Raw genomic sequence first — 56,797 nt, forward strand, 5'->3', positions numbered from 1 at the left:
CTGCTTATCCAGCAGAACGAGATCGGCGGCAAGAGAAAGACCGCCGCAGCCACGAAGCAGCTTGAACAGGCACAGGAGCGCATTTCCGAAGTGAGCCGCATTATCAAGCGGCTGTATGAGGACAATGTGAACGGCAAAATCAGCGACGAGCGTTTCATGGAACTGTCGGCAGACTATGAGCAGGAACAGCGGGAACTGAAAGACCGCGCCGCCGCTTTGCAGGAGGAACTGGACAAGTCGCAGGCCGCCACCGTCAACGCGGAAAAGTTTATGGGTATCGTCCGAAAGCACCTTGCCTTTGAGGAACTTACCCCCACCCTCTTGCGGGAAATGATTGAGAAAATCGTCGTGCATGAGTGCAGTTATGACGAGAACGGCACCCGCAGGCAGGATATTGAGATTTATTACAGCTTTGTCGGCAAGATTGACTTGCCCGAAGCCTAACGCCCGACCTATCCGACACAATGGCCAAGTGCCGGATAGGAACGGCAAAATTTTTTACACTTCTATTACTTCTTTATCGCACATAAGCAAAGAGCCAGGGCATGAAGCAGCTTATGGCGGGCGGCGGCGTTGCCCTTATCGGCATGACCCTTGTACCGCTGCTTTCCGGCTTGTTCGGTTAAGAAGCGCGGGTAAAGGCTTATGCAGAGCATACTTGACGCGATTAACGAATGGATAAAGGAAATCCTCATAGGAGCCATAAACGGTAATCTGTCAACTATGTTCGGGGACGTAAACGAGAAAGTCGGCACTATCGCCGCAGAGGTAGGGCAGACCCCGCAAGGGTGGAACGCAAATATATTCTCCATGATACAGACCCTTAGTGAGAATGTAATCGTACCCATTGCGGGGCTTGTCATTACCTACGTCCTATGCTATGAGCTTATCAGCATGGTAACGGAAAAGAACAATATGCACGACGTTGACACTTCCATGTTCTTCAAGTGGGTGTTCAAGGCGTTTGTGGCAGTCTACCTTGTGACGCACACCTTTGACATCACTATGGCGGTGTTCGATATGGCGCAGCACGTTGTTTCCGGCGCGGCGGGGGTAATTGGCGGCAGCACGAATATTGATGTTGCCGCCGCCCTTGCTTCCATGCAGGAAGGGCTTGACGCTATGGAAATCCCCGAACTGCTCTTACTTGTCATGGAAACAAGCCTTGTGAGCTTGTGCATGAAAATCATGTCCGTACTGATAACCGTTATCCTCTACGGGCGCATGATAGAGATTTACCTTTACTGTTCGGTATCGCCTATCCCGTTTGCAACTATGACGAACCGGGAATGGGGGCAGATAGGAAACAACTACCTAAAATCCCTGTTCGCTATCGGTTTTCAAGGCTTCCTCATTATGATATGCGTCGGCATTTACGCGGTTCTGGTAAACAACATGATAATAGCGGACAATCTGCACAGTGCGATATTCTCCCTTGCAGCCTATACCGTTATCCTCTGTTTCTCCCTGTTCAAATCCGGCGCACTGGCGAAGTCGATTTTTTCCGCGCATTAGCGGCGTGTCAAGGGCAGGGTGGAGATTTTCAGAGCGAAGCGGCGAAAATACGACCCGACCTTGACGCGGATAACCCCCATATAATACGGGCGGGCAAAGGGCATAGATTGACCTTTGCCTTGATTACCCTTATGGAAAATTACAGCAACACCAAACCCAGAGAAAGGAGGTTTTCACTTGGCGTATGTACCCGTACCCAAAGACTTATCCAAAGTCAAGACAAAAGTAGCGTTCAACCTTACCAAACGGCAGATTGTATGTTTTGCGGCGGCTCTCCTGTTCGGCTTGCCGCTTTTCTTTCTGCTCAAAGACAGCACAGGCACAAGCCTTGCGTCTATGGCTATGATTGCCGTCATGCTGCCCTGTTTCCTCTTTGCCATGTATGAGAAGCATGGACAGCCCCTTGAAGTGGTGGTGAAGAACATCATACGGACGAAATTCATAGCCCCCAAAGAACGACCATACAGGACAGACAACTTTTATTCCGTCTTAGAACGGCAGAGAAAACTTGAAAAGGAGGTATCAGCGATTGCAAAAGGAAACACGAAGAAACAGCGCGGCGGGAAGCGCAAAGCCTAACCCGCCCCGCAAGCTCACCCGCGCCGAGAAAAAGCAGATTGCGGAAATCATCAGACAGGCAAAGGGCGACGGGAAAGCGCACACCGCGCAGCAGACAATCCCCTATATCCAGATGTACCCGGACGGTATCTGCAAGGTTACTGGACGGAAATATTCAAAGACCGTCGCCTTTGAAGATATTAACTATCAGCTTGCACAGGCAGACGACAAGACCGCCATTTTTGAGAACTGGTGCGACTTCCTAAACTACTTTGACGCTTCCGTTTCGGTGCAGCTCTCTTTCATCAATCAGGGGACGCAGCGGGGCGAAGCGGAAAAAGCGGTCAATATCCCGGCACAGGAGGACGCTTTCAATTCTATCCGCACAGAATACCGGGATATGCTGAAAAACCAGCTTGCAAAGGGCAACAACGGGCTTGTCAAGGCAAAATACATCACCTTTGCCATTGAAGCCGACAGTCTGGGCGCGGCGAAATCCCGCCTTGCCCGTATCGAAACGGACGTACTCAACAACTTTAAGCTCTTGGGCGTGTCTGCCCGCCCCATGACAGGCTATGAACGCCTTAAAATGCTGCATGGCATTTTCCACCCGGAGGGCGGGCAGTTTGCCTTTGATTTTTCATGGCTTGCCCCGTCCGGGCTTTCCACAAAGGACTTTATCGCCCCGTCCTCTTTCCGTTTTGGCGAGGGGCGTTATTTCCGCATGGGGCGCAAAATCGGCGCGGTTTCATTCCTTGAAATCCTTGCGCCGGAATTAAACGACCGTATCTTATCCGACATTCTGGACTTGGAAACGGGCGTTATCGTCAATCTGCATATCCACAGTATCGACCAGACCGAAGCCATAAAGACAATCAAGCGGAAAATCACCGACCTTGACAAAATGAAAATCGAGGAACAGAAAAAAGCGGTACGCAGCGGCTACGACATGGATATAATCCCGTCCGACCTTGCCACTTTCGGCAGCGAAGCGAAGAACCTCTTACAGGACTTGCAGAGCCGGAATGAAAGAATGTTCCTCTTGACGTTCCTTGTGGTGAACATGGCAGACACAAAAAGGAAACTGGAAAATGACGTATTCGCGGCGGCGGGCATTGCACAGAAGAACAACTGCGCCTTAACCCGCCTTGACTACCAACAGGAAGCGGGGCTTATGTCCTCTGTACCGCTTGGGGAGAACCTTATCCCCATTCAAAGAGGGCTTACCACGTCAAGCACCGCTATCTTTATCCCCTTTATCACGCAGGAGCTTTTTCAGACGGGCGCGGCTTTGTATTACGGCTTAAACGCCCTGTCTAACAACATGATACTCTGCGACCGCAAGCAGCTAAAGAACCCCAACGGCTTAATCTTGGGTACGCCGGGAAGCGGGAAATCCTTTGCCGCCAAACGGGAAATGACAAACGCTTTCCTCATTACCGACGACGACATAATTATCTGCGACCCGGAAGCAGAGTATTTTTCCCTTGTGCAGCGGCTTGACGGGCAAGTGATACGGTTATCGCCTACGGGCAAGGGCATTGACGGGAAGCCCCAGTATGTGAACCCTATGGATATTAACCTCAATTACAGCGAGGACGACAGCCCCCTTGCGCTGAAATCCGACTTTATCCTCTCCCTCTGCGAGCTTGTCATAGGCGGCAAGGAGGGCTTGCAGCCCGTCGATAAGACCGTCATTGACCGCGCTGTTAGGAACGTGTACCGCCCTTTCCTTGCAGACCCCGACCCGGAGAAAATGCCTATCTTGGGCGACCTCTACAACGAGCTTTTGAAGCAGCCGGAGCCGGAAGCGGCGCGTATCGCGGCGGCGTTGGAGCTTTATGTTTCCGGGAGCCTTAACGTCTTTAACCACAGGACGAATGTAGAGCTTTCAAACCGCCTTGTCTGCTTTGACATCAAGCAGCTTGGGAAGCAGCTCAAAAAATTAGGTATGCTCATTGTGCAGGACCAGGTATGGAACCGCGTCACCGTCAACCGGGCAGAAAGGAAATCCACCCGGTATTTTATGGACGAATTTCATCTTCTCTTGAAAGAGGAACAGACCGCCGCCTATTCCGTTGAAATCTGGAAGCGTTTCAGAAAATGGGGCGGCATACCCACAGCAATCACGCAGAACGTCAAAGATTTGCTTGCTTCCCGCGAAGTGGAGAATATCTTTGAAAACTCTGATTTTGTCCTCATGCTCAATCAGGCGGCGGGCGACCGGGCTATCCTTGCAAAGCAGCTCAACATCTCCCCGCAGCAGATGAAGTATGTCACCCACACCGAAGCGGGCGAGGGGCTTATCTTCTACGGGAACGTGGTGCTGCCCTTTGTAGACCGCTTCCCGAAAGACACCGAGCTTTACCGGGTAATGACGACGAAGCCGGAGGAAGTGGGCGAAGCATGAACGGGCTGAAAACTGACACAATCATCAACCGGGACGCGCTCTATGCCTTGCGGGAGCTTCCAGAGGAAAGCGTACACTGTTGCGTCACAAGCCCGCCCTACTATGCGCTTAGGGATTACGGGCTTGATATGCAGATTGGGCGGGAGGACACGCCGGAGCAGTACATTGACAGGCTGACCGAGGTTTTCCGCGAGCTGCGCCGGGTACTGCGTTCTGACGGTACGCTCTGGCTGAATATCGCGGACACCTACTGCGGCACAGGAAATAAAGGCTACCATGCAGACCCGAAGAACCCGAAAGGCAGAAACGGACAGCAGATTGCAAGAAACAACCGCGTTTCCGGCTGCAAACAAAAGGACTTAATCGGTATCCCTTGGCTTTTAGCCTTTGCCCTACGCGCTGACGGGTGGTATTTACGGAGCGACATTATCTGGCAGAAAGAAAACCCCATGCCGGAGAGCGTGAAAGACCGCCCTACCCGCTGCTATGAACATATCTTTCTGCTTACGAAGTCAAAGAAGTATTTTTATGACGCAGCCGCCATAGCCGAGCCGTTAGCCCCCACAACGGCGGCGCGGTACCGCACCGGGCGCAGCGCGGGACAGAAATATGCGGACGAAGTACCCGGACAGGGGAACGTACAGGGGCTTAACCGGGCGCGAAGCGGCAGCTACTACGACGAAGCCCTCATGCCGACCATGCGGAACAGGCGGGACGTGTGGCTTATCAATACCGTTCCCTACAAGGGCGGGCATTTCGCCGCGTTCCCGCCAAAACTTGCCGAAACCTGTATCAAGGCGGGCTGTCCGAAAGGCGGCGTTGTGCTTGACCCCTTTTTCGGCAGCGGCACGACGGGGGCAGCCGCAAAGCAGCTTGACAGGCATTATATAGGCATTGAGATAAACGCCGAGTATTGCGCCCTTGCAAGGGCGCGGATTGGAGGGACAGACACATAAAACAATATAAGGCGCGTGAAAAAGTCACGCAGAAAATGACCCGCGAGGGGGCTGTCGAGGTAAACGCCGCTACCGGGAAAAAGAAACGTATCAGCAAGCGGATAAGGGACGCGGACTTTGCAAAGACCGAAGCCCCACCGCAGCCGGAACAGGCAGCGCAGCCCCTACCGGGCGGCGCAACTTCCCCGCCCTTAACCGACACGCCGCCGCTTCCCCATGCGCCGGGGGCAGAACGGGAACAGGACACCGCAGCAGCCGAGCGCGTCTTGGAACGTATCGACGGGGCGCGTACCAGAAAGGCGAGCAAAAAGGCGGCGAGGAAAGCACAGGCAGAAGCCACAGCAAAAGAAAAATCTTCCCGCTTGCAGTTTACCGACGAGGAACGGGCAACGCCGGAGCTTGAAAGGTATATCCGAAAATCGGACAAAGCAGCCGACCGTCTGGACGCGGCAAAGGCGGCTATCCCCAAAGAAAAGAAACTTGTACGGGAGCGCACCTTTGATGAAGCCACCGGGAAAGGCAAGACCCGCCTACATTTTGAGGAACAGGAAAAGCCCATAGGAAAGAATAAGCCCCACAATAACCCGCTATCCCGCCCCGCACAGGAAGCGGGTATTTTCGTCCACAACAAGATACATTCCGTTGAAAAGGACAATTCCGGCGTTGAGGGGGCGCACAAATCCGAAGAACTGGCAGAGCGCGGCGCAAAGTACGGGGCGCGGAAAGTCAAGGAGGGCTACCACAGCCACAAGCTCAAACCCTACCGGGCGGCGGCAAAGGCAGAGAAAGCGGCGTTCAAGGCGAATGTGGATTTTCAGTACCATAAAGCCCTGCATGACAATCCGCAGATTGCGGGCAATCCCCTTTCCCGCTTCATGCAGAAGCAGCAAATCAAGCGGCAGTATGCAAAGTCGGCAAGGAAAGGCGGCGCAAAAACGGCGCAGAAAGCCGCAGAGAACACCCGCAAGGCGGCAAAAAAGACCGCCGAGGAAACAAAAAAGGCAATCGCTTTTGTAGGGCGGCACCCGGCGGGCGTATGTATCGCCGTTGCCGCGCTACTCTTATTCATCATGGTATCGGCGGGGCTTTCCTCTTGCGGTTCCATGTTCTCCGGCTTGATGAACGGCATACTTGGGACTTCCTACACGTCGGAGGACAGCGACCTTGTGGCGACGGAGAACAATTACGCCGCAAAGGAAAACGAGCTTCAGCAGCAGATTGACAATATCGAAAGCACCCACCCCGGCTATGACGAATACCGCTATGACCTTGACAGTATCGGGCATAACCCCCATGAGTTAGCGTCCTACCTCACCGCCCTTTTACAGACCTACACCCCGCAGAGCGCACAGGCAGAGCTAAATCGCGTCTTTGCCATGCAGTACACTTTGACGCTGACAGAAGAAACGGAAATCCGCTACCGCACAGAAACAAGCACAGACCCGGAAACAGGGGAAACGACCACCGAGGAAGTACCCTACGAGTACCATATCCTCAACGTGAAGCTGACGAACAAGCCCATTTCCGAGATTGCGGAGGAACTTCTAACGCCACAGCAGCTTGAAATGTACCGCGTCTATCTGGAAACAAGCGGAAACAAACCGCTGATTTTCGGCGGCGGCTCCCCCGATATGGGCGCGTCCGAGGATTTAAGCGGCGTACAGCTTGTAAACGGCACACGCCCCGGCAACACCGCCGTTGTAGACCTTGCGAAGCGGCAAGTCGGCAACGTGGGCGGGCGACCCTTTTGGAGCTGGTACGGATTTAACAGCCGCGTGGAATGGTGCGCCTGTTTCGTTTCATGGTGCTACAATCAAGCCGGAAAGAGCGAGCCGCGCTTTGCCGGGTGCCAGTCACAGGGCGTACCCTGGTTCCAGTCACGCGGGCAATGGGGCGCGAGGGGCTATGAGAATATCGCCCCCGGCGACGCTATCTTTTTCGACTGGGACGGGGACGGGAGCGCAGACCATGTGGGGCTTGTTATCGGAACGGACGGGGAGCGCGTCTATACCGTCGAGGGCAATTCCGGCGACGCCTGCAAGATAAAGAGCTACCCCGTCAATTACTCCTGTATCAAAGGCTATGGGCTGATGAACTGGAATTAACATATTTTTGAGCAAAGAAAGGAGAAATTTATTGATGGCTATGAACAAAATTGAACGTATCGACAAAGAGATTGCAAAGACCCGCGAGAAAATCACCGAGTACCAGAACAGATTAAGGGGGCTTGAAGCGCAGAAAACCGAAGCGGAAAACCTGCAAATCGTACAGCTTGTGCGCTCCATGCGCCTTTCCCCGCATGAGCTTTCCGCTATGCTTTCCGGCGGCGGTATTCCGGGCATGGAAGCCGCGCCGGGCTACCCCGCAGAACCCGCAGACCACGACACCGAAGAAATGGAGGACACCGAGAATGAATAAGAAAATCCTTAGAACCTTGACCGCACTCTGCGCCGCCCTCATGCTGACGGGCGGCTTTTCCGTCACCGCCTTTGCACAGACCCCGGAGGGACAGGACGCGACCGACGACAGCGGCGTTGTCTATGAGGAACCCGAAAAGGAAGAACCCCTTACCCCGGACGGGAACGCGACCCTTGTAGACGATTTCGGCGGCAACAAGCAGCTTATCACAGTGACGACCAAAAACGGCAATTACTTTTATATCCTTATCGACCGGGACGACGAGGGCGAGGACACCGTACATTTCCTTAATCAAGTGGACGAAGCCGACCTTATGGCACTCATGGAGGACGGAAGCACCGAAGCAGCCCCGCCCGCCGTTTGCAGTTGCACCGATAAATGCGAAGCCGGAAAGGTAAATGTGAGCTGCCCTGTCTGCAAGGACAACATGACCGCTTGCAGCGGCAAGGAAGCGGAGCCGGAAACCGAGAAACCAACAGAGCAGCCCAAAGAGAAAGGCAATACAGGCGGGCTTGTGCTTTTCCTTGTCGTGGCACTTCTTGGCGGCGGGGGCGCGTTCTATTATTTTAAGTTTATGAAGCCAAAGCAGAACGTCAAGGGCGACACCGACCTTGAAGATTTCGATTTTGACGATTACGACGAGGACGAGGGGGACGGGCTTTCTGATGAAGAACAGGAGGACGAGGAAGCATGACGCTTTTTACCGAAAACCCTTTAGAAAAAATGATGGTACAAAGACCCACCGGGCGGCGTGACAGTGCGCCGCCCGTTCCAAAATCCCCGGCGTGTATGCGTTGCCCTTATAAGGCGCAATCCCCCTGTATCGGCTATTGTCTGAAACAGGCACAGGAGAAGAAGCACACCGCGCCGGAACGCTGAAAGGAGGATTTTTTCATGGCATTTAGACTTGTGATTGCAGAAAAGCCGAGCGTGGCGCAGACTATCGCCGCCGCGCTTGGCATTAAGGGGAAACAGGACGGGTATATCGAGGGCGGCGGCTACCTCATTTCATGGTGCGTCGGGCATTTGGTACAGCTTGCGGAAGCTGCCGCCTACGGGGAGCAATATAAAAAATGGAGTTTTGACAGCTTACCCATTCTGCCGGAGGAATGGCAGTACGCCGTTGACCCGGACAAGGGGAAGCAATTCAAAACCATTAAAGAGCTTATGCACCGCGCCGACGTTTCCGAAGTGGTAAATGCGTGTGACGCGGGGCGCGAGGGTGAATTGATTTTCCGCTTTGTCTACGAAGTGGCGGGCTGCAAGAAGCCCATGCGCCGCTTGTGGATTTCTTCAATGGAGGACGGGGCGATTAAGGCGGGCTTTGCTTCCCTCAAAGACGGGCGGGACTATGGCGCGCTCTTTGCGTCCGCCCTCTGCCGCGCAAAGGCTGACTGGCTTATCGGCATTAACGCCACCCGGCTTTTCTCCTGCCTGTATGGAAAGACCTTGAACGTGGGGCGCGTCCAGACCCCGACCTTAAAAATGCTCACCGACCGGGACGCGGCTATCTCCCATTTCCAGAAAGAAAAATATTATCATGTTCGCCTTGATTTATCCGGCGCGGACGCGGCAAGCGAAAGGATTTCGGACAAGGCAGAAGCCGACGCGCTGAAAGGGGCTTGCGAAGCGGGAAAGGCGGTATGCGTTTCCCTTACCAGAGAGAAGAAAACCGCAGCCCCGCCAAAGCTCTTTGACCTTACCTCTTTGCAGCGGGAAACGAACCGCATTTTCGGTTACACCGCAAAGCAGACCCTTGACCTTGCACAATCCCTTTATGAAAAGCGGCTCCTTACTTATCCGAGGACGGACAGCAGCTTTCTTACTGACGACATGGGCGGCACCGCAGCGGACATTATCGCGCTGCTTTGCGAAAAGCTCCCCTTTATGGCGGGCGCGGACTTCACGCCGGAGATTGCAAAGGTATTAGACAGCAAGAAAGTATCAGACCACCACGCAATCATTCCCACTATGGAGCTTGCAAAGGCTGACCCGGACGCGCTGCCGGAAAGCGAGAAGAATATCCTTACCCTTGCGGGGGCGCGTCTGCTTTTTGCCACCGCCGAGCCGCATATTTATGAAGCGGTTACGGCGGTTTTCTCATGCGCCGGGACAGACTTCACCGCAAGGGGAAAGACCGTACTTGCGGAGGGTTGGAAAGAGCTTGAACGCAGATACCGGGCGACGCTGAAAGATAAGCCCGAAGCAGAGGACGGGGAAAATGAGGGCGTGACGCTGCCGGAGCTTTCCGAGGGACAGAACTTTCCTAACCCCGCCGCAAAAGTAACGGAGCATACCACAACGCCGCCGAAGCCCCACAGCGAAGCGTCGCTTCTCTCTGCTATGGAGCGAGCCGGGAACGGGGACACCGACCCGGACGCGGAACGCCGGGGGCTTGGCACTCCCGCCACCCGCGCCGCCGTCATTGAAAAACTGGTAAAGGGCGGCTTTGCAGAGCGCAAGGGGAAGCAGCTTATCCCCACGCAGAACGGAGCCGCCCTTATATCAGTCTTGCCGGATATGCTCACTTCCCCGCAGCTTACCGCAGAATGGGAAAACAATCTGACGCAGATAGCAAAGGGAGCCGCAGACCCCGGCGAATTTCTGTCCGGCATTGAAGCTATGGCGCGGGAGCTTGTGCAGACACACGCCGCAGCACTGGACGGGAAAAAGGATTTGTTCCGGGAGGAAAAGCCCTCTGTCGGCAAATGCCCCCGTTGCGGTTCCCCCGTCCATGAGGGGAAGAAAAACTATTATTGCAGCAACAAAGAATGTGCCTTTGTCATGTGGAAGAATGACCGCTTTTTCGAGGAACGCAAGACCGCTTTTTCCGCGAAGATTGCCGCCGCGCTCCTTAAATCCGGCAAAGTGAATGTGAAGAAGCTCTATTCCCCGAAAACAGGCAAGACCTATGACGGAACTATCGTTCTGGCTGACACTGGCGGGAAATACGTCAACTACCGTATCGAAGTACAGAAGAACTAAAAACTTGAATAGCAAGCATAGGAAGCGGGTACCCACTTCCGTAAATCCCTGTCCTGCCGCTGACGCGCCGGACGGGGATTTTGCTTGTTGGGAAGTTTCCCAAACCCTCTAAAAAAATGAAAAAATTGTTGGTATAACGCACAGCCCACCGTAGTACGGGGCGAACCCCAAAAGCGCGGCGGTGCGCCGCCATTTCAGAAAGGAGCGAATGAATGGAAAAGAAAAAAGGTTACTCCATGTTTGAGCGTGACAAGTTAGACCCGGCTGACAGTATGCGGATAGAGCGAAATATTTATTTTGAGGAACAGACCGCTGACCTTTCCGGGCTTACCGCCCTGCCCTTAGAACAGTTACAGGCATTGCGGGAAGAATACGCGGCGGCTGAACAGGCAGCTTTTGAAGCCTTGCAAGAACAGGCGGCGGCATGGGACGAACAGGCGGGAAAGACCCTTGCCATTGACAAAGCCATTGAGTATGTGAGGACACCCGAAGCTACGCATACCGCGAACCAGTGGGAAGCTACGGACTACGGGAAGCACATCAGCAACCGCGTCTACCAAATGCGCTACCACATATCCGAGAATACCCGGTATGACAGGGAAAAAGAGAAATCCATTCCCTATTCGTGGACGCTTTCATGGAGTATTTACACCAACAGCCCCCACAATTACGGACAGGCAAAAATCGCCGGACAGGAAAGGAAAGTCTTTGCAGACAAGGCAGCTATGGAAAAATATCTGAATGGGCGTATCAAAGCCTATCAGCATTTATTCACCGAGGTATCGCCGCCTATCCCGCCAGAGTATGCAGAGCATTTCAAAGTAAACGGGCAGCTTTTACCGGGCTATGCTATCGAGGGCGAGGAACGGGCGCAGCCTACCGCTGAAAAAGCAGCCCCCACCACAGCAGAGCCGCCACAGGACACCGAACAGAGAAAGGAGCGTGAAACCATAAACGAGCAGTTTTCAATTCTTATCGACAGCCGCAGCCGCTTTGAAACAGGCAAACCGGGCGGCGTGTGGCTTCCCATGCCGACCACAACAGAGCAGCTTCATGCGGCTATGGAAAGCGTCGGCATTACCGCAGACAATCCGCAGGATTTTTTCATCAACGGGTATTCTTCTACGGAGGACTGCCCCTTTGACTTGCCGCTTTCCGTTATCCAAAGCGCAAGCATGGACGAGCTGAATTATTTTGGAAAACTTCTGGAAATGCAGAGTGACGGGGACAAGGATAAATTTGCGGCGGCGGTTACACATGGCGAGTATGCCGGAAGCATGAAAGACCTTATCAACCTTGCACAAAACCTTGACTGTTACTGGCTCTATCCCACTGTCCGCAGCGAAGAAGATTACGGTTATTATCTTATCGACGAACTGGACGAGCTGGAGCTTCCCGAAGAAGCAAAGAAATATTTCAAGTATGAAGAATACGGGCGGGACGCAGTTAGCAAGGATAAGGGGCAGTTTACCGAACAGGGCTATATCTATAACAATCAGAACACCTTTACCGAATGGTATCGGGGAACGGAAAACGAGATACCCAAAGAATACCGCGTTATGAGCTTCCCACAGCCGGAACGCGGCGGACAGGACAAGACCTTTATGGACGCAGCCGCCACAGAGCAGACCGCCCGAACCGCCGCAGAGCAGCCACAGGAGCCGCACCCGGTTATCCCTATCGTGCTGACAGCCGGGAAGCCCGCCGAGAAATTAAAAGAGATTACCGACCGTCTGGAACAGGGCATTACGGAACTCTTTGACAGCGAGCGTTACAAGGAATATCTGAAAGTCATGTCAAAATTCCATAATTACAGCTTCCGAAACACCGTCCTTATCGCCATGCAGAAGCCGGACGCTTCCCTTTTGGCGGGCTTTTCCGCTTGGAAGAACAACTTTGAGCGAAATGTGATGAGAGGGCAAAAGGGAATTAAAATCATTGCCCCGTCGCCCTATAAAATCAAACAGGAAATGCAGAAAATCGACCCGCACACGCAGAAGCCCATAATCGGCAAGGACGGAAAGCCCGTCACCGAGGAAAAGGAAATCACCATACCCGCCTACAAGGTGGTATCCGTCTTTGACGTTTCCCAGACCGAGGGAAAGGAACTGCCGGACATTGCCGTTGACGAACTGACAGGCGACGTTGACCGCTATAAGGACTTTTTCGCAGCCCTTGAAAAGACTTCCCCCGTTCCTATCGCCTTTGAGAATATCGAGGGCGGCTCTCATGGCTACTACCACTTGGAGGACAAGCGCATTGCTATCAACGAGGGCATGAGCGAATTACAGACCTTAAAGACCGCCATTCACGAAATCGCCCATGCGAAGCTGCACGACATTGACCTCAACGCGCCAAAGGACGAGCAACCCCGCGTTGACCGCCGCACCCGCGAAGTCGAAGCGGAAAGCGTCGCCTATACCGTCTGCCAACATTACGGGCTTGACACGTCGGACTATTCTTTCGGCTATGTCGCCGGGTGGAGCAGCGGGCGGGAGCTGTCCGAGCTGAAAAGCTCCCTTGAAACGATACGCAGCGCAGCCGCCGAGATTATCAATTCCATAGACGCGAATTTTGCGGAGCTGCAAAAGGCACAGGACAAGGAGCAGACCGCCGGACAGGAGCAGCCCACCAGAGAGGGACAAGAAGCCGCGCCACAGCCGGAAGCCCCGAAAAAAGCAGATACAGCCGGGAAAGAAAAGCCGGAAGCAGCCCCGAAAGAAGCCTTTACCCCGGAAACGATTTACAGAGTGCGCCGGAACCCTTACAGCGACAGCCGGGAAAACAGCCACCTCTTGCAAGCCTATGTGACACAGGAGAACGGGCGGGCGAAAATGGGCGACGTGCTTTATACGGGAACGCCGGAGAAATGCCGCGAGCTTATGGGGCAGCTCAAAAGCGGCGAGCTGACCGAGGGCGACGTAAAGCAGCTTTACGCAAAGGCACAGGAAACGGCGCAGACCACCGGACAGGACAAGGACACCTTTTCCATTTACCAGATAAAGGGCGGGGACGAAACAAGGGACTTCCGCTTTGAGCCTTACGACCGCCTGCAGGCGGCGGGAAATGTGGTTGATAAAGCGAACTATGAGCTTGTCTATTCCGCGCCCCTTGCGCCGGAAACTTCCCTTGAAGATATTTATACCCGCTTCAATATCGACCACCCAAAAGATTTTAAGGGACACAGCCTTTCCGTTTCGGACGTGGTAGTGCTTCATCAGAACGGACAGGACACCGCGCATTACGTTGACAGCGTAGGCTTCCGGCAAGTGCCGGAGTTTTTACAGGAGCAGAAGCAGCTTACCCCGGACGAGCTGACAACGGGCGAAACAATCCAGACACCGAGGGGGACTTTCCATGTGACCGCCATGAGCCGGGAGCAGATAGAAGCCGCCGGATATGGCTTTCACCACCAGTCGGACGACGGAAAGTATCTGATTATGGGGAACGGGACGCGGGCGTTTGCTGTTGCCGCAGAGCAGCCGGAAAAGGCAAACCCCTTGAAGCATATCGAGGACACCGTAGAGCAGAACGACAACAACTTTGACGGTATCATCAACAACACCCCTACCGTTGACGAACTGGAAGCAAAGGTTAAGGCGGGAGAAACAATTTCCCTTGTTGACCTGGCTAACGCGGTCAAAGCCGACAAAGAGCGCGGCAAGGAAGCGAAGCCGGAAAAGAAGCCCTCTATCCGGGCGCAGCTTAGGGCTGACAAGGAAAAGGCGCAGAAGAAAAACGCAAAGCAGAAATTACAGGATTTGGAAAGGAGCTGACCCATGCCGAAACAGAGTAAATTTGAGAACGTGGATTTGTTCGCTTCCCTCAATGCGGTTATGAAGCAGAACACAGGCTTTTACCAGAGCGACTTGGAGATTGACAAGGAGATTATCGCAAAGGCGGCGGCAAGCCCCCGCAAGGAGGACAAGACCCTTTTGTGGTTCTGCCGCCCGTCCGGGACGCATTGCTTCCGGGAGCGCGACGTTTTCCTCAAAGACACCGCGCCCCACAACACATGGCGTTTCTACATGGAGCAGACGAGCGACCGCGTCCTTGCCTATGCAATCGAGCTAACGGGGACGGAGCGCGGGAAAATCAAGGGCAATCTGTACGAACTGGACTACGCTAAACATTATGAGCGCGTCAAGGAAAAGGAGCTGCCCGCCGATACGGTGAAGCTGATTTATGAGCATGGGGAACGGGAGATACCCGCCGGACAGTTTTTCAACGGCAATCCCGATTATGAGCTTGGAAAGTTTGAACGCTTTGAAGCCGTACCCAACGACCCGGACGCGCTGCAATCGCTCTTACAGGAAGAACGGCGCAGCCGGGAGCAGCTTCCGCCGGGGGATTTCAAGGCGCATATCGCCGCATTGCGGGACGGGCTGATTGAAACGGAAGCGCGGCGCATTGTACGGGAAATGAAGCGGCACGACACGCCGAACAGCCCCAACAAGACCCATTTCATGGTAGAGCTTTCCCCGGCGTTCATGCAGCTTGCAGCCACAAAGGACACTGACCGCCTTTTCTCCATGCTGCCCTACAAGACCCTTGCCTTTTCCAAAATCGAGGGCAGACATGGGACGTATGCGCTGATTGACAAGGGGGAGAACCGGGACAGGAAGATAAGGAAGCCCCGCCCCTCTATCCGGGCGCAGCTTAAAGCAGACAAGGCAAAGACCGCCCCGAAAAAGGCGGCGGCAAAAACAAAAAATCACGATATGGAGGTATGAGCATGATTAGACTGACTGTTGAAGAAACAAACCTTTTGAGCATTTACAACGAGGGCGGCAAGCGGGCTTTGATTGAGAATGTCAACGCCGCGCTGCCCTACATGGACGCGGATATGCGGGAGCTTGCAAAGCGCACCCTTTCCAAAGTGGACGCTTTGACCGAAGCGGAATTTGCAGAGCTTCCCATTTACGCCGCTGATGAAGTATGAACGGGGTTAAGCGGCTGACGCCGCCCCAGAGCCGGAAAGTCAACGCCCTTGTGCGCCGGACGTGCTGCAATTATGATAACGGGAACTGTATCTTACTGGACGACGGGGACGAGTGCGTTTGTCCGCAGCTCATTTCCTATTCGCTTCTCTGCAAGTGGTTCCGGGCTGCGGTGCTTCCCGCCGACAGGCTACTCTATGCGGAGCTTTACCAGACAGGGGACAAGAAGAAGTGTACCGAGTGCGGCGCGTTCTTTGCGTCAACCTCTAACAGTGTCAAATACTGCCCCGTCTGCCGGAAGCGTATCACCCGCAGACAAGCTGCCGAGCGCATGAGGAAAAGACGCACCCCTGTTACGCAGTAGGTGCGGAAAATCCCTTGATTTACAGGGCTTTCCGGGCGTGAAAATCGGATAGGCGATACTTTATACCTTTACCCCCGAAAATGGCGTTCTACTGCGTAACATTCACGAAAACAGCACCCATAAAAAGACAGGGCGCGGAAGTCATATACTGGCTTCCGCGCCCTGTTCTTTTTTTGCCTATCTGACATTTCCCTTTTCCATTTCTTCAAGCGGGAACTGCGGGAGGGCTTCTATCAGCTTCTTTGTGATAGACTGGCGCATATCTTCGTTGATTTCCTGTTTCGTGCTTCCGTCTGGCTGTCTGACCGCTACCGTCGATAGCCTGTCGATTTCGTCCTTGTAGCAATCCACGACTTTCTCCACCGCCCATTTCTCCCCGGCAACGGCGGCGCGTATGGTTTCATATTCCGGCATTTTCTGGTTTTCCATGCTCAACGCTCCTCTGCTTTTTGATAGCCCTATCATAGCACAGCGGCGGGGATTTTGCTATCCTTATCCGCGTTCTGTTTCCTTTTCCCGTTCCGGCTGTCTGTCTGCCTGTAAAATGCTGTCAATGTTCTGCTTGATAATATCATATTCCCGGACTTTCTTTTTCAATTTTCCATAGTCGGCGTAAAGGGCTTCTTTCTGCGCTTGGAGGGCTTCATACTCCGATTGCAGCGCGGCGAGGTTCGGGAGCTTCGCAATGCCCGCCGCTTTCAGTGACCTTACGGCGGCTTCATGGAGGATAATTGCCTGTTCCTGTCCGGCGCGGTACTTCTCCCTGTTCCTTGCCTTGCGGTATGCGTCATAGACAGGCTTTGTCTTTTGATAGGTGGAAACATTCTTGATAAGCACCGCCATTTCCGCAAGCCGCTTTTCGGCGTTCTTCAATGCGTCTGCCGCCTGTCCGCTTTCCGCTGCCATTTCCTCAATCCGGCTGACTAAATCCGCGTACTGCTCAATCTTATGTTCCGTCAAGAAATTCATTGTTTTAGCTGCCTGTTTCAGATTGTGGATTTTCGCCCACTGTTCATAGCCCTTACTCTGCGCTGCCTTGATACTGTTCTCAATGTCGATAAGCAGCGACACGCCGCGCTGCTCTCTGGGAGCTTTCGCCACCTTTGTCCGTCTGCCCGCTATCCGTTCCCTTACGGCTTCCTCTGTATAGTCTGCGCCGAGGGTTTTAAGGCGGGTGAAGCGTTCCTGTCCGGGGGCGCGGCATGATACATATTTCCCCGGCTTTATCTCATAGCCCGCCGCCTGTAACCGCGTTAGCAATTCCTCAAAACTGGAAACTTGGGGGATAAGCGCGTCAACAGTGGTTTTCAGCTTGCCTTTCCAACTTGTACCCGTCTTTTCTGCCTGGTACTCCGCATAGCTCTTTCCCTTGCTGCCCTTGCCGGGGACGACAACGGACAAGCCATTTTCCCGGCACAGCTTGTCGCTCATGTTCCGTATGCCGTAATAGCTCCTTTTGTTGGAATTGTATTTATGGTGGTCTACAAAGTTCACCGCGCAAAAAATGATATGGTTATGGACGTGTCCTTTGTCAATGTGCGTCGTGAGTACATACTCATGCTGCCCCTTTGTTACCGCGTCGGCAAGCTGCTTTCCGATTTCATGGGCTTTCTGATAATCGACTTCCCCCGGCTCAAAGGACTGTATCAGATGAAAGGCTAAATTGTTCCCCTTTTGGAGTGCTTGCGACAGGGTATATTCAAACTCAATATCTGCCGTTTCATAGGAGCAACCGAAAGAGGACACAAGCATTTTCCCGTCCGTCTTGTCCGGGTTTTCGATATAGTCAAGGGCTTTGCTTAGAGTGCTTTTAATAGGCTTAATCTTTGTAACCGCCATATCTCCGCAAGCACCCCCTTTATTTCCTCTATGTCCTCTTGGTATGCGTTCCCCGTCGCGTTTACGCGGCGTGCTATCTGGTTGACGTTGACACCGATTTTCTGTATCTCTGCGGTCATAGCCTTTATATCGGCGTGGTCTATCTGAATGATATACCCGTCAATGGCAATCTTCCGCAGATACGCCGCCATGTTCCGGGTGGGTACGAGCTTCATTTTTTCCAGTATTAAATCCCGTTCCGCTTCCGTCACTCTGAATTTGATTTGCACTGTCCTTTTGCGTCCGTCCATGTGTTCGCTCCTTTCCTTTCCGTTCCGAGGGTTTGGGACACTTCCCAACAAGCAATTTTCAACCGACGCGCCGCAGCGCGGGAGGGCGAAAATACGGAAGTGGTACCCGCTTCCTATGCTTGCTACGAATGTTTTTATCCTTTAGGCTCTTATCACCTACTACGGAGAAAAAGCGATTTTGCCAAACTTACGCAAAAGAAAAACGCTGCAACCTCAAAAAAGATTACAACGCTTTCTAAATCCTGTTCAGTTTTAAGTCGGACATTCCTATTCGCCCTCTTTTTCGACTTCGGAAATCTCCTTTGCCGTTGCGGTTACAATCCGTATGCCTGTATCGCTCATACCGTCAAGAAGCGCGTCAAGCTGCCGCCGCTGCGTGTTCTTCTCCGGCGGCGTTTCTAAAAGGAATTGGTCTACGGATATATGGTAACGCTGTATCAGCTCAAAGAATATCTGTAAACTTGGGTGCTGCCCCTTGTTCTCAATGTTCGCAAGGTAGCGCGGCGAGATAAACATTTCGTCGCCTACTTTCTTGCGGCTCTCCTTGCATCCCTCACGCGCTGCCTTTATCGCTGCCCCAAAAGCCTTAAAGTCGTATCGTGGTACTGGTCTTTTTGCCATAGTTATTCACCCTATTACATTTTACTGTTCCCCTTTCTTCTTGGATATGTCTACGTAGTTCTATCAGTTAGCCAAAATAATTCATATATATATATGTTGACAACAAGCTGCTTTTGTATATAATATTATATAAAAGGGGGGGAATGTTTATGTTACATAGCATGCGTATTCGATAAGCATTGAAATCAAAAAAGATTTTTCCCATTTTCAATATGGGCTTTTTTGTCATGCTTATTTTGCGTATGCTATACAACAAAACTAACGACGTATAGACATAGTATAAAAACTATGCCTTAATTTTGTTGTAGTATTATATGTATAAATGCAGGTCAATGCTCATGTTGAGAATTGACCTGCATTTTTTTGCGCAAAAGGAGAAATATTATGCTTGAAAAATATTGGATAAAATGTCCAATTTGTAACGGAAAGACGAGGGTTCAAGTATTTTATAATACGGTATTAAGAAATTTTCCTCTTTTCTGCCCTAAATGTAAATTAACGCATATCGTTGATGTTGAAAAACTAGAAATCATAATCAAAAACTCTGAAAAACAAACTTTTTAATTTTGAAAAGGAAGGATATTTAAATGAAACACTTACCTAAAAGTACACCTACGGAAATATTGAATGACCCATACGGATTTACTTACAAAGAAATGTCGGAAGTAATTGGAGAGGATAAAGCAAGAGCCTTATATACGGAATTGTATAAACAGCCATTTCACAAAGAAAATCTATCAATATCAACAAAAAAAGTCTATAAAAGTAGCGATACTGAAAAGTATGTTTATGAATTGAAAGATAACAGGTATATTGAAACGGTTTTTATTAAACGGCGAGATGGTGGGACTGTTTGCGTAAGTACGCAAGTTGGTTGTTCTGTTGGCTGTATTTTTTGTGAGTCCGGACGCAATGGTTTTGTTCGTAATCTAACACCGTCTGAAATTGTGCAGCAGGTTGTATTGATACGTCAAAAAGTAAATCGTATCGTTTTTATGGGAATGGGAGAACCTTTATTCAATTACGACAACTTGATTGCAGCAATCCATATTCTTCGAGATAGAAATGGACTTAACTTTCCAACCGACGGCATTACCGTATCAACAGTTGGTCCAGTTAATCAATTAAAAAAATTGCGCGAAGAACATCTAAAAATTCAGTTGACAATATCTTTACATGCAGCAACACAGGCTGCGAGAAACTGTATCATTCCTCATATGCACATGTACGCTATTGAAGATGTTGTTAAGCAAGCATTGTCCTATTCTCAAAGGCATAATCGAAAAGTGGTATTTGCGTATTTGCTTTTACCAGGTATAAATGACCGTTCCTCAGATATAAGGCAACTTGCAAAATGGTTTAAGGGCAAAAATGTTATGATTAACGTGCTGCAATACAACCCGACGAGTAATTCAAAAATTAGAGCACCACAAAAACAAGAAATGGTTGCGTTCAAACATCAATTAGAGCAAACAGGACTTGAAGTTACCATGAGAGTTTCTCATGGTAGAGAGATTAAAGCAGCTTGTGGACAGTTAGCTAATACATATAATAAAGCCAAAAAACAACAGAAATAATTTAATTAAAAGAGCCAGACGCACAGACGCAGAGCCGATAATATGCAGTTTGAAATACTGCTGTTATCGGCTCTTTTTTGATTTTAATTTGTGCCCCTAATAACCATATTGGAGCAAAATCAGAACTGTTGCTTGTCGTTCTTTGATTTCCGCAGCAGCTTTGAAAAATCAAAGCCGCCGTTTCTTTTTATCTTCTAATGAAATGACGCGGTATCACTGTTGAAATCGGCGGCTAAAGGAGGTAGCCGCCATGAAGCAAAAAGCATATCGACAAAATCCGACAGTTATTGACTTATCAAAAAAAGCCCGCCCACCACCGGGGGAAACTACGCTTATATATATGAACTGTCTAATCATCTGGATACTGCTTACAATGCCTATGCGCCCGTCCGGGCTTTTCGGACGGGCGCATTTTGTACGTTCAAAAAATTTTTGAAGAAATTTCAAAAAATCTTCGGCGTTTTTGAAAAACGCCGTATTGCCCCGCGAAAAGGGGGGAAGCACCACCAACTTTCCAACGAGAAAGGAGGTGAGAATGTGGAACCTAATAGCAGGGAGTTTTACAAACAGTGTGCTTTTCAGAAGTTTTGTAATACGGTATTGCACAATGAAGCTTGCGACACCCATAGAGAACTTCGCAGACACAAGGCAAAGGAAGTGACCTTTTCCGACATGACCTTAGACGAAGCGCGGCAGCTTCATACGTTTGATGAATATTTCAAACGTGAAGCCGCCGAAACCGTCTTTGAGAAAGCCGGGAAGAAAATCACGCCAAAGCTGCTTCTTGAAGCAATCCGTACTTTGCCGGAAGAAAAGCGCAAAGCCATATTGCTGTATTACTTCGAGGGAATGAACGATACCGAGATTGCGGAGCTGTTCAACACGTCGAGAAGCACGATACAGTACAGGCGGACAAGCTCTTTTGAGAAATTAAGAAAATATCTGGAGGAAAATGCTGATGAATGGGACGAATGGTAACGAACCCGGCTACCCGGAAAATGCCCTTGTTCCTTATCCTGTCATTGTGGCAGCGACAAAGGGCGACCCGGACGCCATGAAGATTGTCTTGCAGCATTTCAGCGGCTACATAGCCCGCCTCTCCATGCGGAAGCTGTACGACGAGCGCGGGAACGTCTATTTTGGCGTAGACCACGACATTCGGGAACGGCTGCAAGCAAAACTGATGATGGCTGTCCTCACCTTTAAGGCAGAGGAATAAACCGCAGCGGCGGCGGGACGCTTTCTCTCTCCCCCTTTTCCGTTCCGCTGCTGACGCGGCAGCAAAGCCATTCTGAACCTTGACAAAGAAAGCGGCGCAAGATAACGGCGGCGCAGCATAGGGCAAATCGGATACGTTCCTTTTGCGCCGAGCCATACGGCGGGTGCGCCATGACGCTATCCGGGTGAGGTTATCCCCGCCCGGACAGCCGAGCGACCAACACCGCGCCGGAAAGCAAGTGTAGCGGCTTGCGGGCGACGACACGCAGAATATACAATGATACTTCCTTACAGCCACAGTCCGAGCGTTAAGAGCGTCGCAGGCAATGGGTAGGGCGGCATGAGAACCATGCCGGGGTGAAATTCCCATGAGGTTATGCTAATAACCGTCCGATTAAAGCCTTTGTTTTATTGAATAGTGGACTTGCTGCTATTCATAGACTATATTATATGTTTGCGAAAGAAAGGGGGATTTTCTTTGACGCAAAACCAAACGCCCGTTACCACAACGGAGCATAAAATAGGAAAAGTTACTTACCTTGTATGTTCGTCCGCAAGTGAACGCGCAACGGACACACTGGATAAAAAGATAAAAAAACTCATTCGCAAAGACATGGAACTGAACCCCGCAAACGCCCGGAAATAGGGCGTTTCTTCACATTTTATACATGACACAGGCAGCGGTATGTGGTATAATATAGACAGTACAAATACCATGCTTGTCTGTCGTCGGAAAGGAGGACAAAATGTTACAGACAGACAAGATTACCGCTTTATATTGCAGATTGAGCCAGGAAGATATGCAAGCCGGGGAAAGCGAGAGCATACAGAACCAAAAACTGATTTTACAAAAGTATGCTGACGAACACCACTTTTTCAACACGCGCTTTTTCGTAGACGACGGATTTTCCGGCGTGAGCTTTGAGCGTGAGGGGCTTCAAGCCATGCTGCATGAGGTTGAAGCCGGGAACGTGGCGACCGTCATAACAAAAGACCTTTCCCGTCTGGGACGTAATTATCTGAAAACCGGGGAGCTGATAGAGATTGTCTTTCCCGAATATGAAGTGCGCTACATTGCCATTAACGACGGTGTAGACACAGCAAGGGAAGATAACGAGTTTACCCCTCTGCGGAACTGGTTCAACGAGTTTTACGCCCGCGACACCTCAAAGAAAATCCGGGCTGTCAAACAGGCAAAGGCGCAGAAAGGCGAGCGCGTCAACGGCGAAGCTCCTTACGGCTACCTTATCGACCCGGATAACCGCAATCATCTGATACCCGACCCGGAAACGGCGCACGTCGTAAAACAGATTTTTGCAATGTATGTACGGGGCGACCGTATGTGTGAAATCCAGAACTGGCTGCGGGACAATGAAATACTGACCGTCGGGGAACTGCGCTACCGCAGGACAGGGAGCAAACGCCACCCCCGCCCACAGCTCAACGCATGGTACAACTGGCCGGATAAGACGCTGTACGACATTCTGACAAGGAAAGAATATTTAGGGCATACCATAACCGGGAAAACCTACAAGGTATCTTATAAGTCGAAAAAGACGAAAAAGAACCCGGAGGAAAAAAGGTATTTCTTCCCCAACACTCACGAACCTTTGATTGATGAAGAAACCTTTGAACTTGCACAGAAGCGGATTGCCACCCGGCAACGCCCGACAAAGGTTGATGAAATTGACCTGTTTTCCGGGCTGCTCTTTTGCGGGGACTGCGGCTACAAAATGTATGCAGTACGCGGAGCCGGGACGCTTGAACGGAAACACGCCTACACTTGCGGCAACTACCGCAACCGGGCAAGAAATGATATGCTCTGCACTACGCATTATATCCGCAAAAGCGTATTGAAAGAACTTGTCCTTGCAGACTTGCAGCGAGTAACGTCTTATGTGAAAGAGCATGAACAGGAGTTTATCGAAACAGCCAACGAGTGCAGCGCAAAGGCAGTACAAAAGACGCTGACACAGCAGCGGAAAGAGCTTGACAAGGCGCAGAACCGTATTAACGAGCTGAACATCTTATTCCGCAAGCTCTACGAGGACAACGCTTTAGGGAAACTTTCAGATGAACAATTTGCTTTTCTGACTTCCGGCTATGATGAAGAAAAAAAGACGCTGACCCGGAGGATTGCGGAGCTGTCACAGGAAATCGACAACGCCACCGAGCGCAGCGCGGACGTAAAAAGGTTTGTCGCACTGGTACGCAGATACACAGCGATTGAAGAACTGACCTACGAAAACGTCCATGAATTTATTGACCGTATTCTTATTCACGAACTGGATAAGGAAACGAACACCCGCAAAATCGAAATCTTTTATAGCTTTGTCGGCAGAGTTGATACAGGTGACAAGCCTACCGAAAGTATCTCCTATTTCAGACAGATAGGAGCCGACGTAAAGAGTTATGCTATCTAACATACATCAAAAAGAGGTAAGATAACACCCTCTGCAAAAAAGGTATCGTTATCTTACCTCAACAAAGTTGCGGCCCGTATAGCCGTCATCCACATAATACTCATACTGGAACATCCCATGCTTTTCCGCAAAGTCCCGAAGCATGATTTTCTGGTTGCTGATGCTCATGCTCTCATTGTCGCCGCCGTCATCGAGAGAGATGCGGCAGTAGAGAGCGGTAATTTTCTCATAGACTTGTTTTTTCCTGCTCATAGCGTTCTCCTTCTATGAACAGGGACACGATACCATTATAGTACCATGTCCCTGCCCCTGAATCAACCGTTTTTACGCAGCGTTTTCTGCCATTTCACGCTGTTCCAGCCATTCCTCGAAGTGTTCGCAGGTCTGGCGCTCGATCAGCTGCTCAAAGGTTTCCCGCATGGACTTCTCCCCGGAGAACTCCCGCACCACCACAAAACGGACTTTATTTTTCTGCTGCTTGCTTTTTTCCATAGGCTACCTCCATAGAGTGGCAGGCCAGACGGCAGCACCGGCAACGAAGTCCGGCAACGAACCTCTGAAAACCTGTAAACTACCGTCTGGCCTGCAAATCTTACTTTCTAAATTTTCTTGAAAAATCTCGTTGCTTTCGTTGCCGGAGATAATGATAAATATTAAAATATCCCTTATTTACGGGCTTTTCCCGTATCCAGACAGGGAAATCCCCGGCAACGAACCCGGCAACCAACTGGCAACTAACCCGGCAACAGACCGCCGTTTTCAGGCGATCCACTCCTTTGGAAGCTCCAACTGGCGGCATTCTTCCTCACTCAGTTCCACAAATCCATCTTCGTTGCCGGGCAGTTCGTTGCCGGAAACGTCCCGTTCCCAGCCCCTCTGTCTGCCATATCCGGCAAACATCCTCGGATTGGAGAAAGGTTTCCAGCCCGTCACCACCGTGTTCATAATCTCGTTGATATTGTGCAGCTGCCACCGCTTCGGCTCGTCATAGGTGTAGCCCAGCGCCTCCTTAAAGATCTGTTTGGAGCAGACCATGCTGCCGGTGTAGTGTTCCAGAAATCCCTGTATCTGCCCGGCCTCGGTGTCCTCTGGCATGAAATCCTTCTGCACCTCCACCAGCTGGCGCTGGATAGACTTGCTGAACTTCATGGAGTAGTGGCCGCTGCGGTAGATAATCATGGCCTCCGCCCAGACCTGCAACAGGTAGGCTCTGGAAGCGTCCTCGTCCTCCAAAATGTGAACCTCCGCATTCTCCGGGTAAATCATGATTGGAAGGAAACGCCGGTTCCCGGCCCGGTCAAGGGGCAGGAAGTCCAGCGTGTTGGATGAACCGCCAAACACGCACTGCCGCAGCCGGTCTTTGGGCTGGGCCTCATAGGGTGTGCGGTAGGTTTCCTTCTGGCGGCTGATAAAAGAGCGGATTTCCTCAATGCTTTTGGCGCTGCTGGTGGCCAGCATCTCTGACATCTCGATGATCCAATGGCCTTGCAGCTTCAAATATACCCGGTCATCGTCCAGCTTTTTCAGATCGTCACTGAACCACTCGTCCCGGATCGCCAGCAGACGGAAGAAGCTGGACTTACCAGCCCCCTGTCCGCCCACCAGACAGAGCATTTCCTCATATTTGGAGCCGGGGGAAAACACCCGCCGGATTGCGCCCAGCAGGAAGTGTTTCAGCATTTCCTCCACATAGTCGCTCTCGTCCGCACCTAAGAAGTGATGGAGACAGGAGCGGATGCGGGATGTCCCGTCCCAGACAAGGCCGTTCAGCACGTCCTGTATAGGATGGTAGCAGTTCTCATTCGCCACGATGGAGAGCGCCGCCGTCATCTTTTTCTCGCTGGTCAGGCCATAGTTCTGTTCAAAATAGAGAAGCAGATACTTCACGTCTGTATCCGTCAGGGCGCTGGTATTCCTGCGCCAGCCCAAATCCCGCACAATATCCACCCGGTCAGTCAGGAGGTTCAGGCGGATCGCCCCACGCAGGAGAGGGTCATGGCAGAACACCGTCCGGCAGTTGCCGATGGTGTTGGCGGGCTGGCCCTTTTCCGTGACGGACAGGCTTTCCCGCACCTCGTCAACGCTCCGCTCCGGCGCTAAGGCTTCGGCTACGCTCATGGCGGCCTGCCGGGTGGCTGGCGGTAAACTCTGATATTCGCTGCTCAATCTTCCTCACCTCTTTTCCGTATTCAGCGACCACGCAGGCCCGTTCCTCCATACTGCCGGACAAGAGAATATCCAGCAGATACTCCGTGTACGGTTTCTTTTGCAGGGCCTCCACAAACAGCGGATTCCATGTTTCCTCCGGCGTCTGCGGGGCGTATTCCTTCTCCCAGCGTTCCAGCAGATGCAGGTAATCGCACAGCACCCGGAAACATTTCTGCTCCGCCTGCCGGTAGCGCAGTTCCTCGCTGATTTTCCGTTTGACCGGCCTTTTGCGGGGCGGGTCATGGCCTTTGGCGTCATAGCGGACAGAAAAATCTTCCGCCAGCTTCAACGCCGCCTCCTTGTTGCTCAGGCCAAACAGACGGGCGGTAAAATCAATCACATCCCCGTCCGCCTGACAGCCGAAACAGTGGAACCGGCGGTCAACCTTCATGCTGGGATGTTTGTCATCGTGGAAGGGACAGCAGGCCATCCCGTTTCTGCCTACCGGAATCCCATAAAATTCCGCAGCCTGACTTGTGGTGACAGACTGCTTCACTGCTTCAAATACATTCGATTTTCTCACCTCCAGACAGAGAAAAAGGCACCCGTTTCCGCAGAAAATCAGGTGCCTCATAACTCCATATCATGTTTCTTGTTCGGAACGATCCGCCCCTCACGTTCCCAGCGTTCCCGGTTATCCCGGTCAGCGTCCACCTTGCCTTTCGACAGCTTCTCCAAGATGGATTCTCTGGCCTTCTCCTTAATCTTCTCCTTACCGGCCTTCTTGACCTCCGGCTGCATAAGCGTTTTCTGGATTTTTGCCAAAGCGTTCTGCATGACCCGCTTGATTTTGGTAATCACTCCATCCAGGCGGGCGGCGGCGTAGTCACGCTCCTTCTTCGGGGCCTTCCGTTCCGGCGAAAGCACCCACTTTTTTGTTTCCTCAATCAGACGAATATCTTCTTTGTGTGTCTCCTGCCGGACAGTATCGGTCACCACCTCCACCGCCTTGTCGTAGGCCACATCGGAAACATCGTCCAGCAGCGTCTCCACGTCCTCGATTTTGAGTGTCAGTTCTTCCAGCTTCTGCTCCTGCGCCGCCAGCTGCTCCTTCTGCTTCATCAGGATATAGTCCTGCTTTTCCAGATACTCCCGCCCGCCGTAGGACGGCTCCTGATCCAGATGCAGCCCATGCCGCTTTGTGATGTCAAACAGGATCGTCCGGCAGACCGCATCGAAGGTCTGTTTCCGGTTGTTGTGCCTGCCTTTTGGCTTGTCCTGGTTCGGGAGAGGGATGCCCAGTTCCTCCAGCGCCTTCTCCTGCTGGGGACACAATTCCCCGTAGCGGTTCTGGCAGTCAAACACATGGCGCTCGTGGATGTGGGGCGTCCCCTCGTCCAGATGAAGCGCCCAGTCTAAGATGTGGATATGGGAACCAAAACGGCGCTCGAATTCCTCATAGAACTCGTTGACGATACGAAAGAGCGTTTCCGGCGGGACGGATTCTTCCAGCGTGCCGATCTGATAGATGCTTTCCTCCGGGCAGGTCTTGTTGTTTTTCAGCAAGTCCTCCACGGTGCGGTTGCGCTCTGTGTGCCGGGTTTTCTCATTCCGGGCGTTCTGCGCCTCCATATGGTCAGAATAATGCTCGTAGTAGTACATCCGCTCGATTTCTTCAAAGCTGAAATCCGGCTGCTCCGGGTTCTCCCGGAACTCGTGTGTCGTGAAGCCCCGGTAGCAATCCCAGTAGATGTTTTGTCTGGCCCGCTCGGCGTCAATGTGTTCGCTGTTCTCCACATCGAACCGGCGGTCATTGTGGCGGGGATTGTAGGTGCCATGCTTGCCGGAGCGCCCGTTGTGTCGTGTCAGTTTCAAACAATTTTCCTCCTTCCTGCGAAGATGTTCCGGGGACGGGGGAAGGGCGGCGAAGCCGCAAATCCTGCGAAAGTCTGCGTCAGGTAATACCCAGTACAAGTTGACGCAGGCATCAACTTTCCCTGGGCAAGGCGCTTCGCCCTTGACCCGATGGGGCGGCTGCCCTCAACCTGCCAATGGGCGTTGCCCCTTGACCCCAGCAGTGCGCTGCCGCCCCTGCACCCCGCCACAAAGGGCTTGCCGCCCTCTGTACTCCCGCTCCGGCGAAGCTGGCTTCCACCGCAGAAGCGGTTTCCGCCAGTTTCACCGGCTCCGCATCCACACAGTTACGCCTATCGGCGGGAAGTGGATACGGAATACGCCTGCGGGGATTGCCGGTCAAAACGCCGGGTGCAGACCCGGCATTTTTGCCGTAATCGCCCCGATTTCAGGCGATTTTTTCTTCTGCCGTTACCACCTGAAAGCCATGCTCTCTGGCGTAAGCACTGGCGGCGGCTTTCCGTTCCTCGCTGTAAGGCGGGATGAGCCGGATTGACAGCCGGGACTTGTCCAATATATAGGTTACGCTGCCCTCTGGCGTGCTGCGCTCCAACCGGCACAGCAGCGGATATTTCCGGCTGAACTCCGCCAGCCTGCGCTTCAAACTGGCGTTGAAGGTGTAAATGCTGGCAAGGTTCTCCGCCTCGTTCCAGTTGATGATGGTTTCTTTCTCATATTTAGACAGCTTCGTCATACAAATCCTCCTCATAATCGGTGTAAGATTTCAGCACACGCAGGCTGCGCTTGAGACGGCGGTACTCGTCCATCTCCATGCGCAGATGGTGGTAAAAAGCCTCGTACCAGCTTTCGTCCACCTCCGTCTCCATTTTCCGGGCCAGACCCAGCATCCGGCGTTTGGCCTCCGGGTCAACCGTCAGGGCTGTCAGCCATTTCAACCGTGTCACCGTGTTGTGATGGCTGGGACAGGCGAAAGCGTAGAGAATCTTCTTTTCTTTCATACTCAGTGTCATAATGATTTTCCTCCATTTCTTTGCTGCGGAGCCATGCACCCCGCATGATAAACTTGTTTCTTTCCGCCGGTCTGCCTGCAAGCAGCTCCTGCCCGGAATTTCTCCCGGCGTATCGGCCTCTTTGGTGCGCTCGATTTCTGTCATGGCGCCACTTCCCCGGAGGTCATACCCCTTGCAGCCGGTCATTCGATTTTCAAGGTTCAGTGCCTGTCTGCAAGAATGATTTTATCGAAAAAAGAGGGCCGCTCCCGTATATCCAAGACGTTGGAAAAACGCACGAAATCCTCATATTTCCACGCTTATGGAATCGTGCTATAATGGGTGTATTCACTGAAAAACGATAACGAGAGAGGGGGCATTGGATGTACACAAAGCTGTCAATCCCGGAGCGGCTCAAAGACTTGCGGGTGGTAGACAAGCACCTGACGCTGGAACAGCTGGCGGAGCAGACCGGCCTGTCCAGATCGGCGCTGGGAAAATATGAAAGCGATGATTATAAGGACATCAGCCCGTTTGCGATTGCAACGCTGGCGGAATTTTATGGTGTGTCCACCGACTATCTGATGGGGCTGTCCGAAAATAAAAATCACCCAAACACAGAGCTTCAATCTCTGCATCTGAGTGACGATATGGTGGAACTTTTGAGCAGCGGCAGGATCAACAACCGGCTTCTCTGCGAACTGGCTACGCATCCAAACTTCCAGCGGCTGATGACCGATATGGAAATCTTCATTGACCGGATTGCCGATATGCGGGTGGAGCAGATGAACCTGATCCTCGAAGCCACCCGACAGACCGTCATCAACAGCCATGCGCCGGGAGAGAACGACCTTTATATGCGGACGCTGGAATTAGGGCAGATACAGGAGAGTGACTTTTTCAGCCATGTCCTGCATGACGATCTGGACAACATTGTCCGGGACATACGGGAGGCACATCTAAAGGACAAGACCACCGCCGACCCGCAGCCCACGTTGGAGGACGTCAAGGAACAATTTGAACAGGCTGTCCAGCAAGGCAGCGATGTGGAAATGCTGATACATGAATTCTGCGATAAGTTGCAGATACCCTTTGAGAAGATTTCCTCGGAGGATTTCTCAGCGTTCCTTCGGATACTGAGCCTGTCCAAGATGCTCAAAAATCCCAACAACATGAGGGGGAAGGCCAAGCCGCAGCCGTACTATGCGCCCAAGCGGAAGAAACGCAGGTAGAGAAAAAGCCGCCCAACCTGTACCGTTGGACGGCTTTCGACCCGTTTGCGGGTGGAATAAAATATGCGGTTATACATCCGTTAGCTGACTGTTTTCATCAGCTTTTTCATAAACTTCCAGAGACGGATGCCATCTTTGAGGCCCAGCCGGTAAAAGAAGCATTCGCTTTCTGCGCCGGAATCGAAGATGGAATCGCAGTAGTGCCTTACAGCGTCCTTCTGTTCCTCAGACAATACGCTGATCGCTTTTTCATACTCGGTTTCCAAACGAAGGTAGTCCGCTTTTTTCTCCTTGCCGGTTTCTGCCTCCCGCCATTTAGCGAACTGGCTCTGCATCCGCTCCTGAATCATCAAATCAACCAGTTTTTCTATATCTGTACCCATAAGCGCCCTCCTTATGCTGGACGGATATAATTCCGGTATGTTTCCAGGACGGAATCCGACACACCGCTTTTATACACTTTGCGAATGTCGGAGATTTCCTCTTGCTTCAGCAGTTTCAGCCATTTCAGCAGTTCAGCCCTGCCGTTGGCAAAGTTACAGCAGCGCCCATCGGCGTATTCGATACGGTATCTCATAGACAGGCACCTCCTTAAACATAAATCATCTCAGACCGGATGATTTCCTCTGCCCGGCTGCGGATGCTGTTCATGGCTCCGACCCAGGCAAGCTGGTCACGGGCTTTCAGTTCCTCGGTGATACCCTCCACAGCCTGCATCTGCGAGATGATACACGCCAGCCGGTCATCGGCCTGCTCGTTCAGATCGGCAAGATACGTCCAGAGTTTTCCCGACAGAAGCAGTTCACTGTACTGGCCGGGACGGTGTTCTTGCAGAAACGCCTTGTGCATCCGCCCCCACCGCCCGATGGGGCGGTTTTCCTCCGGCAGCTTCAGATCGGGGATGTAGTAGTCTCCCACCAGCGTATAGCTGATGCCGTTGTGATGGATTTTCTTTGGTAAATGCTCCATGTTCGACCTCCTGTATTCAGTTTTTTCAGAATCCAGTTGATCGTGTCCCTGTTCATGATAAATTCAAGGCAACTGAACTCTTCACGAACAAGTATGGCACATCTTTGCCGAGCTTTTGAAAGTTTAGACCGTGGGACAGCTCCCGTCCCCGTGTTTCCGAGGTATTGAAGCTGTCAATCGTTTCTTTCCCCAAGATTTCCGATATTTCTTTGAGGGTGGTTTTTTCCTTGCCGCCGAGGAAAAGGGTCGTGTCGCAGTTGCCGACAATGGTATCGGCGTTGTCCTTGTAGATTGCCTTTAGCTGCGATTGGCTTTGCAGAATGATAGAAGCAGAGATTTCCCGGCTTCGTATGGTGGCAATGAGTTTTTCAAACTTTGGGATTTGCCCGATGTTCGCAAACTCGTCTAACAGGCAGCGCACATGAACAGGCAGCCGCCCGCCGTACACATCATCGGCTTTATCGCAAAGAAGATTGAAAAGCTGCGTGTAAAGGATTGATACCACAAAATTAAAGGTGTCGTCGGTGTCGGAAATGATAACGAACAACGCCGTTTTGCGGTCGCCCAGCGTGTCAAGCTCCATTTCGTCGGTTTCCATGAGTTCCCGCAGCTCCCGTATGTCAAAGGGTGCCAATCTCGCGCCACAAGAAATAAGGATTGAGCTGCGTGTTTTCCCCGCGCTTAACAGGAATTTCTTATACTGCCTTACGGCAAAGTGTTCCGGGTCTTTTTCTTCCAGACGCTCAAACATGAGGTCAACCGGGGACTGAAATTCGGGGTCGTCCTCGCGGGCTTCCGACGCATTTATCATTTCAAGCAGCGTCGTAAAATTCTTTTCTGCTTCCGGGGCTTCGTAGTAGATATAGCCGATCAGAGCGCAGTAAAAAAGCCGTTCCGATTTCACCCAAAAATCCTCGCCGGATTTCTCCCCGTCGCCTTTGGTATTTGCGATAATGGTATTTACCAGCTTCAAAATGTCTTTCTCGCTGCGGATATATACAAAGGGGTTGTAACGCATGGATTTCTGAAAATTGATGGTGTTCAGCACTTTTATCTTATACCCGCCGCGCTGCAAGAGCTTCCCGCACTCAATTAAAACGGTGCCTTTCGGGAGTGTTTTGTCAAGATAAATAAAGGGAATATCTCACCGAATTTTGCATCAAAAATTCGATGATTTCACATCGTCCTTCATCAGTCGCTTCATTTTGTCCTCCAGCGTGTCCTTTGCGGTCTGGCTGAAATGAACGCCCACCACATAGGTGGTCTTGCCCAGCTTCATGCTGAATGTTCCTGCCGGAATTGCCTGTCCTGCTTTCGTTTTGGCTGCTGCCTGTTCCATGTGCGACACCTCCTGTAAAAAAGCCCGACAAAGGAAAGGCTGACAACGAAGTCCTGACAACGGACATCAGAAAACCTTAAAACTCTGTCGGGCAGATGCTCTATTTTCTTTTTCTTCTTTTTTTATAAAAGTCGGTTGTCATGGTTGTCAAGGGGGAGAAAATGCCCATCAAATCAGGGGTTTTCAGACTTTCACCCGACAACCAGACCGACAACCGGCTCGACAACAAAACGGCAACCGGCACGGATTTTTTACTTTAGCCACTCTGGGGGAAGTTCCAGCTGCTCCACTTCCTCCGGCGTCAATTCCTGAAAATCTCCACCTCCGTTGTCGGGCTGGATGCGCTCCCAGCCTTTCTGACGCCCATAGGGGCTGCGGAAGTACCGGGGATTAGAAAATGCCCTCCAGCCGGTCACGCTGTTGTTCATAATGTCGTTGATCTCCCGGATTTCCCATTGCTTCGGCTCGTCAAAGCTGTGTCCCAAAGCTTCCTGGAACAACTGCTTGGAGCAGACCATGTTATCTGAACACTTTTCCAGATACTCGATGATCTGCCCGGCTTTGGTGTCCTCCGGCATGAAGTCACGCTGGTGGACTTTCAGATACTCGTTCATTGCCGGGCTGAACCGGAGCTTGAAGTTTCCTCTGCGGTAAATTTCCATTGCTTCTGCCCAGACCTGTATGAGATAGGCTCTTGCTGCCGGTTCATCGTCCAGAATGTGGATTTCTGCCAGCTCTGGATGTACCATGACCGGCACAAAACGGCGGTTGCCGGTGCGGTCAAGGGGCAGAAAATCCAGCGTATTGGAAGTACCGCAGAACACACACTGCCGTTTTCGGTCAGCCGGGTGGGTTTCGTATGGCACTTTATAGGTTTCCTTCTGGCGACTGAGAAAGGATTTGATTTCCTCAATACTCTTGGCATTGGCGGTGGCAATCATCTCCGACATCTCAATCAGCCAGTGTCCCTGCATCTTGCGATACACATTTTCATCGTCCAGTTTTTTCAGGTCATCGGAAAACCAGTCATCCTGAACTGCCAGCAGGCGAAAGAACGAGGACTTTCCGGCTCCCTGACCGCCCACCAGACAGAGCATGATTTCAAATTTACAGCCGGGACGGAACGCCCGTGAGATTGCTCCCAGAAGGAACAGCCGCATGGCTTCACAGGTGTAATCATCGGTATCTGCTCCCAGAAAACGGTGCAGACAATATCGGATGCGCTCTATACCGTCCCACTGCAAGGCGTTGAGAAAATCCCGGACAGGGTGATAGCGGTTTTCGTTGGCAATCACCATCACGGCATCCTGTATCTTTTTCTCGATGGTCAGCCCATAGTTTTCCTCAAAATACAAGAGCAGATATTTGATGTCCACATCGGTCAGGGTCGGGCTGTCCCGATACCAGCCGAGGGGCTTCACAATATCCACTCGTTCAGTCAGCAGATTTTTTCGGATCGCTCCTTTCAGCAGAGGGTCAAGCTGAAACACCCGTTTATAGTTGGCTGCGGCATTGGATACCTTACCTTTCTCGGTCTGTTCCAAGCTGCTTCTGACCTGTTCCACGGTGCAGAGTTCCGGCTGCTGTCCATTCTGCAATTCGCTGCTCAAGTTTCATCACCTCTTTTCCTTGCTGTGCTACAAGCTCCCGGCGTTCTTCCGGCGATCCGTCCAGAAAACTATCCAACAGATACTCTGTGTAGGTTTTTCTTTGCAGGGCTTCCACAAAGAGCGGATGCAGGTCATCCTCCGGCGTTTGCGGGGCATACTGCTGTTCCCATTTCTGGAGAAGGTGGAAGTATTCGCATAAGACCTTGTAGCAGTGCATTTCTTCCTGCCTGTATTTCTGCTCCAGGGTAGGTTCCCTGATATGGGGTTTGACGGTCGGCTTCTGCCCGTTGTCATAGGCAATCCCAAAATCATCAGCCAACTTCATGGCGGCTTCCTTGCTGGGCAGCTGAAACAGCCCGGAAACAAAATCCACTGCATCCCCATCAGCCTGACAGCCAAAGCAGTGAAAACGCCTGTCCAGTTTCATGCTGGGGTTTTTGTCGTTGTGAAAAGGGCAGACCGCCATGCCATTTCTGCTGACAGTGATGCCGTACAGCTCCGCTGCCTGTCTGGTGGTCACATTCTGTTTGACCGCTTCAAATACATTCAAAATTCCACCTCCTGACAAAACAAAAGGCACCCGATTTCTTTTGAAAATCAGATGCCTTACAGTTCCATATTCTGTTTTTTCTCCTGCCGGTGCTGCTCGTCCTTTTTTCTGGATTCCTCTCGATAATCCTGAATCTGTTCGGTGACAGAGTGCTTCGGCTCCAGCTTCTTTTTGACATCTGCCTGTTCCGGGTCAAGTACCTTGCTGACCCAGTAACGGATTTCTTTCAGCGGCTTCAATTCCTCCTGTACTGCCGCCAGCTGTTCGGTATATTCTGCGTGAGAAGTTTGCAGCTGTTCATATTCCACTTGCAGGGCTTCCAGATTAACATTCAGGTCAACACCATGCTTTTTCAAAAAACGGTATGCCTTGTTGTATGCGTCCAGCTCGTCCCGGTGGCTTTCCGCATAAACGGACTGCACAGTTTTCCAGCCGATTCTCACATACTTGTCATGGATAGCTTTATGCTGCTGACAATCGGCAACGGCGTTCTGGATGCCGGTAATCACTTTCATGCGGCTCTCGGCTTTCTTCATGCCGGTGCTGATGCTGCCGGATTTCTGTTTCACTTCCTCCAGCACACTGTCCAGCTGCTCCAGCGTAAAAATCTCATGGTCTTTCAGATAATTGGTGGCGTTGACAAAGGACTGTAAATCTTTCGTTGTACCTTTTTGCTGACCGTATCTTGACCAGTCCCGGCGTTCTGCCTTTCGCAGATTGAGATAATCCCGCAGAAGATTGATAAGGTCGGGGGATGAAGTTTCCGGCTTCTTCTCTGCCAGCAGCTCTTTCCGGGCTTCCAGAATATCGCTGATCCAGTCACGCAGATTCTGAATGGTGCTGCGGATCACGCTCATCATGCGGTTGGCGGCTTTGATGTCCCGGTTCAGATTGCCGATATTGGTCTGGATGCCACGGCGTTCCATCTGGGTGACAGCAGCTCCCATGTGGACGGTGGGGATGATGTCCAGCCCCTGTTTTTCATAGGAACGGAGATCGACACGGACAGGGCTGTTCACCATTTCCAGATAACGGTTCTGCACTGTTTCCCAGCCGGTGCGCCACTCCTGCCCATGATACTGCTCGTTCCAGTCAACAGTGTCCTCCTTATGGCTTTTCCAGTTCCCTGATGGAAGCCGGATACGCTCACCGTTCTCGTCAAGGTCGTAAACCTTTCTGGCTTTGGGAAGCCATTTTCCATGCTCGTCCATTGCCCGCATGGTCAGCATCACATGACAATGGGGATTGTGTCCCGGTGGCTTTGGGTCATGGATGGCAAAATCAACAATCATGCCTTTGGAAACAAAAAACTGGTTGCAGTAGTCCTGCACCATCTGGGGATACAGTTCCTCCGGCACTTCTCTGGGCAGTGCCAGCACAAACCGTCTGGCAAGCTGGGAGTTCCACTGGTTTTCAACGGCTTCCACGGAGTTCCAGAGCTGTTCCCGGTCTGCGTATTCCGGCGGGGCATGGGATGGCAGCATGATTTCCGTGTAGACCACACCTTCCTTTTTCCGGTAGTCTTTGTGCTTCTGGTCATACTCGGAAAACAGATTCTCGCCGCTCTGGTAGGCAGCTCCGGCAACAGCTGACTGCCGTTTACTTCGCTTCGTGATTTTGATTTCAAAATGAGGGTTTGCCACTTCATCATCTCCTTTGGCAAAACAAAAGACCGTCTGCAAAGCTGCAAGCGGTCAGGTCATCGGGTTCTATTCCTGTTGTTCGGAAATTCCTGTCTGACAGGGATTTTCGGACAGCAGGGGGCAAAGGGGTAGCTGGCTTTAGTCAGCGCAGGGGAAGTGCAGCTTCCACTGGATGATTGAAGCAGAGGATTTATCCTGTGCGGGAATCATCAGCTCCCTGCAAGGGGCTTTCGGCAGAACGCAATGCACCACCTTTAGGCGGTGTATAATTGCGCCCTTGTTAAAACAAGGGGTTCTCGCTGCCGTCCGTTGTCAGCGTTTTTCTCCGCTCCTCAATCAGCGTGTCCAGTTTCTTTTGGGCGGCTTCATCGTGAAAGAGGAAGGTCAGCAGCTCCATCACATCGTCATCGGTCAGCAAAGTAGGCTCACGCAGAAACTTCTCCAGCATCCCGGCACGAGTACAAAGCCGGTGGGTTCTCTCGCTCCGTGTCAGGCGTTTTAGCTCATGCTCCAGCTGTTTCTCTCTGTGCTGGGCAGCAATCAGTTTTTTCTCGGCTGCGGTTTTCTGGCGGTTCAGCTTTTCCAGTTTTTCATTCATGTGTATCGTCTCCTTTTGATGATTGAACAAAAAAGACCGCCTATCTTTTACGATAGACGGTCAGAGGAGCAATGTTTCTAACCCTTGCTTATCAAGGTGTCCACTTCTCCTTGATAAGCCAACAAGGTTTAGTAAGATGATCTACAGTCCTTGCACCATGACTGATTTCTAATCTCACCATTCTCCATTTGTCTGAACCCAAATTCGCTTAGCGGTTTTTCTTGTTTGCATTTAGGACAAATACGAGTAGGCTCACTCCCATTATAGCCATGGGATTGAATTTTGGGTCTTTGCGAATTTTGATCATTTGCCATAACAACCACACCTCCTCTCTGGAACAATTTATACCATCGACTATTTAATCATCGATGATACTCAAAATCCAGTTTGTCCAGCCGATAATAGTGGAAGAACGCCTGAAATATGTGCTTTCAGCACCAATATTATACAAATTTGAGTTTTTCATAATTCGCACAATAGTATTTTTGTCAGGCATAACACCATTTTGAAGATGTAGTTTAAGCGTTTCCCGGAAAGGCTTATGTTCCAATATTTGTGAAACTATCGCCAGCTGACGCTCTCGATAAGCCAGATTCATAATACGATGCCCTTTTTCTGAAAGCTGGAACAGAATGTTATTATCCTCATCTCGTCCCTTATCGATAAGCCCTAAATATCTTCCAGCATCGGTATAGTAGTTTGTTTGTCGTACATCAAACGCATATTCCGTTGTAATGCTGTTTCGAGTCATCGGCTTTTCATGCAGCAATTCGATAAGGTTGATGATGCGGGACATACTATCTGCTTGCGGAAAAGAGATCTCTGGCTCTTGAACCTCAGGTACAGTTCCTAACAGATTTTCAATATCGGACAGACAAATCTCCGTTGCAATTACATAGTTTTTTTGTTTTACCAATCTGAGCGAATTGTAATTCTGCGGGTCGTCAAATTGGTATTGATAGAGATTAAAAATTCCGTTAGAAAAAATGAGAAAAACCGGCTTAACTATCTTAGTAACCCTGTTGCTCCAAACACGAAACGGATAATATAACTGGCGTACAAGAAAATCATCTGACAAATCCCTTTTGGCTTCAAATAGGGAAAGATAGTTAATTCCTTCGTATGCAGCATCGATTTCGATCTGGGAATTAGTAACAGACACCGCTCTTGTTCCTGATGCAGAATCGATGTTAAAGTTAAATTCCCCTGAACTCATACGCCCACTAACTGTTGCTACTAATGCTTCATCTTCCAGAAAATCTTCCAAAATTCCACAAGCGTTTGCACAGTTCAACGCAATAGCTTCACTTACGAGGAATTGAGGCATCAAACTTTGGATGTGTGCTGGAATTGAAATTCGCTGAACATCTGTGGACGGTTGCTCAAACTCTTTGTATGCTGAAAATGACGAGATAACATAATCGCCACGAGTAACAGGCAAAATCGCCAATTGATTTTCAGCAAAAATAGTTGGTAGATTGACTTTGTGGTCAAACTTGGTCATCAACCTCGGCTCACGAAATTCCTTAATCTGATTGGCTGAAATAGTAAACTGACCATTTCTTTCAATTTCAGCAAGTATGTGATACTTATCAAAAAGGTTCTCCCAGGCGGTATCATTCAGTCCCATAATTCCTGATAAGCACCTCCTCGATGGCTCCACGCTTGCTTGCATCAGAGTTAATTGCTCGTTTCGCTTTTACTATGGTAATTTCATACTCCCCGTACAGTTCTTTGATAAACTCTGTTGCGGAATTGGAAAGCATAAACTTGACACCACGCCGAGTTAACTCATCGCAACATTGTTTTAGGCGGATCTGTTCATTTCTGTCAAAACCACCTTTGTTGTATCCGGTAAAACTTGCTGTATCAGAAACAGGATCGTAAGGGGGATCAAGATAAACAAAACCTCCTTTTCGTACCCGTTTCAGCGTTTCGGCAAAATCCTCACTATAAAATGTGATGTTGCTTGCACTAAAATATTTGCTAACAGCTCTCAGTATAGGTTCGTTAACGATATTCGGATTTTTATAATGCCCGAATGGGGAATTGAACTCGCCTGATGAATTTACTCTAAATAATCCGTTAAAGCAAGTTTTGTTGAGATATATCAGTCTCGAAGCCCTTTCAACTTTCGACATAGCTTGATATACTTCTTTATCTCTGTCCATATCTCGGATAGCGTAAAAGTATTCAGCAGTATTTTCGTGCTTCTTAAGGGATTCCAGCAAACTTTCAACATCGTCACGAATAACCTCGTAGACTGTTATTAAATCTTGATTCAAATCATTTACGATTGCCCTTGTAGGCTGGATTGAAAAAAGTACTGCTCCACCACCTAAAAAAGGTTCACAATATGATGTTATCCGCTTAGGAAGTAAAGGGGTAATTTCGTCCAAAAGCTGACGCTTACCTCCAACCCATTTTACTACTGGGGCAACCAGTTTGTTTTTTGCCATAGCCTACACCTCCTTCGCAGATCAATTCATATTATTATACCATAGAAACCAATGTCTATCAACCGCTTTTTAGATGATAAACGCTTTGTATGTATCGGTCAGAACATCGGATGCAAACCCGACATTCTGACCGCAAATCAACCCTTATCGCTACATTACTTTGTCTTGCTGCTGAAACCATTTTCCCGGGCGTACTGGCTGGCTTTCTGCCTGCGTTCCTCGCTGTACGGCGGCTGCAAGCGGATGGACAGCCGGGACTTGTCGATCAGGTAGGACACACCGCCCAGATGCTCCGGCTTTTCCAGCTGGCACAGGTCGGGATACTTTTTACTGAACGCTGCCAGCCGCTTTTTCAGTCCGGCATTGTAGGTGTAGATGCTGGCAGTGCTTTCTCCCTCGTTGAACAGGATGATGGTTTCTTTCTCAATCTTCGTCAATCTCGTCATTGTCAACCTCCATACTGCCGCCCACGATACGATTCAAAATAGCCTTGTGCCGGTAATAGGCTTCCATCTCCAGCTTCATATTGTAGAAGAAGCAGCGATACCACTTTTCTACGCCCTCGCTGTCCAACTTGTCAGCCAGAACTTCCACGGCTTTCCTTCCGGCAGGGTCGGGAATCAGGTCTGCCACCTGATACAGACGATCCACCGTTGCTTCACGGTTGGGGCAGCCAAAGACAAACAGGATTTTCTTTTCACCAATGCTCATTTTCATAAAATAGTCCTCCTTGAAGTTGATAAAAATAAAAGCGGCAGATAGTTCCCATAGGAATACCTGTCGCTTTGTGAACGATATGAAATTGTCGGGTCAGGACTTGATAAAATCACGCAGTCCGTAGTTTATATCTACAATTCTTTCAATTAGCCATTCCGCTATCTGGGGGATGATGAAGATTGCAAAGCTGACTGCCAGCATTTTCAATGCTTCCATACCGGTACACACACCGAACAGCAGCCCTGCAAGCGTAATCATAAAGATAATTCCTGCCAGCAGGTCAAACAGAATAGCAGAAAAGGAAGTCAGAAAGATTGCCACCCATTGAATTAGGGTCACAACTGCTACCAGCGGCAACGCCAACAGCTTTAACAGAAACATGGCTATTTCTCCCCATTGACCTGTTCATAGGCTTCGTGCTGAACAATCAGCCCAGCGGAAAAGCCGTATTTGAAGTGGCTTTCGCTTTCTTCACATTGAGCGATTGCTGTCTGCGCCCGAAGTTCCTTCACCAGCTCATAGTCCTCTTTGCTGAGCCGCTGGGACAGCTGCTCCATCAGTTTCTCACAGGCTTTGACCGCCTTGCGGTATACTTCCGATGTGGGGACAACCGTTTCACATGGATAAAACCTCCCACTGTACATTTCTTTCAAAATCATAACACCACCTCCCTTCAACAGTAGATTAACTCTGCCTTGATGATTTCCTCAGCCCGGCTGCGGATGGAGTTCATGGACTGCACCCACAAAATCTGGTTTTCAGCTTTCATGGCTTCGGTCACACCCTCGGCTTCTGCCATCTGGCGGATAATCAGGTGCAGCCTGTCAGCTGCCTGTTCGTTCAAATCGGCAAGGACAGTGTGGAGCTTGCCGGACAAAAGCAGGTCACTGTAAACCATCGGGCGAAACTGTTTCAGATAGGACTGGTGCAGCCGTCCCCAGTGACCAATGGGGCGGCGTTCCTCCGGCAGCTTCAAATCCGGCACATAGTAATCGCCCACCAGCACATAGTCCATGCCGTTTTCGTGGATTCTCGGTTTTAACTCTTTCATGCGGATATTTCCTCCTTACTTTGGTTCTTTTTATGATAATCCTCCCTGCGTTTGGCAAGGTAGGCTTCATAACGCCTGATTGCATCGGGATCACCGGCTTCTGCCGCCGCTTTCATTTTCTGACGGGATTTTGTGGTTGCTTCGCTCTGGTATTTCCGCTTTTCAGCCAACTGTCGGGCAGCTTCCGGGTCAGTCCTGGCAAGCTCGACCAGTGCATCGTGTTCAGCCTTGCGTTTGGCTGTCCGTGTGCGGGTATATTCAGCCTTACGCTCTGCCATCATAGCCGCATACTCCGGGTCTGACGCTATCCGGGCTTCTTCACGCTCCTTTTTGCGCTGCCGGGCTTCGGCTTCTTTGGCTTTCATTGCCGCCCATTGCTCGGCTGCTTCCGGGTCAGTTTTAGCTTTTTCTCTCAGCTCAGCTCGTGACAGCTTCTTTTTCCGGGTGGCTCGTTCCATACGCTTACGCTCGGTTTCCAGCAGCCTTTCCTGACGCATACGCTCTTTTTCATCCAGCTGCCGGAGATATTCCGGGTCAGCTTCTCGGGCTTCCCGAACCTTCTGGCGGTACTTCTGGTTTCGCTCCCGCAGTTTGCTCAAATGCTGTTCATACTGGGCAATCGCTTCCGGATCACCGGCTTCTGCTGCCAGCCGCAGAGCTTCTATTTTCTGTTTCCTGCGTTCGTTGGCTCGTCTGCCTTTTTCCTGCTTCTTCCGTTTTTGCTCCGCATCTATGGCGGCAATGCGTTCTTCCTCGGACACGGTTTCAACAGGCGGGTAGTAGCTGCCGATGAAATTAAAGTGGATGTCAATGTTCTGCTGGCGGTAGATGGTGCGCCCACCAGTTGCTTCATGAACTTCCACCCGGTCGATAAAAGAGTAGAGCATGGCATCGGTCAATTCTGTGCAGTCACGGTATTTTCTGACCAGTGCCAGAAAACGCTCCGTGTCCGCTTTCTTTACGGTTTCCTGCTGAATCTGGCTTTCCAGCTCCTGTATCCGCCGTTCCAGAAGGATTTGTTCTTCATCGTACTGCTGGATCATGCGCTGCGCCTGTCGTTCCGGCAGTACACCTTTCACGGAGCTTTCGTACAGGTTTTGAATCATGGTATCCAGCTCTGCCATGCGCTTTCTGGCTTCTTCCAGTTCCCGCTGTCCGCTGTCTGTGTTCTTGCTCTGGTTTTCATTCCAGATGCTTTTGAGCTGGGCAACAAACTCGGCTTCATTTTCAAGGGCATATTTGCTGACCGCTTGAATTGCCTGTAAAATCACCGCTTCCAGAACCGATGTTTTGACAAAATGGGATACACATTGACCGGCAGTATTCCGATAATTTCCACACTGAAAAGCTGAGTCTGAATCAAACCGTTTTCCGCTTTTCACCCTGTCCGGGCTGCAAAAATTCATCCTTGCGCCGCAGTCTGCACAGTAAATCAAGCCGGACAGACGGTGGGTATAGGTTCCGTTGGCTGCTTTCGGACGCTTCTGCAACCGCAGTTTATGGGCAATATCCCATGTGTCCTGTTCAATGATGGCTTCATGGGTATCGGGGAAAATCATCAGTTCATCGGCTGTGGCGGCTCTGCGCTGCTTCGTTTTGAAATTCTCGCAGATGGATTTGCCCAGCACCGTATGTCCCAGATATTCCTGCCTGTCCAGAATGTACCCTACGGTGGTTGCGCTCCAGCGGTAGGGGTCTGCAACCTCGCTATGTCTGCAATTTTCAGGAAAATACTTGGCGGCATGAGCAGACGGTATCAGTATCTTTTCCGCTGACAGCATTTCGGCAATGGCAGTCACTCCAATACCCTGACAAGCCAAACGAAAGATTTTCCTGACAACCTCGGCAGCCGGTTCATCCACGAGCAGCAGCTGCTTGTCCTCTTTGGTGCGCTTGTAACCATAGGGGATAGAGCCGCTGCACCTCATGCCGTTTTTCATCCGGGCTTTGAATACCGCCTTGATTTTGTTGCTGGTATCTTTCGCATACCACTCGTTCATGATGTTCAAAAACGGGGTCAAGTCATTGTCTGAGGGGTTTGCGCTATCCACGCTGTTGTTGATGGCGATAAACCGGATGCCCTTTTTCGGGAAAACGACCTCGGTATAGTAGCCGACTTGCAGGTAGTTTCTGCCAAAACGACTTAAATCCTTTACGATCAGGACAGCCACATGACCTGCTTCAATTTCTTCCAGAAGGGCGTTAAAGCCGGGACGATTGAAGTTCGTGCCGCTGTACCCATCGTCCGAAAAATGCCGGATATTTCTCATGCCATGCTGACGGGCATATTCTTCAAGGTACATTTTCTGGTTCTGGATACTGTTGGATTCTCCGACTTGTTCATCATCTCTGGACAGTCGCTCATACAATGCTGTGATTTTAATTTCTTCTTTTTTTGCCACGGTTTTAACCTCCCTTCCTTATGTACTTTTATCTCGTGTGACGCACCCTTTCTCTATCCTCTCCAAGTATAGCCCTTCGGGTCGGTTACAACATAGCTGCTGTGCATTTGCATAAGGTTTGGTTTGACGAAAAATCTCGTCTTGCCGCTACCCGAACCGCCGACTACAAGGATATTTTTATTCCTTGCGTATTTCGGCTGCTTCGGGCGGCTGTTCATCGTCAGCCGTTCCGTCTGTGTGAGCAGCACATTGTTTTGAAAATCCGGGTCAATGTATGGCTTAATGTCCTCGGCTTTTCCCCATCGGGCAGAACCGTACTCCATGCCCTTGCGGTATTTCTTCGCATTCTTGCCTTTCACATAAACGACAAGCCGGATAATTGCCGCGCCTGCAATCCCGATCAACAGGTCAATGGGGTGTAAGCTCGGCAGCGCGTTTGAAAAAGCGGCGGCAAATCCGTCCCCGATAGACAGGAGCTTTGCGCTCATATCTGCACCGGGGGCAAGCCGCGCCGCCTGTCCGACTTTATCAAAGAGATATACAAAGATCAGATACGGGGCGTTGAGAATAAGCAGTTTTTTGATTTCCGGCTTCATAACTCAATCCCCCTGTCTTTGTGTTTTGTCTTTTGACGGTTTGCGTTAAGCTGCTTCGCTGCTTCCCGGAACGCCGCCAACGCTTTACGGATAGAGGGCTTTTGCTCCCGTGAGAGCTTCTTTGCGGAAAACTCCCGAAACGCTTCTGTCATAACGTCAATATCCTTGCCGCGAAAGGAAACAAGGTAAGTAGGCGGTTTCCCGTTTTCTATCCGCTTGACGTTGTAATCAAGCCCGTTTTTCTTTGCGATAGGGTCAAAGGCTTTAATATTTGCGTCTGTGATTTCGATATTCGTTACCTTTTCGCCCGGTTTCATAAGCTGCCGCATAGTGATTTTTCCATGCGGGGCTTTGGAAAGTTGCTGTTTGCCTTTGTCTAAAACCGCTTTCATAGCTTTTTGCAGCACTTCGGCGGTCAGCTTTGAGGTCTTAATGGATAAAGCAACTACTTTTTCGTTTACTTCATCTTGCATTTACCGTCCTCCTTTCCCGGTAATCGTAAAAATGTTAGGGTGGTACGCCGCTTCTGGGCATAAAAACAGGGCGTCCGTTCTTCACGTCGCCCCGCTTAAATCCGCACCCGCAGCCCGTTCAAATCTTCGGCGCGAATACCCACAAGATACCAGTTGTCCCCGTACTCCATGCGGGTAGGTTTCCACTTGCCGCCCGTGAATACTTCCAAGCAGTCGCCGCAATGCAAGCCGCCGTAGTAATCGGCAAGGTCAAAGCGAATGTCGTAACGGTCAGTCAGTTCATCGAAAATCAAAGCTCCCTGTTTCATATAATCGTCCTCCTTTTAGTTTTTACAGGCTTTCGTTTTCGTTGCAGGAATAATAATCGGGGTCGCCAAACTTCGGTTTTCTCGGTGCAAGTGCGCCGCTTGCCATATCGTGAGCGACAAGGGAAGTGTAATAGTTGTCGATGGTAGACGGGGCATTGAATAGCACCGCCCGTAAATACTGCTTGATATTGCGGATTTTCGTTGTGTTCTTCTGCATACAGTCAAGGACAAAGCGGATATGTTCGCTGTCCAGCTTCATAAACTTTGCTTTTACAAGCTCGGCGGGATAATCGTCCCCGGCAATACGGATTGTTTTTCTTCGGGTGCAGACCGTTTCAAGAATGAGGTCAACGATTTCATCTAACCTGTCACAATCATAGGGCATATCCTGTTTGAGAAGATCATAGCTGATATTCTCTTTGATGATTTCCTCGTAAATCTCAAATGCGCTCTGCATTTCCGTTTCCTTTCGCTTCCTTTCCTGCGGCTCTGCCGCGTCGTCCTCAAAAGGAGAGGGGTTAGGGGAAAGGATAGGAATGGAATGGGTAATTGATAAATCCGTATTTGATTTATCTTTTTTTGGTAAGTCAGTTCTTTGTATATCTTTATTTAATTGCATTGGATTTTCCGTCGTCGGATTATCCGTTGTCGGATTTTCCAATATCGGGTTATCCGTAGTTGGATTTTCCAACATCGGGTTTTCCAATAACGGGGGCTGTGGCTGCTCATAGATGGTGTACTCAATCGCTGCCATTTTGCCCTTTGCGTCGCGCCCCTGCCGCCTTGTGATATATCCGGCTTTTTCCAGCTCCCATACGGCGGTGCGGATCGCGTCGATACTTTCCCGGTTGATATGGGACAGCCCTGCAAGGGTGTAGTCCCAATCTTCCGGCAGGGATAACATCTGCGACAAAAGCCCTTTCGCTTTTAGGGAAAGTTCCTTGTTGCGTAGATGGTGGTTGCTCATTACGGTGTAGCCCTTATTGCGTTCCACTCGGAAAACTGCCATAGATTCATCACTCCTTTACTGTGGATTTGTTACGCAGTAGAACGACGATTTTAAGGGGAAAGGTATCTTTCCTTTGCCTTGCTCGTTTTGCACTCTGGAAGCCGCGTAAATCAAGGCGTTTTTCGCCCCTATTGCGTAACATGAGGGCATGAAAAAAGCGGCGTTCCTTTTCTCCCGGCAAGGGATTTGAGAAACGCCGCTCATGCGGTTGCAATAACGTATCTTCAATTTTCGTGTTGGGTTAAAATGCCATTTGGGGAGCAACCGTAGAAACCGTAAAACGTAGCAACTGCTGATTCAATGTGCGTTGGACTCTGATTTCGATTACTCAATCTACGCCCATTTCTACGCCCAAATTGCATTAAAGTATATGAAATTATGTGCTTCTTTATAGAGTTGCGATTTTGAGAAATGCAGTAACCATGCGGGTTTGCGGGGTTACATGGAGATATAAAGAGATATGAAAATAGGCTGCTGAATTACGATACCCAGTTTCATTTCATTTCTTCCTTTCCAAACGGTTTGCGTGTTCACTGTTAAACATTATAGCCAAAAGCGGTGAAAATGGCAAGGAATACCTTGCTTTGGGCGGAAAAATGCCCTTTTGACAGGGTCAAAAGGGCATGGGGTTCATTTTTTTCTGCCTTTGAACAGGATCATCAGAAACAGCAGAGCGCCAAGGGCTGCTGTGAGGATGGCATATCCTCTGGCTTCTTCTCTGGTTACATACATGCCTTCTGCCGGTGTTTCTTCCAGCTGGCGCATGGCTACACGGTAATGTCTTCTGTGTTCTCTTTCCATAAAAATCCCTCCTTGCGGATGTATCGGCTTTTTTCTTTATTGTAGCACAAAAGTGCGGTGGTATACAGTTTTTTTGCGGAAAAAACAGCTGGATTTTCCATGGAGCGAAAGCAGTTTTCTGGGGTATGTTAAAAGAGAAATGGGGGTGGAAATTTGAAAAAATATGTTGTTTTTCTGCTCTGTTTCCTCCTTTGCGGCTGTGCAGGGCAGCAGACAGCCACCAGTCTGGCGGCAGTGACGGAAAATCCCAAAGAACGTGCCCAGCAGATACAAAAAGCCCTGATGGAAGTTCCCGGTGTCACCGACAGTGCCGTGGTGGTGGCAGGGCATACAGCCATCATTGGTCTGCGAACGAAGGAGACTGGAACGGCTTTGGGGCGGCTCATACAGGAGGCAGAAACAGCGGCCAGAGGCGCTGACAAGCATTTGCAGATGGTTTCTGTGACGGCAAATGAAGCCATTGTAGAGCGCATGGAGCAGACAGCTCAGGAAGGGGCATAGGAAAAGGGGGAACTTCCAGCCCCCTTTTTAGGGTGTCGAAAAAGTCGACACCCTTCGTCAAAATCAGGATTTTGACGAGGTTACTGTAGGTATAAACAGCACATTCCATCGGCATAAAAATGCCTTGGAACGTGCTGTTTTCCTCGTCGGAAGTCAATTCCGACTGCGGATTGCATTTGGGACACGCTTCGTTTCCCAAACCCTTCCGTGGTTCTACAAAAGTGTAAAATCTGGTTTTTTGCCAGTCTGAAGGGGGAACTTTCCGTCCCCTTTTTTCGTATGATACTACAGGGGACATTTCCAGAAATTGCAATGAAATCTTAAAGAAGCGGGTCTATGCAATCATCGGAAAATATGGTAAACTAAACCATAAGATACCATTGGAGTACCATAATTTTGACAAAATATACAATCCCAAAGGAGGTACATACAACATGAAACGCAAAATGGCAATGGCGCTGGCTGCTGTTCTGGTGGCAGGCAGTCTGCCCGTGACAGCATCCGCTGCCACATTTACCGATATCAACGAAGTGTCCTGGGCATCTTCCACCATCCAGGCTGTATCCGACAAAGGTCTCATCAACGGCTATGAGGACGGCACTTTCCGTGCGAAAAACAACGTCACTTACAGCGAAGCTATGGTGATGGTATACAACCTCATGAGCAAAACAGGCAATCTGAAAGCAAGTGCTACCAATACTTTGTCTATCTATCAGTCTGTGCTGAACACTTACAAGATTCCTACATGGAGTCAGTCCACAGTGGCTTATGGTCTGTCTGCGCAGATTTTGATGGCAGCTGATCTGCCCAAGTTCACCACCAACGGTGTTTCCAATCCTGCAACCCGTCAGGATGTGGCTGTGATGTTTGGTCGTGCATTGTCTGAAAAATACGACATTTACGCTGGTACTGGCGTGAATTACAACGACGTATGGCGTATTTCCGACGAAGCCATGCCTTATGTGGATCTGCTGACCAGACTGGGCATTGTGACAGGTGACGACAGCGGCAACTTCAATCCTACAGCAAACATCACCCGTGCGGAAATGGCAGTGATGATGAACAAGACCTATGACCTGCTGTCCAACGAACTGGCAAACACAGGTGAAATCACAGAAATCGTCAACCATGACGGCGATTATTACGATGTCGATGTAAAGATGGACAACGGCGAACGGAACAGACTGACTCTTTCCGATGATAATATCAGTGTTTACAACAAAGATGGCAGCAGAGAACTGCCCATCAGCAGCCTGACCAAAGGCGACAGAGTCAGCCTGGTATTCGACGGTCTGGTAATCACAAAGATTTATCTGCTGGATGAAGAAGCGTCCGCTCAGGAAAAATATGACGCGGTTGGGTATATTTACTCCCTGAAAGATGGCTATCTGAATCTGGAAAGTGAAAACACAGGCGAAACCACAAAATATAAGATTAACACCAACTGCACATACTATCTGGACGGCAAAAAGACCACAGAAAGTGCCATCAAAGATGTCATTGACGATAATTCTGACAAGTACGTATATGCCGGACTGTACACAGAAACAAAGAATGAAAAAGTAGATGGTAAACGTCAGGATGTACTGTATGCAAATGCTGTTTATGTAACAGTGAAGGATGAATACACCCAGACAGGGGAAGTGACAGACTTCACCAGCACCACCGTATCCTACAAAGCTTCCGGCAGCAATGCTAGAAAGAGTGCAGACTTCGCATCTGATTGCGAATTCTACATCGGCGATAAGAAATCTTCTGCCAAAGATCTGGAAGAAATGGCAGAAAGCGGCACTGTTTATGTAAAAGTAACTGTAAACAGCAAGGGCAAAGCAACAAAAGTTGTGATGACAGAAGATAAATTTACAGACAATACTGCTTCTTCCACTTACACAGTGAAAGGCTTCAACAAAGACCGCATCATCGTTTCCAGAGGCGGTACATCCACCACTTATGAATTTGGCTCCACCAGTGACATTACTTTCTATATCTGGGAAGGCAAGTGGAATGAAGTTTCCTTCAAAGGTGCGGAATCCTTCTATGATGGCGACGATGATGAAGACGATTACGACACCATGTATGCCCGCATGAATTTCGATAAATCCGGCAAGATCACTGCGATCTATATGGCAAAAGACGGTGACAGAGAAAATGCTTTTGGTGAAGCGGAAGAAACCGAAAGAAAAGGCACTGTGGAATATATCAAAGATGGCAAGCTGAAATTCAAGACTTCTTCCACAGAATATACGCTGCAAAGTAAATATGATGAAGATTCTTTGGAAATTGGCGGTGCACCGACAAGTTCTTTGACCGTATTGACCCGTATGGCAAACTGTGACGATGTAACACTGTATGCGGAAATCAAAGCAGACGGTAATAACAAGATTACAGATATCGAAGCCAGACTGACCGCTGCCGAAGGTAAAATGATTGAATACAACGGCAAAGATACCAGTGACAGCGACAAGAAAAATACACTGACATTGGAAACATCCGATGGTTCTCAGTTCAAACTGAAAACAGTAAGCAATCCTAAGACAGACAGTGATGATTACGATGCAGAAGATCTGCAAACAACAGGTTACCGCGGTTCTTCCGTAGAACTGGAATTCAACAACGATGGTGAAATTTCCAAGATCATCGTAACAGACAGCAGCTACAACAGCGGTACAAAACGCGTGAAAGGCACAGCTTCTTTGGATGGCAGCAAGATCAAGATCGATGGCAAATCCTACAGCTGGGATTCCAAGACTTATATCACCAGCAGCAGCTTCACTTACAGCACAAAAGATATGTTCGAAAGAATGCTGCAGGATAAAGACATTGAAGTTTATGTAGAAGCAACCATCAGTGACAGCAATAAAGTGGAACGCATCAATGCCAGAGTAGAATCCGCAGAAGGTGAATTTGTGGAATACGACAGCGGCAGCGTTGTCATTGAAACCGACAGCAGAAAATGGTCCTTCAACACTGTTTCCAAGAACACATTGCTGAAGAACTGCGGTCTGGACGACGAAAAAGATTTTGAAAAGAAAGAAGGCAAGAACGTTACATTGGAATTCAACAGTGACGGTCTGGTAGAAGAATTTTAAGAAACAATAGAAAGCAGCGTCACGCTTAGGGGCTGCTTCACAGGAACATAAAGAAAGCCGAAGTCCTTGTTATGGAAAGGATTTCGGCTTTCTTCTGTGTTTCCCCTGAAAAAATCAGGAAAAATGGAAAAGGGAACAGCCGAAGCTGCTCCCCTTTCGATTATCCTAGGATAATCGCTTAATAAGGTTTTCGATGCCGCGCCCTTTCATGCAGAAGGAATGGGGGTGCCGCAGAGCGGCTTCCACATAATCAGACGGATTCCAAATCAGTCAGGATTTTTGCAAAATGCACACAAAAAAACAGCCGCAGATGCTGCCTCCCCGTATGCAAAGGCGCCGTCCTCCCGCCTGCTTCAGAAACAAAAACCGTATTAACGAAAAAGTTCATGCCCTATTATAGACAAAAATCGACGCATTGTCAAATGGAAGAAATGGGTATTGATAAAATCCCCGTTTTGCCTGTATAATAAAATGATATGAACGACGATAACACAGAATAGGAGAGATGTTTGATGCGATATGAAGGAACCGTTTACAGACCGCCCAGTGAGGCGGGTAGCCTGATCATTCAGCTGACCATTGGCTGTGCCAGAAACACCTGCACATTCTGCAATATGTATAAGGATAAGAAATTCCGTATCCGTCCTCTGGAAGAAGTGGCGGAAGATTTGGAAATGGCTAGAAAATACTACAGCCATATCAAAGTGCGCCGTATCTTTTTGGCAGACGGCGACGCTCTGATTGTAAAAACAAAGGATCTGCTGTATATCTTGGACAAATGCCATGAATACTTCCCCGAAGTGGAACGCATTTCCGTTTACGGCGCCCCCAAAGACATTCTGGGCAAAACACCGGAAGAACTGAAACAGCTCAAAGACGCTGGTCTGGACATGGTTTACATGGGTCTGGAAAGCGGCGATGACGAAGTGCTGAAAGAAGTGAAAAAAGGCGTCACTTCCGAAGAAATGATTGCTGCCGGCATCAAAGTCAGAGAAGCTGGCATGATTCTGTCCATGACAATCATTTCCGGTCTGGGCGGCAAAAAACGCTGGAGAGAACACGCACTGAACAGCGCCCGTGTCATTTCTGCCATCAAACCGGAATATGTGGGCTTTTTGACACTGATGGTAGAACCCGGAACAGAGCTGTATGACCAGTACAACAGAGGCGAAGTGGAACTCTTAGACCCTCACGAAGTATTGGACGAAACAGAACTGTTCATCCGCAGTGTAGACGCGGAAGGCACCATGTTCCGTGCTAACCACGCATCCAACTATATTGCTTTGGGCGGAACCCTCAACGGCGAACGGGATAAAATTCTGGCGCAGATTGAAGAAAGCCGCAGAAGAAGCAAATTCCGCCCGGATATTTTCCGCGGTATTTAAAGAGTAAGGTTGTAAGGGGTCTTTTGTAATGGAATGGCTGGGTTTTGCCACACTCATAACTGCATATGGCTGCATCTTCACGGCAGTGGTGACGGGGCGGAAAGGCTGGGTTTTGCTCATAGGCTGGCTCATTCCCATATTGGCCCTGACCATCACTTATGAACCGGGTATGCAGATCAACGGGCTCATGGTACTGATCTGCTTCGTCATGTTCCTCATTTGCAGGCTGGGCATGGTGGATGTGAAAATGTGGAACATCCGCCAGCGGAAAAAGCATAACATACTGTTTGGCATTTTGTATATCGGTGTGTTTATCCTACTGTTTTACTCCGTTGCCCAAGCCCAGATTCAGGGATATATGCTGAATCTTCAGGGCTGGGGCAGTCAGAAACTGCCCATCTGGCGCATGGCGCTCAGTACACTGCCGCTGCTCTGGCTCAATGTGATTTATACCCGTATGGTGTATACTGCCATTGACCGTCTGAGAAGAAAACGACAGGAATTGAAACTGCTGTCCTGCCGGTGCTTCATCGCCAATGAACAGGGCACGGAAAAAGGGCTGAACCAAGGATACTTTTTGGAAGGCATCCAAAACGGTGTCACCTATCACTTCCGTCTGACCCGTCGGTCTTATCTGATGCTGCGAAAGGAAACGAAGCTTCGTCTGCAAACGGAAACGGGGCTTTTCGGCGGCATTTATGTGACGGACATCGGACACCCGGAATGGCTGAAACGCGCCAGACGTGTGGAACGGCGGGATGCCAAAATCGGTATGGCAGTATTTGTAGTTGTGATGATTTTCAGTATCTGGTTATACTGGATTCGATAATAGAAGTCGAAAATATCTTGAGAAAATCAGGATGTTTTCGGCTTTTTTTATTTGCCCTGTTCTTTTGGGGGACGAGGATGCATAGGCTGTTACGGAGAGGAAGTGGCGCAGTATGGTGAAAAAAGTTTTGGGGGTACTGGTGGGCTATGTGCTGCTGGCAGTCATTGTCATTCCTTTGCTGGTAACGGCCATTTTCGGGGGATTTCGCACAGAAGCGGTGACAGAGGCGAAAAATCTCTTTGGACCGGCGGACTACCTGCAAATCTTACGCCCTGAGCATACAGAACTGGAGGAATATGTGCAAGGGGTGGTGTCGGCGGAAATGCCTGCCCTCTTTCCCATGGAAGCCCTGAAGGCCCAGGCGGTGGCAGCAAGGACGTATCAGGTGCGGAAAATGGAGGAAGCAGGCAGTGATGCTGTCCTTTATGATGTGGGACAAGCCTATGCGGATACAGCTGCCCAGAAAGAAAAATGGGGGGAGCATTACGAAGAATACGCCGCAAGGGTTTCACAGGCAGTGGAGGAAACGGCAGGGGAAATCATGGTATATGAGGGAGAGCCAATCCTAGCGGTGTTTCATGCCCAAAGCGCAGGCAAAACGGAGGATTCGGAAAACGTCTGGGTGCAGGAAATCCCCTATCTGCGGAGTGTGGACAGCAGCGGTGACCTGTCCGCACCAGACAATACTGTTACCGAAACCCTTTCGGCGCAGACCGTATGGGAAAAACTTTCCGCGTTGGGAGATTTGAGCGTTTCGGCGGTGGAACTGGATTTTTCCGGCATCCAGCGCAGCGAAGCGGGGTATATCCAGCAGATACAGGCAGGCAATCTCACATTGACGGGCTTAGAAGTACGGACGGCTTTGGGGCTGCGAAGCGCGGACTTTACTGTTCAGCGGCAGGGAGAGGATTTTGTGTTCACCACCAAGGGGTATGGTCATGGGGCTGGTATGAGCCAGTATGGGGCAAAGGCGTTGGCGGAGGAAGGCATGGACTATCACGAAATCCTCAGCCATTATTACACAGGCATTTCTTTTGAAAAAACTGCATAAAACAGGGCAAGGCTGGTCAAAATAGCCTTGGAGGTGTTGGCAGAATGAAAAAGAAAAACGAAAGCAAAATGGCAGCAGTGCTGGTATCCATGGGGTTATGCGTGGTAGCTCTGGGGGCAGGCATGACTTACTACACATGGAGCAATGTGAAGGAGCCCATGACAGCGGAGGAAAGCCCGGCTTCTCCCGTTACGGTGGCAAAAAGCCCCACACTGGACACAGCCAAAGCCCAGAGAGAACAAATGAGCAATGACGACGGTGAGGCACCTGACCCGACACCAGCGCAGGAAGCCAAAACAACAGAAACCAAAACAACATCTGAACAAAAGACAACAGAAAAAAGTACAGCCAAAGCACAACAGACAGCGGCAGTGACTTACGTCTATCCTGTCACTGGGGAAACGGTGATGCCTTACAGTGTGGACAAGGCGGTCTATGACCCGACCCTTGACCAGTACCGCACCAATGATACCCTTTGTATCGCGGCGGAAGCTGGCACGGAAATCAAAGCGGCGGCAGACGGCACTGTGGCGGAAATCAAAGAGGATGACGAAAGCGGCAGAACCCTTGTTTTGGAACATGCAGACGGTACGCGGACTACATACGGTCCGCTGGCGGCAGACGGTATGGCGAAAAAAGGCGATACCGTGAAGCAAGGTCAGACCGTAGGCAAACTGGACCAGCCTACCAAATATCAGGCGGCACTGGGCAGCCATCTGGTGTTTGCCATGGAGGTAAATGGCGAGCGGGTGGACCCTGCGAAAAAACTGGAGAAATAAAGACAAAATATTTCCCATAAACAGGAAGAAAGCTGGGGGACTTGCACTGCAAGGATTCCGGCTTTCTTTGTTTTCTCGTGAAGGAATCTCCCTTTTGTCTTGTGGGGGAAAGACTGTCCCGCTTGTGCAATTTTGCCAGAGAAAACCAGCAGAGGGAAAAAAGGGCAGGTGTTTTCTGTGGTTTTTGGGGCAAAAGTCTGGTTGTGCGTTGTGGTTTTTCAGTTTTTTTGCAAAAAAACCTTTACGAATTTTCGGAAAGGGGATACAATGGGACAAAAGGGGAATTTTTGATTTCCCGGATAGGGGGTTAAGGTATGGAACGATTTTCTATTATAAAAGGAGATATTGTGAAAGCCAAAACGGATGCCATTGTCAATGCGGCGAATACATCCCTTCTGGGAGGCGGCGGCGTGGACGGCGCCATTCATCGGGCAGCAGGCAGAGAGCTGCTGGAAGAATGCGAAACCCTTGGCGGCTGCAAAACCGGTGAAGCCAAAATTACCCATGGTTATAAGCTGAAAGCAAAGTATGTCATTCATACACCCGGTCCCATCTGGCGCGGAGGCAAATGGGATGAAGAAGAACTGCTGGCAAACTGCTACCGCAATTCTCTGGCGCTGGCAAAGGAAAATGGCATCAAGACCATTTCCTTCCCGTCCATCAGCACCGGCGTGTATCGTTTCCCTGTGCATCTGGCGGCAGAAATCGCTGTGCGGGAAATCATGAATTATCTCAGAGAGAATCCCGATATGGAACAGGTGACTATGGTTTGCTTTGATGACGATACCAAAGCGGCTTATGTGGAAGCTTTGGCAGCCTATCAGCAGGCATAAACAGAACATAGACAGATGTGGTATTACTGCCGCATCTGTTTTTTTATGGGAAATAGAAAAGATTATGTCAACATATGGGAAATGGGAACGAAATTTGCAAAAAGGACATGCGGGGGATAACTTTTTGTTTTATCCACAAGGAAAAGCCTTGAAAAAAGAGTTATACACAGAGTTATGCACATTATCCACAGCCTGATTTTCGAAAATATGTGGAGAAAATCCAAGTTATCCCCCTTTTCGCCAGCCCTCGCCAAAGGGCTGTGTTCCGCCATTTGTGGGGTCTGCGGAAAAATGCCCGTCTGTTGTGGATAGTATTCTGTCAACCAAACGGAAATTGTGAACAAACCCGTTTTTTAATTTTGGGCAAAAGTCCGAAAAAATTTTTTCAAAGAAAAGAGGGTTTTTGGAAATGACATCGAATATGTATGTCATAGAAAGAGAGATGTCTTTCTAGTCCCCCTTAGGGGTGTACCAATAGGTTTCCGCAAAGACGGAAACTGCGAAGGGAGTTGTTAGTATGCGGTATAACATCATTGGGAAAAATATCGACGTTTGGGACAAGACCAAAGAAATGGTGGAGAAAAAACTGGACAGAATTGCAAAACTGTTCCCGGAAGACACCAACGCAACCATTACACTGAGTCTGGAAAAACTGGTTTCTACCGTTGAAGTAACCATTCCGCTGAATAAACGACTGATCCGTGCAGAAGTACAGGATACAGATATGACAGCTGCCATGGACAAAGCTGTGGATATTCTGGAAAATCAGGTTGTCCGCTACAAAAAACGGATGCGCACCAAAGTCCGTCAGGGCGGCGAAAACTTTGTGGCAGAATATCAGGCAATTATGGTACCTGAAGAATATCTGGATGAAGAACCTCTGTACAAGATCGAACGTATCAAACATTTTGAAGTAAAACCCATGGACGCTGAAGAAGCAGTGATGGAAATGGAACTGATCGGTCATAACTTCTTCGTATTCCGCAATGGGGAAACAGACGAAGTGAATGTAGTTTACAAACGGAAAAATGGTTCCTATGGTCTGATCGAACCCGAATATTAAAATAGAAATATACTTGCACATGATGGAGGCGGGAAATTCCTTTGGAGGAGGTTCCGCCTCCTTTTTTGTATGAAGGAGGAACATATATGGAACAGCTGGAAATCATGGAGGGCATCCTCAACGCGTACCCCTATCCCATCGTTTTTGTGGATAACGATTATATCATTCGGTTTCTGAACCGCTTTGCCAAGTACCATTACTATGAAGAACGGGGCTATGGGGATTTGATTGGCAAGAGCATTTTTGACTGCCACCTGACAGATGCCGCCAAGGAAAAAATCAAAATGGCTTATGAAGGCATCAAAAAGAATGGTAAAGAAGTTTTTATCGGCGTCAATACCCGCAATCAGCGGATGTATATGATGGGGGTGCGGAACCAGAAAG

62 protein-coding genes and 4 pseudogenes (1 of these 66 cut by a window edge) are annotated in these 56,797 nt (G+C 50.0%); 32 read left to right on the forward strand and 34 right to left on the reverse strand.

Features of this window, described 5'->3' with window-relative positions:
• From BUB35_RS03060 to BUB35_RS03130, 15 genes and pseudogenes are all read left to right on the forward strand, one after another.
• A partial coding sequence (locus BUB35_RS03060) for a DUF4368 domain-containing protein (RefSeq protein ID WP_143158928.1) occupies positions 1-444 on the forward strand: 444 nt, incomplete at its 5' end.
• Between the two features lie 86 nt (positions 445-530).
• A pseudogene (locus BUB35_RS19440) lies at positions 531-626 on the forward strand (Maff2 family mobile element protein); the annotation flags it as partial.
• A gap of 19 nt (positions 627-645) precedes the next feature.
• Entirely contained in the window at positions 646-1,515 is an 870-nt protein-coding gene (locus tag BUB35_RS03070; protein WP_016289094.1) for a VirB6/TrbL-like conjugal transfer protein, CD1112 family, read from the forward strand.
• Between the two features lie 177 nt (positions 1,516-1,692).
• Positions 1,693-2,094, forward strand: coding sequence for a PrgI family protein (locus BUB35_RS03075; RefSeq protein ID WP_009447135.1), 402 nt, complete (start codon positions 1,693-1,695; stop codon positions 2,092-2,094).
• Entirely contained in the window at positions 2,045-4,483 is a 2,439-nt protein-coding gene (locus tag BUB35_RS03080) for a VirB4-like conjugal transfer ATPase, CD1110 family (RefSeq protein WP_002569172.1), read from the forward strand. The genes BUB35_RS03075 and BUB35_RS03080 overlap by 50 nt, the downstream gene beginning before the upstream one ends.
• Positions 4,480-5,439, forward strand: coding sequence for a DNA-methyltransferase (locus BUB35_RS03085; RefSeq protein ID WP_002569173.1), 960 nt, complete (start codon positions 4,480-4,482; stop codon positions 5,437-5,439). The genes BUB35_RS03080 and BUB35_RS03085 overlap by 4 nt, the downstream gene beginning before the upstream one ends.
• A 35-nt stretch (positions 5,440-5,474) precedes the next feature.
• The gene (locus BUB35_RS03090) at positions 5,475-7,544 is read left to right on the forward strand and encodes a C40 family peptidase (protein WP_002569174.1); all 2,070 of its coding nucleotides are present in this window, start codon (positions 5,475-5,477) and stop codon (positions 7,542-7,544) included.
• A 34-nt stretch (positions 7,545-7,578) separates the two neighbouring features.
• Complete coding sequence (locus tag BUB35_RS03095) at positions 7,579-7,857, forward strand: DUF4315 family protein (protein WP_002569175.1); 279 nt, start codon at positions 7,579-7,581, stop codon at positions 7,855-7,857.
• Positions 7,850-8,551 (forward strand): DUF4366 domain-containing protein, encoded by a 702-nt coding sequence (locus BUB35_RS03100; RefSeq protein WP_002569176.1) that lies wholly within the window; start codon positions 7,850-7,852, stop codon positions 8,549-8,551. The genes BUB35_RS03095 and BUB35_RS03100 overlap by 8 nt, the downstream gene beginning before the upstream one ends.
• Positions 8,548-8,736 (forward strand): hypothetical protein, encoded by a 189-nt coding sequence (locus BUB35_RS03105; RefSeq protein WP_002569177.1) that lies wholly within the window; start codon positions 8,548-8,550, stop codon positions 8,734-8,736. The genes BUB35_RS03100 and BUB35_RS03105 overlap by 4 nt, the downstream gene beginning before the upstream one ends.
• A 15-nt stretch (positions 8,737-8,751) precedes the next feature.
• The gene (locus BUB35_RS03110) at positions 8,752-10,842 is read left to right on the forward strand and encodes a DNA topoisomerase 3 (RefSeq protein WP_002569178.1); all 2,091 of its coding nucleotides are present in this window, start codon (positions 8,752-8,754) and stop codon (positions 10,840-10,842) included.
• Between the two features lie 212 nt (positions 10,843-11,054).
• Entirely contained in the window at positions 11,055-14,618 is a 3,564-nt protein-coding gene (locus BUB35_RS03115; RefSeq protein WP_002569179.1) for a YodL domain-containing protein, read from the forward strand.
• A gap of 3 nt (positions 14,619-14,621) precedes the next feature.
• Positions 14,622-15,575 carry a hypothetical protein gene (locus BUB35_RS03120; RefSeq protein WP_002569180.1) on the forward strand — a complete coding sequence of 318 codons (954 nt, stop codon included), beginning with the start codon at positions 14,622-14,624 and terminating at the stop codon, positions 15,573-15,575.
• Entirely contained in the window at positions 15,572-15,784 is a 213-nt protein-coding gene (locus BUB35_RS03125; protein ID WP_004607965.1) for a transposon-transfer assisting family protein, read from the forward strand. Before BUB35_RS03120 ends, BUB35_RS03125 begins: the two co-directional genes overlap by 4 nt.
• The gene (locus BUB35_RS03130; RefSeq protein WP_002569182.1) at positions 15,781-16,146 is read left to right on the forward strand and encodes a cysteine-rich VLP domain-containing protein; all 366 of its coding nucleotides are present in this window, start codon (positions 15,781-15,783) and stop codon (positions 16,144-16,146) included. Before BUB35_RS03125 ends, BUB35_RS03130 begins: the two co-directional genes overlap by 4 nt.
• A 177-nt stretch (positions 16,147-16,323) precedes the next feature.
• Here BUB35_RS03130 and BUB35_RS03135 read toward each other — a convergent pair whose 3' ends face one another.
• The 4 genes from BUB35_RS03135 to BUB35_RS03150 form a co-directional block, all read right to left on the reverse strand.
• Positions 16,324-16,575 carry a helix-turn-helix domain-containing protein gene (locus BUB35_RS03135; protein ID WP_002569183.1) on the reverse strand — a complete coding sequence of 84 codons (252 nt, stop codon included), beginning with the start codon at positions 16,573-16,575 and terminating at the stop codon, positions 16,324-16,326.
• Between the two features lie 63 nt (positions 16,576-16,638).
• Positions 16,639-17,985: a relaxase/mobilization nuclease domain-containing protein gene (locus BUB35_RS03140; RefSeq protein WP_002569184.1), complete on the reverse strand. Its 1,347-nt coding sequence runs from the start codon at positions 17,983-17,985 to the stop codon at positions 16,639-16,641.
• A complete protein-coding gene (locus BUB35_RS03145) occupies positions 17,946-18,275 on the reverse strand; it encodes a plasmid mobilization protein (RefSeq protein ID WP_002569185.1) in 330 nt (109 codons plus the stop codon). Before BUB35_RS03145 ends, BUB35_RS03140 begins: the two co-directional genes overlap by 40 nt.
• A 267-nt stretch (positions 18,276-18,542) precedes the next feature.
• Positions 18,543-18,896: a helix-turn-helix transcriptional regulator gene (locus BUB35_RS03150; RefSeq protein ID WP_002569186.1), complete on the reverse strand. Its 354-nt coding sequence runs from the start codon at positions 18,894-18,896 to the stop codon at positions 18,543-18,545.
• 384 nt (positions 18,897-19,280) lie between these two features.
• Between BUB35_RS03150 and BUB35_RS03155 the strand changes: the two genes are divergently transcribed.
• The 7 genes from BUB35_RS03155 to BUB35_RS03195 all read left to right on the forward strand — a co-directional run bounded on the left by BUB35_RS03155 (position 19,281) and on the right by BUB35_RS03195 (position 24,114).
• Positions 19,281-19,460, forward strand: coding sequence for a cysteine-rich KTR domain-containing protein (locus BUB35_RS03155; RefSeq protein WP_002588768.1), 180 nt, complete (start codon positions 19,281-19,283; stop codon positions 19,458-19,460).
• 23 nt (positions 19,461-19,483) lie between these two features.
• A complete protein-coding gene (gene rlmN / locus BUB35_RS03160; protein WP_002569187.1) occupies positions 19,484-20,473 on the forward strand; it encodes a 23S rRNA (adenine(2503)-C(2))-methyltransferase RlmN in 990 nt (329 codons plus the stop codon).
• 250 nt (positions 20,474-20,723) lie between these two features.
• Positions 20,724-20,909, forward strand: coding sequence for a hypothetical protein (locus tag BUB35_RS03165; RefSeq protein ID WP_009243795.1), 186 nt, complete (start codon positions 20,724-20,726; stop codon positions 20,907-20,909).
• Positions 20,910-21,010: 101 nt separating this feature from the next.
• The gene (locus BUB35_RS03170) at positions 21,011-21,451 is read left to right on the forward strand and encodes an RNA polymerase sigma factor (RefSeq protein ID WP_002569188.1); all 441 of its coding nucleotides are present in this window, start codon (positions 21,011-21,013) and stop codon (positions 21,449-21,451) included.
• Complete coding sequence (locus BUB35_RS03175; RefSeq protein ID WP_002569189.1) at positions 21,432-21,692, forward strand: helix-turn-helix domain-containing protein; 261 nt, start codon at positions 21,432-21,434, stop codon at positions 21,690-21,692. Before BUB35_RS03170 ends, BUB35_RS03175 begins: the two co-directional genes overlap by 20 nt.
• A gap of 477 nt (positions 21,693-22,169) precedes the next feature.
• Positions 22,170-22,337 carry a transposon-encoded TnpW family protein gene (locus tag BUB35_RS03190; protein WP_022621154.1) on the forward strand — a complete coding sequence of 56 codons (168 nt, stop codon included), beginning with the start codon at positions 22,170-22,172 and terminating at the stop codon, positions 22,335-22,337.
• Between the two features lie 100 nt (positions 22,338-22,437).
• A complete protein-coding gene (locus BUB35_RS03195; RefSeq protein ID WP_002569190.1) occupies positions 22,438-24,114 on the forward strand; it encodes a recombinase family protein in 1,677 nt (558 codons plus the stop codon).
• Between the two features lie 63 nt (positions 24,115-24,177).
• Here the strand turns inward: BUB35_RS03195 and BUB35_RS03200 are convergent.
• From BUB35_RS03200 to BUB35_RS03235, 8 genes and pseudogenes are all read right to left on the reverse strand, one after another.
• Positions 24,178-24,366 (reverse strand): annotated as a pseudogene (locus tag BUB35_RS03200) (recombinase family protein); the annotation flags it as partial.
• A 72-nt stretch (positions 24,367-24,438) separates the two neighbouring features.
• On the reverse strand, positions 24,439-24,606 hold the full coding sequence (locus tag BUB35_RS19205; RefSeq protein ID WP_021659593.1) for a hypothetical protein: 168 nt from the start codon (positions 24,604-24,606) through the stop codon (positions 24,439-24,441).
• A gap of 267 nt (positions 24,607-24,873) precedes the next feature.
• Complete coding sequence (locus tag BUB35_RS03210) at positions 24,874-26,232, reverse strand: virulence-associated E family protein (RefSeq protein WP_021659591.1); 1,359 nt, start codon at positions 26,230-26,232, stop codon at positions 24,874-24,876.
• Positions 26,192-26,896, reverse strand: a complete 705-nt coding sequence (locus tag BUB35_RS03215) for a CHC2 zinc finger domain-containing protein (RefSeq protein ID WP_021659590.1) — start codon at positions 26,894-26,896, stop codon at positions 26,192-26,194. Before BUB35_RS03215 ends, BUB35_RS03210 begins: the two co-directional genes overlap by 41 nt.
• Positions 26,893-28,137 carry a plasmid recombination protein gene (locus tag BUB35_RS03220; protein WP_044992651.1) on the reverse strand — a complete coding sequence of 415 codons (1,245 nt, stop codon included), beginning with the start codon at positions 28,135-28,137 and terminating at the stop codon, positions 26,893-26,895. Before BUB35_RS03220 ends, BUB35_RS03215 begins: the two co-directional genes overlap by 4 nt.
• Entirely contained in the window at positions 28,134-28,367 is a 234-nt protein-coding gene (locus BUB35_RS18805) for a hypothetical protein (protein WP_021659588.1), read from the reverse strand. Before BUB35_RS18805 ends, BUB35_RS03220 begins: the two co-directional genes overlap by 4 nt.
• A 197-nt stretch (positions 28,368-28,564) precedes the next feature.
• Positions 28,565-28,870 carry a hypothetical protein gene (locus tag BUB35_RS03230; protein WP_021659587.1) on the reverse strand — a complete coding sequence of 102 codons (306 nt, stop codon included), beginning with the start codon at positions 28,868-28,870 and terminating at the stop codon, positions 28,565-28,567.
• The gene (locus tag BUB35_RS03235) at positions 28,854-29,291 is read right to left on the reverse strand and encodes a hypothetical protein (RefSeq protein ID WP_242949187.1); all 438 of its coding nucleotides are present in this window, start codon (positions 29,289-29,291) and stop codon (positions 28,854-28,856) included. Before BUB35_RS03235 ends, BUB35_RS03230 begins: the two co-directional genes overlap by 17 nt.
• Before the next feature lie 218 nt (positions 29,292-29,509).
• Here BUB35_RS03235 and BUB35_RS03240 point away from each other — a divergent pair, with 218 nt between their 5' ends.
• A complete protein-coding gene (locus tag BUB35_RS03240; RefSeq protein WP_021659585.1) occupies positions 29,510-30,358 on the forward strand; it encodes a helix-turn-helix domain-containing protein in 849 nt (282 codons plus the stop codon).
• 80 nt (positions 30,359-30,438) lie between these two features.
• Here BUB35_RS03240 and BUB35_RS03245 read toward each other — a convergent pair whose 3' ends face one another.
• From BUB35_RS03245 to BUB35_RS19000, 22 genes and pseudogenes are all read right to left on the reverse strand, one after another.
• On the reverse strand, positions 30,439-30,741 hold the full coding sequence (locus BUB35_RS03245; protein ID WP_021659584.1) for a hypothetical protein: 303 nt from the start codon (positions 30,739-30,741) through the stop codon (positions 30,439-30,441).
• Positions 30,742-30,752: 11 nt separating this feature from the next.
• Entirely contained in the window at positions 30,753-30,935 is a 183-nt protein-coding gene (locus BUB35_RS03250; protein WP_021659583.1) for a hypothetical protein, read from the reverse strand.
• Between the two features lie 14 nt (positions 30,936-30,949).
• Positions 30,950-31,327 (reverse strand): TnpV protein, encoded by a 378-nt coding sequence (locus BUB35_RS03255; RefSeq protein ID WP_021659582.1) that lies wholly within the window; start codon positions 31,325-31,327, stop codon positions 30,950-30,952.
• Positions 31,328-31,424: 97 nt separating this feature from the next.
• A pseudogene (locus tag BUB35_RS03260) lies at positions 31,425-32,444 on the reverse strand (VirD4-like conjugal transfer protein, CD1115 family); the annotation flags it as partial.
• A gap of 42 nt (positions 32,445-32,486) precedes the next feature.
• Positions 32,487-32,666 (reverse strand): transposon-encoded TnpW family protein, encoded by a 180-nt coding sequence (locus BUB35_RS03265; protein WP_242949188.1) that lies wholly within the window; start codon positions 32,664-32,666, stop codon positions 32,487-32,489.
• A 251-nt stretch (positions 32,667-32,917) separates the two neighbouring features.
• Positions 32,918-34,264: a virulence-associated E family protein gene (locus BUB35_RS03270; RefSeq protein WP_072849170.1), complete on the reverse strand. Its 1,347-nt coding sequence runs from the start codon at positions 34,262-34,264 to the stop codon at positions 32,918-32,920.
• Positions 34,188-34,826, reverse strand: coding sequence for a CHC2 zinc finger domain-containing protein (locus tag BUB35_RS03275; RefSeq protein ID WP_072849071.1), 639 nt, complete (start codon positions 34,824-34,826; stop codon positions 34,188-34,190). The genes BUB35_RS03270 and BUB35_RS03275 overlap by 77 nt, the downstream gene beginning before the upstream one ends.
• Before the next feature lie 56 nt (positions 34,827-34,882).
• Entirely contained in the window at positions 34,883-36,469 is a 1,587-nt protein-coding gene (gene mobQ, locus BUB35_RS03280) for a MobQ family relaxase (RefSeq protein WP_072849073.1), read from the reverse strand.
• Between the two features lie 280 nt (positions 36,470-36,749).
• Positions 36,750-37,067, reverse strand: a complete 318-nt coding sequence (locus tag BUB35_RS03285) for a DUF3847 domain-containing protein (RefSeq protein WP_072849075.1) — start codon at positions 37,065-37,067, stop codon at positions 36,750-36,752.
• A 358-nt stretch (positions 37,068-37,425) separates the two neighbouring features.
• Positions 37,426-38,697 carry a type II restriction enzyme gene (locus tag BUB35_RS03295; RefSeq protein WP_072849079.1) on the reverse strand — a complete coding sequence of 424 codons (1,272 nt, stop codon included), beginning with the start codon at positions 38,695-38,697 and terminating at the stop codon, positions 37,426-37,428.
• Positions 38,684-39,526, reverse strand: coding sequence for a DNA adenine methylase (locus BUB35_RS03300; RefSeq protein ID WP_072849081.1), 843 nt, complete (start codon positions 39,524-39,526; stop codon positions 38,684-38,686). The genes BUB35_RS03295 and BUB35_RS03300 overlap by 14 nt, the downstream gene beginning before the upstream one ends.
• A gap of 155 nt (positions 39,527-39,681) precedes the next feature.
• Positions 39,682-39,972, reverse strand: coding sequence for a molecular chaperone (locus BUB35_RS03305; RefSeq protein WP_072849084.1), 291 nt, complete (start codon positions 39,970-39,972; stop codon positions 39,682-39,684).
• Positions 39,950-40,243, reverse strand: coding sequence for a hypothetical protein (locus tag BUB35_RS03310; RefSeq protein WP_072849086.1), 294 nt, complete (start codon positions 40,241-40,243; stop codon positions 39,950-39,952). Before BUB35_RS03310 ends, BUB35_RS03305 begins: the two co-directional genes overlap by 23 nt.
• A gap of 93 nt (positions 40,244-40,336) precedes the next feature.
• On the reverse strand, positions 40,337-40,624 hold the full coding sequence (locus BUB35_RS18810) for a hypothetical protein (protein WP_072849088.1): 288 nt from the start codon (positions 40,622-40,624) through the stop codon (positions 40,337-40,339).
• A gap of 2 nt (positions 40,625-40,626) precedes the next feature.
• Positions 40,627-40,902, reverse strand: coding sequence for a DUF6809 family protein (locus BUB35_RS03320; protein ID WP_072849091.1), 276 nt, complete (start codon positions 40,900-40,902; stop codon positions 40,627-40,629).
• Positions 40,903-40,916: 14 nt separating this feature from the next.
• Positions 40,917-41,294, reverse strand: coding sequence for a TnpV protein (locus BUB35_RS03325; RefSeq protein ID WP_072849093.1), 378 nt, complete (start codon positions 41,292-41,294; stop codon positions 40,917-40,919).
• On the reverse strand, positions 41,291-43,696 hold the full coding sequence (locus BUB35_RS03330; protein WP_072849095.1) for a recombinase family protein: 2,406 nt from the start codon (positions 43,694-43,696) through the stop codon (positions 41,291-41,293). The genes BUB35_RS03325 and BUB35_RS03330 overlap by 4 nt, the downstream gene beginning before the upstream one ends.
• A gap of 71 nt (positions 43,697-43,767) precedes the next feature.
• Positions 43,768-44,292: pseudogene (locus BUB35_RS03335) on the reverse strand (type IV secretory system conjugative DNA transfer family protein); the annotation flags it as partial.
• The gene (locus BUB35_RS03340; RefSeq protein ID WP_072849099.1) at positions 44,289-44,765 is read right to left on the reverse strand and encodes a PcfB family protein; all 477 of its coding nucleotides are present in this window, start codon (positions 44,763-44,765) and stop codon (positions 44,289-44,291) included. The pseudogene BUB35_RS03335 and the gene BUB35_RS03340, both read right to left, overlap by 4 nt.
• Before the next feature lie 95 nt (positions 44,766-44,860).
• A complete protein-coding gene (locus BUB35_RS03345; RefSeq protein WP_072849101.1) occupies positions 44,861-45,073 on the reverse strand; it encodes a DUF5348 domain-containing protein in 213 nt (70 codons plus the stop codon).
• 22 nt (positions 45,074-45,095) lie between these two features.
• Positions 45,096-46,082 carry a DUF6017 domain-containing protein gene (locus tag BUB35_RS03350; protein ID WP_072849103.1) on the reverse strand — a complete coding sequence of 329 codons (987 nt, stop codon included), beginning with the start codon at positions 46,080-46,082 and terminating at the stop codon, positions 45,096-45,098.
• 630 nt (positions 46,083-46,712) lie between these two features.
• A complete protein-coding gene (locus BUB35_RS19000; protein ID WP_159432856.1) occupies positions 46,713-46,883 on the reverse strand; it encodes a hypothetical protein in 171 nt (56 codons plus the stop codon).
• Between the two features lie 153 nt (positions 46,884-47,036).
• Between BUB35_RS19000 and BUB35_RS03355 the strand changes: the two genes are divergently transcribed.
• From BUB35_RS03355 to BUB35_RS03405, 9 genes are all read left to right on the forward strand, one after another.
• Entirely contained in the window at positions 47,037-47,384 is a 348-nt protein-coding gene (locus tag BUB35_RS03355; protein WP_072849105.1) for a YhcN/YlaJ family sporulation lipoprotein, read from the forward strand.
• Between the two features lie 434 nt (positions 47,385-47,818).
• On the forward strand, positions 47,819-50,473 hold the full coding sequence (locus BUB35_RS03360; RefSeq protein ID WP_072849107.1) for an S-layer homology domain-containing protein: 2,655 nt from the start codon (positions 47,819-47,821) through the stop codon (positions 50,471-50,473).
• 512 nt (positions 50,474-50,985) lie between these two features.
• On the forward strand, positions 50,986-51,858 hold the full coding sequence (locus BUB35_RS03365) for a radical SAM protein (protein WP_072849109.1): 873 nt from the start codon (positions 50,986-50,988) through the stop codon (positions 51,856-51,858).
• A 28-nt stretch (positions 51,859-51,886) separates the two neighbouring features.
• Positions 51,887-52,687, forward strand: a complete 801-nt coding sequence (locus tag BUB35_RS03370) for a hypothetical protein (protein ID WP_072849111.1) — start codon at positions 51,887-51,889, stop codon at positions 52,685-52,687.
• A gap of 112 nt (positions 52,688-52,799) precedes the next feature.
• Positions 52,800-53,738: a stage II sporulation protein D gene (gene spoIID, locus BUB35_RS03375; protein ID WP_084730539.1), complete on the forward strand. Its 939-nt coding sequence runs from the start codon at positions 52,800-52,802 to the stop codon at positions 53,736-53,738.
• A 44-nt stretch (positions 53,739-53,782) separates the two neighbouring features.
• Complete coding sequence (locus BUB35_RS03380) at positions 53,783-54,517, forward strand: M23 family metallopeptidase (RefSeq protein WP_072849113.1); 735 nt, start codon at positions 53,783-53,785, stop codon at positions 54,515-54,517.
• A gap of 314 nt (positions 54,518-54,831) precedes the next feature.
• Complete coding sequence (locus tag BUB35_RS03390; protein ID WP_072849117.1) at positions 54,832-55,350, forward strand: O-acetyl-ADP-ribose deacetylase; 519 nt, start codon at positions 54,832-54,834, stop codon at positions 55,348-55,350.
• Between the two features lie 517 nt (positions 55,351-55,867).
• Positions 55,868-56,413, forward strand: coding sequence for a ribosome hibernation-promoting factor, HPF/YfiA family (gene hpf / locus BUB35_RS03400; RefSeq protein WP_072849137.1), 546 nt, complete (start codon positions 55,868-55,870; stop codon positions 56,411-56,413).
• An 86-nt stretch (positions 56,414-56,499) separates the two neighbouring features.
• A protein-coding gene (locus BUB35_RS03405; RefSeq protein ID WP_072849140.1) for a PAS domain-containing protein crosses the window boundary here: on the forward strand, positions 56,500-56,797 show its 5' portion. Its footprint extends 50 nt past the window's final position; the window shows 298 of its 348 coding nt (coding positions 1-298); the start codon lies at positions 56,500-56,502; the stop codon falls past the right edge of the window.

The organism is Anaerotignum lactatifermentans DSM 14214, from assembly GCF_900142265.1.
Classification (GTDB): domain Bacteria; phylum Bacillota; class Clostridia; order Lachnospirales; family Anaerotignaceae; genus Anaerotignum; species Anaerotignum lactatifermentans.

Coding starts and splice junctions, on each gene's coding strand:
- BUB35_RS03130 (WP_002569182.1), top strand. CDS start 15,781: ATGAACGGGGTTAAGCGGCTGACGCCGCCCCAGAGCCGGAAAGTCAAC.
- BUB35_RS03210 (WP_021659591.1), bottom strand. CDS start 26,232: ATGAGCGTAGCCGAAGCCTTAGCGCCGGAGCGGAGCGTTGACGAGGTG.
- BUB35_RS03345 (WP_072849101.1), bottom strand. CDS start 45,073: ATGAAACAGGGAGCTTTGATTTTCGATGAACTGACTGACCGTTACGAC.
- BUB35_RS03365 (WP_072849109.1), top strand. CDS start 50,986: ATGCGATATGAAGGAACCGTTTACAGACCGCCCAGTGAGGCGGGTAGC.
- BUB35_RS03140 (WP_002569184.1), bottom strand. CDS start 17,985: ATGGCGGTTACAAAGATTAAGCCTATTAAAAGCACTCTAAGCAAAGCC.
- BUB35_RS03325 (WP_072849093.1), bottom strand. CDS start 41,294: ATGAAAGAGTTAAAACCGAGAATCCACGAAAACGGCATGGACTATGTG.
- BUB35_RS03105 (WP_002569177.1), top strand. CDS start 8,548: ATGACGCTTTTTACCGAAAACCCTTTAGAAAAAATGATGGTACAAAGA.
- BUB35_RS03240 (WP_021659585.1), top strand. CDS start 29,510: ATGTACACAAAGCTGTCAATCCCGGAGCGGCTCAAAGACTTGCGGGTG.
- BUB35_RS03155 (WP_002588768.1), top strand. CDS start 19,281: ATGCTTGAAAAATATTGGATAAAATGTCCAATTTGTAACGGAAAGACG.
- BUB35_RS03310 (WP_072849086.1), bottom strand. CDS start 40,243: ATGAAAATGAGCATTGGTGAAAAGAAAATCCTGTTTGTCTTTGGCTGC.
- BUB35_RS03350 (WP_072849103.1), bottom strand. CDS start 46,082: ATGGCAGTTTTCCGAGTGGAACGCAATAAGGGCTACACCGTAATGAGC.
- BUB35_RS03320 (WP_072849091.1), bottom strand. CDS start 40,902: ATGATTTTGAAAGAAATGTACAGTGGGAGGTTTTATCCATGTGAAACG.
- BUB35_RS03235 (WP_242949187.1), bottom strand. CDS start 29,291: ATGACAGAAATCGAGCGCACCAAAGAGGCCGATACGCCGGGAGAAATT.
- BUB35_RS03265 (WP_242949188.1), bottom strand. CDS start 32,666: ATGGAACAGGCAGCAGCCAAAACGAAAGCAGGACAGGCAATTCCGGCA.
- BUB35_RS03360 (WP_072849107.1), top strand. CDS start 47,819: ATGAAACGCAAAATGGCAATGGCGCTGGCTGCTGTTCTGGTGGCAGGC.
- BUB35_RS03100 (WP_002569176.1), top strand. CDS start 7,850: ATGAATAAGAAAATCCTTAGAACCTTGACCGCACTCTGCGCCGCCCTC.
- BUB35_RS03285 (WP_072849075.1), bottom strand. CDS start 37,067: ATGAATGAAAAACTGGAAAAGCTGAACCGCCAGAAAACCGCAGCCGAG.
- BUB35_RS03215 (WP_021659590.1), bottom strand. CDS start 26,896: ATGAGGCACCTGATTTTCTGCGGAAACGGGTGCCTTTTTCTCTGTCTG.
- BUB35_RS03380 (WP_072849113.1), top strand. CDS start 53,783: ATGAAAAAGAAAAACGAAAGCAAAATGGCAGCAGTGCTGGTATCCATG.
- BUB35_RS03090 (WP_002569174.1), top strand. CDS start 5,475: ATGACCCGCGAGGGGGCTGTCGAGGTAAACGCCGCTACCGGGAAAAAG.
- BUB35_RS03230 (WP_021659587.1), bottom strand. CDS start 28,870: ATGACGAAGCTGTCTAAATATGAGAAAGAAACCATCATCAACTGGAAC.
- BUB35_RS03070 (WP_016289094.1), top strand. CDS start 646: ATGCAGAGCATACTTGACGCGATTAACGAATGGATAAAGGAAATCCTC.
- BUB35_RS03175 (WP_002569189.1), top strand. CDS start 21,432: ATGAATGGGACGAATGGTAACGAACCCGGCTACCCGGAAAATGCCCTT.
- BUB35_RS03145 (WP_002569185.1), bottom strand. CDS start 18,275: ATGGACGGACGCAAAAGGACAGTGCAAATCAAATTCAGAGTGACGGAA.
- BUB35_RS03150 (WP_002569186.1), bottom strand. CDS start 18,896: ATGGCAAAAAGACCAGTACCACGATACGACTTTAAGGCTTTTGGGGCA.
- BUB35_RS03125 (WP_004607965.1), top strand. CDS start 15,572: ATGAGCATGATTAGACTGACTGTTGAAGAAACAAACCTTTTGAGCATT.
- BUB35_RS03390 (WP_072849117.1), top strand. CDS start 54,832: ATGGAACGATTTTCTATTATAAAAGGAGATATTGTGAAAGCCAAAACG.
- BUB35_RS03340 (WP_072849099.1), bottom strand. CDS start 44,765: ATGCAAGATGAAGTAAACGAAAAAGTAGTTGCTTTATCCATTAAGACC.
- hpf (WP_072849137.1), top strand. CDS start 55,868: ATGCGGTATAACATCATTGGGAAAAATATCGACGTTTGGGACAAGACC.
- BUB35_RS19205 (WP_021659593.1), bottom strand. CDS start 24,606: ATGGAAAAAAGCAAGCAGCAGAAAAATAAAGTCCGTTTTGTGGTGGTG.
- BUB35_RS03110 (WP_002569178.1), top strand. CDS start 8,752: ATGGCATTTAGACTTGTGATTGCAGAAAAGCCGAGCGTGGCGCAGACT.
- BUB35_RS03300 (WP_072849081.1), bottom strand. CDS start 39,526: ATGGCAAAAAACAAACTGGTTGCCCCAGTAGTAAAATGGGTTGGAGGT.
- BUB35_RS03305 (WP_072849084.1), bottom strand. CDS start 39,972: ATGACGAGATTGACGAAGATTGAGAAAGAAACCATCATCCTGTTCAAC.
- BUB35_RS03085 (WP_002569173.1), top strand. CDS start 4,480: ATGAACGGGCTGAAAACTGACACAATCATCAACCGGGACGCGCTCTAT.
- BUB35_RS03165 (WP_009243795.1), top strand. CDS start 20,724: ATGAAGCAAAAAGCATATCGACAAAATCCGACAGTTATTGACTTATCA.
- BUB35_RS03120 (WP_002569180.1), top strand. CDS start 14,622: ATGCCGAAACAGAGTAAATTTGAGAACGTGGATTTGTTCGCTTCCCTC.
- BUB35_RS19000 (WP_159432856.1), bottom strand. CDS start 46,883: ATGGAAAGAGAACACAGAAGACATTACCGTGTAGCCATGCGCCAGCTG.
- BUB35_RS03195 (WP_002569190.1), top strand. CDS start 22,438: ATGTTACAGACAGACAAGATTACCGCTTTATATTGCAGATTGAGCCAG.
- BUB35_RS03255 (WP_021659582.1), bottom strand. CDS start 31,327: ATGGAGCATTTACCAAAGAAAATCCATCACAACGGCATCAGCTATACG.
- rlmN (WP_002569187.1), top strand. CDS start 19,484: ATGAAACACTTACCTAAAAGTACACCTACGGAAATATTGAATGACCCA.
- BUB35_RS03115 (WP_002569179.1), top strand. CDS start 11,055: ATGGAAAAGAAAAAAGGTTACTCCATGTTTGAGCGTGACAAGTTAGAC.
- BUB35_RS03250 (WP_021659583.1), bottom strand. CDS start 30,935: ATGAGATACCGTATCGAATACGCCGATGGGCGCTGCTGTAACTTTGCC.
- BUB35_RS03095 (WP_002569175.1), top strand. CDS start 7,579: ATGGCTATGAACAAAATTGAACGTATCGACAAAGAGATTGCAAAGACC.
- BUB35_RS03135 (WP_002569183.1), bottom strand. CDS start 16,575: ATGGAAAACCAGAAAATGCCGGAATATGAAACCATACGCGCCGCCGTT.
- BUB35_RS03370 (WP_072849111.1), top strand. CDS start 51,887: ATGGAATGGCTGGGTTTTGCCACACTCATAACTGCATATGGCTGCATC.
- BUB35_RS18810 (WP_072849088.1), bottom strand. CDS start 40,624: ATGTTTCTGTTAAAGCTGTTGGCGTTGCCGCTGGTAGCAGTTGTGACC.
- BUB35_RS03245 (WP_021659584.1), bottom strand. CDS start 30,741: ATGGGTACAGATATAGAAAAACTGGTTGATTTGATGATTCAGGAGCGG.
- BUB35_RS03295 (WP_072849079.1), bottom strand. CDS start 38,697: ATGGGACTGAATGATACCGCCTGGGAGAACCTTTTTGATAAGTATCAC.
- spoIID (WP_084730539.1), top strand. CDS start 52,800: ATGGTGAAAAAAGTTTTGGGGGTACTGGTGGGCTATGTGCTGCTGGCA.